The following is a 53,978-nucleotide window of genomic DNA, read 5'->3' on the forward strand; positions in this document are numbered from 1 at the left end:
GGCCACCGGATGCCCCGATGATCTCCGGGGCCGCACTGCGATTGTCGGTCGGCGGCGACGGCCGTTGCTCCTCCCCCAGGCCGGTCCCTCCGGCCACAAGAAGGACGACAGCCGCGGCCGTCCGGCGCGTCAGGAACCGGTGTGGAGCGGGCACACGCCCTGGACCGTCCCGGAAACGCACGAAGTGCCGACACCAGTTGGGGGCGCGCCGGTGCCGGCCTCACCAAGGGCGGACGCGGCCCGTCCGGCACCGAAGGGTGACGCGCCGTCAACCGGAGGGCAGGGGGTCTTGGCCGAGAATGCGGGCGCCGTTGGCGGCGGACATGCGGACCGCGGCGAACCCGGTGTCGATCATCTCCTGCTCGTAGGAGCGCAGCGCGGGGATGAGCGGGCCGCCGCGAGCGAGCACCGGGGCCAGCGCCTGGGTGAGCGCCGCCGCGTCGCGCAGGGCGAGGTTGGCCCCGGCCCCGGCTGCCGGGCTCATGGCGTGGGCGGCGTCCCCGAGCAGCGTGACGCGAGTGGTCTGCCAGGGCGGGATCGGGACGCTGGTGCGCAGCTCCAGCGGGAAGACGTCGTACCACTGGCTGATCATCCGCCGGACGAGGGGATGCCAGCCGTCCGTCAGGTCCATGACGAGGGACCTGAGCTGATCCTGCGTCATCAGGTTCAGGCCGGCGGGGAGGTCTTCGGCGCGGGCGCCGAAGGAGCAGGTGGCGTAGTCACGGGTCGGCGCAACGCCCACCACGCGATGGCCCGGACCGGTGATCGCAGTGAACACGTTGTCCATGCCCTCGGCCAACTCGGCCGGGATCTTGCCGTAGAGCTGGACGAGGCCGGTGCCGACGACGCGGGCATGCGGCAGGTACTGGCCGCGCACGGCGGAGTTGATGCCGTCGGCGCCGACCAGGACGTCGCCTGTGACGGTGGTGCCGTCGTCGAAGCGCGCCGTCACGTGGTCGGCCACGACCTGGAAGCCGGTCAGCCGCGTCCCGTACGTGATCGTCTCCGCCACGTCGGGCAGCAGGGACTCGCGGAGCGTCTGCCTGTCGATCGACAGGTGGCGTCCGCTGTGTCCGAGGACCTCCACCCCTGCGAGCGTGGGATCGAAGCGGACGAAGCGGGGCGAGGGTATGTGGGCGGTGGCAAGGAAGGCCGCTCGCCGTTCCGGGGTCATCACGCTGGTCAGCGCGTCGAGGCCCATGTCGCTGAGGTGCAGGCGGTAGCCCTGGCGGCGGACGTGCGGCGATAGGTCGCGCTCGTGGACGGCCACGTCGATGCCGGCCCTGAGGAGTCCGTTGGCCAGGGCCAGCCCGCCGAGGCCGGCCCCGATGACGATCACCCTCATCGCTGGTCGCCGCCGAAGTCGTCGGCGTGCTCGGCGGCCCACGCCGACAGCGTTGTTGCGGGCGCCCCGGTGATGTCACGCACCGCGGAGGTGACCTCCGGAGGCGGGGCGGCGGCCATCTTGGTGTAGCCGTCGAGCAGCTCGTCGATGAAGCCGTCAGGGAAGCCGGGGTCGGCCAGCAGCCGGGCGCGTTCCTGCTCCGGCGTCAACTCCTGCCAGTGCAGCGGGCGGCCGATGGCTTCGCCGATCAGGCGTACCTGCTCGGCCTGGGTCAACACCTCAGGCCCGGTGAGGGTGTGGCGGCGTCTGTCGTGCCCGGGTTCGGTCAGCGCGTGTACGGCCACCGCCGCGATGTCGTCCTGGTGGATCGGCGTCATCGCCAGCGAGCCGAAGGCCCCGCGGACGCTGTCGCCCGCCCTGATCTGGTCGCTCCACCACAGGGTGTTGGTCATGAAGGTGCTGGGGCTGAGCACCGTCCACTCCATGCCCGACCGCTCGATCAGCTGCTCGACGGTGGCGTGCCAGCGGGCGACCGGGTTGGGCTGCTCCTCGGGGGTGACTCCGGGCAGTGCGCCCCCACCGGTCATGAAGACGACGTGGCGGACACGGCGCTTGAGCGCGTCGACGATGGGGCGGGCGGGTTCGGCCGAGTGGAAGGGCCACATGAGGAAGGCCGCTTCGACGTCGTCCAGGGCGCCGGGCGCGGCCAGATCCGGGGTGATCACGTCGACGCTCCGGGGAAGCTTCGCGGCCGCGGGGTTGCGGCTCGTGGCTCGTACGGCTGCGCCGCTCCAGGCCAGCCGCTCGGCGACCCTTCTGCCGACGTTGCCCGTCGCGCCGAAAACCAGGTAGGTGCTCATGCAGCAAGAATCCGGCTACCTCGGCGATCTACGCACTTCAAATGCCATCTCGCGGCGATAAATAGCATGTAGCGTCGAATTATGGCGATAACTAGCGCATTGGACGCGCTGGACTACGCTCTCGTGCACGCGCTCCAGATCGACGGCCGCGCCTCCTTCCGCACGATCGCCGAGGTGCTCGGCGCCTCCGAGCACACGGTCGCCCGCCGCTACCGGAAGCTGCGCGCGCAGGGCGTCCTGCGCGTGGTCGGCTGGCTCAACGGCCAGCGCTTCGGCCGCACCGCCTGGTCGGTGCGCCTGGTGTGCACGCCGGATGCGGCGGCCCAGGTGGCCGAGGCCCTCGCCCGCCGTGACGACACCGTGTGGGTCCGCCTGCTGTCCGGCGGCACCGAGATCGCCTGCGGCGTCCAGGCAGGCGGCGACCAGGACGGCGACGCCCTGCTGCTGAAGAAGCTGCCGCGTACTCCGCGCATCGTGGCCATGTCCGCGCACGCGACCCTGCACATGTTCGCCGGCTGGCGCAGCCGGGTCGCGGTGCTCACCGACGAGCAGGCCGAGCGGATCCGGCACGTGCAGCAGCACGAGAAAGAGGTCTCGCTGACCGCGCAGGACCACGCCATGCTGCGGGTGCTGGCGAAGGACGGGCGGGCCGGGTACGGCGAGCTGGCCGGGGCCAGCGGATGGTCGCACACCACCGTGCGACGCCGCCTCGACGAACTGCGGGCCGGCGACACGCTCAGGTTCGACGTCGAGATCCCCTCCCAGACCCTGGGCTACCACGCCGAGGCCTGGCTGTGGATGAAGATCGAGCCGTCGGCCCTGGCCTCGGTCGGCGAAGCCATGGCCGCCCATCCCGAGGCCGACGTGGTGGCGGCCACCACCGGCCCCACCAACCTCATGGCCGGCGTGACCTGCCGCGACACCCGCGACCTCTACCGCTACCTCACCGAGCGGGTGGCGCCGCTCCACGGCGTGCGCGAGCTGGAGACCGCGCCCGTGATCCGCACGGTCAAGCGGGTCGGCACCTTCCTGTCCTGAACCCCGTCCCGCGCCTCCCTCCCAGCCTGGCCGCTGTCCGCCTGCAGCGACATCTCAGACGGCGGCTGGTGGGGCCATCCTCACCCGCAGACCCACAACAGGGCGTAGCAGAACGGTGAACCCAGCCGCGTACAGCACCTCCGCCATTGCACGCTCCATGGCCACCGTGGGGCACGTTCGGCCAGAGCCTGTCTCGAAGTGTTGATCAACGGCGTGTCGTAGCCGGACACGCAGAGAGGTCTCCGGTAAGGGTTCAACGACCAAGAAGAACCAATAACCGGAGACCTCGTGGCCACCTTAGCGGTGACACGGCGGTTCGACCTCACCGATGCGCAATGGACGTGGCTGGAACCGCTGCTGCCGGCACCCAAAAGGCCAGGTCGGCCGTCGCGGCGGAGCAAACGGCAGCTGATCGACGGGATCCGCTGGCGGGTACGGGTGGGCGCGCCATGGCGGGACGTGCCGGAGTGTTACGGCTCCTGGCAGGCGGTCTACAGCCTGTTCCGCCGCTGGCAACGCGCCGGCCTGTGGCAGCAGATCCTCACCCGCCTGCAAGCCCTGGCCGACGCCCGAGGCCTGGTCGGCTGGCAGGTCGGGGTGGACTCCACCGTCTGCCGCGCCCACCAGCACGCGGCCGGCGCGTCGAGGCGCGGCCAAGCGCAGGTCGAACCACCCGGCGGAGTACAGGCCGAACCCGCCGATCACGCCCTGGGACGTTCCCGGGGCGGCCTGTCGACCAAACTGCACCTGGCCTGTGAAAAAGGTCAGCGTCTGCTCGCCCTGGTGGTGACAGCCGGGCAGCGCGGCGACGCGCCACAGTTCCCCGCGGTCATGGCCGCTATCAAGGTGCCCCGGATCGGGCGCGGTCGCCCGCGCACCCGGCCCGAGATCGTCCGGGCCGACAAGGCGTATTCCTCCCGCGCGATCCGGCAGCACCCGCGCGCCCGCAAGATCCGGTGCACCATCCCCGAGCCGACCGACCGCGTCGCTGCCCGGCGACGGCGTGGCAGCCGCGGTGGCCGCCCGCCGTCCTTCGACCCAGACGACTACCGCGCCCGCTCAGCCGTCGAGTGCGGCATCAACCGGCTCGAACGCCACCGCGGCATCGCCACCCGGTACGACAAGCTCGCCGTCCGATACGAAGCCACCGTCCACATCGCCGCTATCAACGACTGGCTCACGATCCTTTGAGACAGGCTCTAGGCGGCCGGGTTGGCATACCGGCGCGATCCGGGCACCCACACATCCCCCGCCCGCAGGGCGTCCCGTAGCACCAGCAGCGTGCACAACTCCCAGTAGTGCCGGTAGGCGCTGGCATTGCCGCTCTTTGCCGCGGTATCCAGGTAGCCGCGCCAGCGGGCCGGTACGAGGGTGACCGGCGCGACCGCGGGACTTTGCGGGCGCCCGTGGCGTTCAGCTCCCGCCAGATCTCCACCGCCTTCAGCAGGTCAGCGGCGGCTCCAGCTGCTGGCGCGCTTCTACGACGTGGACGCCGGCGCGGTGCGCGCGGGAGGCGTGGACGTGCGCTCGATCAGCACCGAGGCGTTGACGGCGCGGATCGCCATCGTCTTCCAGGACGTCTATCTCTTCGACGGCACGATCGAGGAGAACGTGCGCCTGGGCCGTCCCGGCGCAAGCCTCCCGGAGGTGCGGGCGGCGCGCTGCTGTCCGGTGGTGAGCGCCAGCGTGTCTCGCTTGATCCAAGAGCCCGGCCGGACGGTGGGAGTCCGGCCGGGCGATGGTCAGGTGGTCACTTGCGTAGGTTGAAGGCTCGGATGGTGGTCTGCTTGAGTGTGTTGCCCGCCTTGTCCCAGGCTTCGACCTTGAGAGTCACCGCGCCCTTGGTGGCACCGAGGGCGGGGTAGCGGGCCGTGGCGGTGTAGGTGCCGTCCTTGTCGCGCTTGACGGGGACGGGGGTGTAGGTGGCGCCGTCGTCGGTGCTGGCCCACAATCTCAGGCCGGCGATGTCCGGCATCTTCGACGGGGACGGTGCGTGGTAGGGGGCGACGGTGAAGGTGTGTGACCGCCCGGCGCGCACGCTGTTGGTGACGTCCAGGGTGTCGCCCAGGTCGTAGCTGACGAACACGACCGGGGCCGGCTTGCAGGGCTTCGCCGTGCCGTACAGCACATCGAGCGAGCAGAAGGAGCCGGGCAGGCGCTGAGCCGTCACCGGGGTGTTGAAGACCCACTCGACGTCGTGCCGGTCGTTCTTGGCGGTCAGGCGGTAGCTGCCGGAGTCCTTCGGCAGGGCGAAGACCGGCAGGATGGTGGAGCCGCTGACCGAGGCGCGCGGGATCTCCTTGCCGTCCCGGTAGAGGCGGACGTCGAAGCCCGGCTTGGACAGGTCGGGCGTCGGCCAGTAGTCGCCGTTGTGCTTCCTGCTGCCGGGCGAGCCGTAGCTGGGCTCGAACTCCGCCCAGAGCTTGTCGCCCTGCACGCACATCAGGCAGCGCAGGTGCGCGCCGAGGTTGGCGCCCGGCTTGGCGAGCTTGTAGACCTTGTCCGAGCCGGTCGCGACGCCTGGTGTGAACGGCGTGGTCATCCACGACTGCCGGACGCGGACCGGTTCGTCGAACACCTCCAGGGCCCACTGCGGGATCCGGGCGTCCGTCGGCCCGCCGCGCTGCTCTTCCATGCCGTGCGACCACAGGAGGCCGGAGTCGAGCGGCCCGACCCAGTCCTGGCGTTCCTGCAGGGTGAGCCGGGGGCCGCCCCACCCGCTGAGCCCGGTCGACAGCGGGATGACATCGTCGGCCTTCTGCGCGTAACGCCAGTCGTTGTAGCGGTTGGGGGCGACGACGTGGGTGTCCAGGTCGATCCTGGCCAGGTCGCGCTCGCGGAAGGTGTAGTGCAGCGAGCGGGACACCCGGCCCTCTTCGTAGGGGGCGAAGGTGTAGCTGTAGGGCGTCTCCTCGGTGCCGGTCACCCGGACGGTGACCTGCCTGCCGCCCGCGAGCCGGTCGCGCAGGCCGAGGGCCTCGCGGGAGGGCAGGGACACCGTCGGGATGCCGATCGGCTTGGCCTGTCCGGTGAACGGGGTCTGCGTGAAGCTCAGCGGGATCGCGCATCCCGTCCCGGGCTTGGGGAAGTGCGCGATGGCGGCAGCGCCGGCGTCGCGGATCGGGCCGATCCGCTCGATCTGGACTCCGCACGCGTCGCCGAACGTGTTCTGCGACATCGGCGCCTCCAGCAGGACGAGCTTGCCGCGCAGGTCGCGGCCGGCGAGCTCCTCGGGCCTGCCCTCCCCGACGTCCACGAGCTCCAGGTCATGGGTGCCGGTGAAGGGCCGGAAGTCGGGGAAGCCGTCGCTCTGCTCGTGCACCCCGAAGGTGTTGTAGCCGTGCAGCGCCGAGGCCGGGCTCAAGGGGAGCCGGTCCCGCCCGCGCACGCTCATGGCGACCTCGGCCTTGCCGAGGGTGAAGCGGGTGTGGAAGCGGAAGGAGCCCTTGGTGACCTTCTCCGTGGGCAGCGCCCACACCCGGGTCCATGAGTCCTTGGGCCACACGAACCCCATGAACGGGGTTCCGCTGACCGTTGTCCGCTGGTAGGCCAGGTAGGGGAAGTTGCTCAACGGCTCGGCCGGCTGCGGGGTGGTGAAGCGGATCTCCGCCAGCTTCCTGGCGTCGAGCGTGATCTCGGTGTCCCCGGTGACGGTGAACTCCGGCACGGACAGCACCGCCAGGTTGCCCCGGTCGTCGTCGCCGACCCACTCGATGAGCTGCGTCACGCTGATGACGCTCTGCGGCACGCGGACGACCGTGGTGCCCTCGGCGATCAGGCCGACCCCGCCGATGAAGCCCTTGCCGCCGGTGATGTCGATGGTGTCCTGGGCCCAGGGGCTGCGCGGCTTGCCGTCGCGGCCCAGGGTGTGGATCGTCAGGGTGGCCTTGGGCACCTCGCGGACGACGCCCACGGCGGTGCGCAACTCGACGCCCTCGGCGGTCGCGGTGACGACGCCGGTGTAGTTGTCCAGGTCGGGCAGGGCCTTGGGATCGATGGTGGCGGCAGTGGCGGCGGTGCCTCCGGCGGGGAGGGTGAGGGTTGCCGCGGCGATGCTCAGCCCGCTCTCCACCGCCCTGCCGTCCGACCTGCGCAGTTCGGCGGTGAGCTTCAGGGTGATCGGCTCGCTGCCGCCGTTGGTGTAGGTCAGCTCCCTGGTGATGGGCTCGGCGCCGCTCTCGACCGCGCCGAAGTCGATCCCTCCGGTGGTGGCGAAGACCCGCTGGGCGTACGCCCTGGCCACGTCGATGCGGCCGGCTCCCTGCTTGTACACGCTGAGCGCGTCGTCCTTCGCGGTCGACATGAGCGCGGCCTTGATCTGCGGGCCCGTCCAGTCCGGGTGCAGCTGCGCCATGATCGCGGCGGCTCCGGCGACGTGCGGGGTGGCCATGGAGGTGCCGTTCGCGGCCGTGTAGTGCTCGTCGATCGGGCTCCCCATGCTGGTGCCGGCGGCGCGCGCCGCGGTGATGGCCACGCCCGGGGCGGCGATGTCCGGCTTGAGGCCGCCGCCGACGCGCGGTCCCTGGCTGGAGAAGGCCGCCCACGCGTCGCTCTTGTCCACGGCGGCCACGGTCAGCGCGGCGTCGGCCGTGCCGGGGGTGGCGACCGTCTCGGCGCCCGCCGCGCCCGTGTTGCCCGCGGCGATCACGAACAGGGCGCCTGAGGACGCGCTGAGCGTGTCGACCGCCTGGCTCATCGGGTCGGTGCCGTCGGTGGCCCCGCCGCCGAGGCTCATGCTGATCACCTTGGCGCCGGAGGCCGCGGCCCACTCCATGCCCTCGATGATCTGGGAGTCGCTGCCTGTCCCCTCATCGGACAGCACCTTGCCGACGATCAGCCGGACGCCGGGCGCGACGCCCTTGTGCTTGCCGCCGTCCGCCGCACCGGAGCCGGCAATGGTGGAGGCGACGTGGGTGCCGTGGCCGTGGCCGTCCCGCACCTGCTGGCCGGGGATGAAGGACTTGCTGTCGGTGATCCGGCCGGCCAGGTCGGGGTGTGCCGCGTCGACGCCGGTGTCGAGGACGGCGACCTTCACACCGGCGCCGTCGTGGCCGCCGGCCCACGCCTGCGGAGCGCCGATCATCGGGACGCTTTCGGCGAGGTCGGCCTTGACCTTGCCGTCCAGCCACACCTTGGCGATGCCGCCGCGCAGAGTGTCCGGCACGTTGGCCAGGCCGACGATCCCGTTGGCGCCCTTGGTGTCCGGTACGGCTCGCACCGCGTTCCAGAACGCGCCCGCCTCGGCCTTGGTGACCTGGATCGCCGAGGCGTTCACGCTTTCCAGCGTGAGCACGGGCTCGCTGGCCGGGATGGCCGCGGCCGCCGAGGCGACGGCCTGGTCGGTGTGCCGTTCTGGGTACTGCACGATGACGGGCAGCTGCTTGGACCTGTCGTCGGCGTAGCCGTTCTCGGCCAGATAGGTGACGTTGAACAGCTCCCGGTCCAGGCGCCCGGAGTTGATGGCGGGCACGGCGTCGCCCGGGGTGACGTACACGCCCTTGGGGGTGGCGAGCGCGGACAGCCGGGCGGTGGTGCCGTCGGGGCGGGCGTGCGCCTCTGGGCGCACGGTGTACTTGCCGCCGCCCGCGTCGCCGAGCCGTACCCGGTCGCCGGTGATCAGGGTGATCGTATGGTCGCCCGGGCCCAGCCCGGTCAGCGCGACCGGGCCGGTGACCTGACCCGGCGTGGGAGCGGGTTCCTCGGCGAGGGCGGGGGTGCCGGGCACCGTGAGGGCGCCGAGCGCCAGAGCCGAGACCACGAGCAGTGCGCTCGTGCGGCGTGGCCTGAGGGAGGGGGGATCATGCGGTGATCTGCGTGGGAACATGCGGAACTGCCCTTTCGGGTGCAGAGGGGGGAAGATCAGACGGGCTCGAACCCTTCGGGGGCGTCGTCAAGGGGTTCGATGACCGGCTTCTCCGGCGGTCCTTCCCGCGCTGGGACGGCGTCGCCCTGTTCGCCGTCGGTGGAGTCGGTTTCGGACATGCCATAAGCCTCGTGCGCACCGCCGGTGAGGACTATGGGTAGGGCACCCCATTCGCGGCTCACGGACGGGGTGGGTCACTACGGGGGTGCTCCAGGCCGAGGTGCGCGCCGAGGGCGGCGCGGGAGCGCAGCCCGAGCTTGCGCAACGCGGCGCCGAGGTGCTTCTCCACCGTCCGGGGGGAGACGAACAGCTGCTGGCCGATCTCCCGGTTGGTCAGGCCCGCGGCGGCCATGTCGGCTATTTCGCGTTCCCGGGGAGACAGGTCCGCACCGTAACCCTGCGGGCCACCGGGAAAGCGGCCCTTGACCGTCACGCCGTGCCTGCGGGCGAGCTGCGCGGCACGGTCGAGATCCCATCGGGCCGACAGGCCCCGGAACGTCGCCATCGCCTCCTGCAGCGGCTCTCCCGCTCCGGCGCACCCGGCGGCGAACAGGCGCCCGGCCGCCAGCTCGCGCGCCTGGGCCGCCTCGTACGGCGCGCCCAACAGGTCGTAACCGGCTGCCGCCGCGCGGAAGTCCGCCGCCGCGGCCTCGTCCCCGGTCGTGAGATGAGCGCGTGCGTGGGCCAGCGCCGGGGCGGCCATCGGCGCGTCGAGGTCGCCGAGCCGTGCCGACAGCCGGGCCACCAGCGCGAGCGCCTCCTCCTGCCGGTCGGCGGCCGCCATCGCCTCGGCGAGCGCGGGCAGCGCGCGAACCGCCAGCGGCCAGAGCCCCTTGATCTCCCACACGGCGACCGCCGCCTCGGTCGCCGCGAGCGCGGCCCCGGCCTCGCCGTTCGCCGTGGACAGCCGCAGGAACCCGGCCACCGACAGCGGAAGCAGCTCATAGGCGCCCATGACCAGGGCGTTGCCGGCGACGTCGGGGAGCTCACGCCGGGCGGTGTCGAGCTCGCCGCGCGCCAGCGCCAGGCAGGCCGCGACGGTCTCGGCGCCGAGACGGTCGAACGGGCGGCCGCCGTACTCCTCGAGCAGGAGCGCGGTCTCCTCCTCCAGGCCGTCCCACCGGCCTTGGCAGCAGGCCAGCAAGAGCGCGACCAGGCGGCAGCGCGCCAGCGGCTCGCGCGAGGACTCCTCGCCGGCCGCCTCCCGCATCGCCGCGGTCAGCAGGGTGGCGGCGACTTCGTAGTTCCCTGCGAGACAGGCGTTCTCCGCGATGGATCGGTAGGCGCCCACCTCCTGCCGGTGCCGTGGCCGGCCGCCGGTCCTGCGGCGCACCTCCCTGGTCAGTTCCAGCCAGCGGGGGTCGCCGTACCCGCCCAGCGAGGTCGCGATCTTGCCGAGGATGAACACCTCCTCGACCGGGTTGCCGATCGCCGGCACCACCGCCAGCGCCCGCTCCAGCCACACGATGTGCTCGGCCAGCGGCACCCGCGCGTCCATCGGCCGGCCGAGCGCCGCCATCACCCATGCCGCGAGCTCGGGCTGGCCCGCGAGGTCGTCGACGGCGGCGGTGAAGGCGCGGCGCTGCGCGCCGGGGTCCTCGCCGAGTCTTTCCTGGAGCAATCCGATGAGAAAGTGCAGCTGGCCGCGTAGCGGGCCCGGTTGCTCCGACTCCAGCGCCTGCGACAGCAGGTCGATGACCTTCGGCGGGCGCAGCACCTGGGCGGCGGCCCATCCCAGCCGTACCGCCAGGCGGCTTCGGCGTTCCGGGGCGAGGGGCGCGTGGCGCAGGACGTCCTCCAGAATGCGGACTGCCTCGGCGTCGTCGCCGAGTTGCGAGGCCTGTTCCGCTGCCTGTTCGGCGGCCTCCACCCAGTCGGCCAGCCGTCCGGCCCGGCGCAGGTGGTGGGCCTCCTGGCCGAGCGGCACCGGATTCAGGGCCCGCACGGCCGCGGCGGCCCGCGCGTGCAGCTCCTGTCGCCGGCCGAGCGGGATCGCCCCGTATACCGCCTGGGCGGTGAGTACGTGCCGGAACGCCACCATTCCGGCCTGCTCGACCAGCAGGCCGGAGACCAGCAGCTCGTCCGCCCCCGCCACGGTGTCGGCCCTGGTCAGCCCGCTTACCGCGGCCAGTTCCTCCAGCCGCACCGGTACATGCAGCACCGCCGCCGCCTCCGCGACGACCCGCGCCACCTCGGGCAGCCGTGCCACCCGTTCACGCACCGAGTCGCGGACGCCCGGCGGCACGTCGAGCTCGGCCACCGCCTTGCGCGCCCACCGCCCGCTGCGCAGCCTGATCAGCGCGCCGCGCGCCCGCAGCAGCGCCATCAACTCCTGGACGGCCAGCGGGAGCCCCGACGAAAGCTCATGCAGATGCGCGCCGAAGTCCGCGGTGACGCCCGCCTCGCCCAGTATCGCCGCGGCCATCGCGCCGGTCTGCGCGGCGTCCAGGGCCTTCAACAGGATGTGATCGTGGAAGACCGGGTCCGCGGGACGCCCGGTCACCTCCCGGACCGAGCCGTCCGCCTCCTCCCCCCGGTAGGCGAGCACGAGCGACATCTCCGGCAGCGGGACCGCCAGCGCGTAGGCGAGGAATTCGATCGTCTGCTCGTCGGCCCAGTGCAGATCCTCCACCACCAGGACGACGGGGCCGAGCGCCCGCAGCACCTCGGCCAGGCCGCGGAACAGCTGGTGACGTTCGGCGGCCCGGTCGTCCAGGGGCTTCAGCGCAGGCGGCAGCACGGATTCCAGTTCGGGCAGCAGAGCGCGCAGCGCGCCCGCGACCGGCGACAGTTCGGCGCGCGCCAGCGCGTCGCCGGTGCCGCGCAGCGCCTCGATCAGGGGGCCCAGAGGGAAAGGTTCCCGGATGCGCCGGGCACCGCCGCGCAGCAGCAGCCTGCCGGCCATCACGGGCAGCGCCGCCAGCTCGGCCAACAGCCTGCTCTTGCCGATACCGGCCTCGCCTTCGAGCACGACCACCGCGGGCGGCCGGCTCACCGCCGCGACCAGGCGGCGAAGCTCCTCCTTGCGTCCGATCAGGATCGGGGAGATCACCCGTCCCGCGGCCGTGTCGCCGTCCGCCATCGAGACCGCCTCCGCTCACCTGGTCCGTGCCTTGCGTGATGAATCACCTCAGTTGCGATCATTCATACAGCAAGCGCCCATGAAGGCTCATGTGCCCCTGGCGAACGTTCCTGGGTCCTGGTTCTCTCCCACCTTGTCCCGCACCTGCGCAGCCGACAGCCGATCGATGTGCAACCGCGGCTTCGCCGGCTCGCCGCGCAGGTGGCCGGTTTCGAGGCCATGCTCCAGATCAAGGGTTGGCAGCCGGGAATGTCGAAGCGATGGTCGCTGACGAGCGCGGGCACGGTGGTCGTCACTTCCAGCACCCGGCGGACCAGAGCTCGCGCCTCGGGCATTTGACGCGGCGGGCGCGAGCCGGCGAGGTGGTGGCGCGCGGGCCAGGTGGCAGGTGAGAGGCATATCCGTTGGATTTTGCGCCATTACACGGAGTGAGTGTTTGAGATCGGCGGTCTTCGTTAGTCGCAGCCGATTCTGGCTTGTCGCCGAGCGGCGCCCGTGCGGGTGAGACGGCAGGCCATACCGGCGATGGCAGCCCAGCGGATGACGGCCTCGGAGATCTTCGGGTCTCGTTCGTAGTCGCGGGCCAGACGGCGACAGGCGGTCAGCCAAACCAGTGTCCTCTCCACCACCCATCGCCGTGCGATGGGTGGTGGAGCCTCGCTGATCAGCGGGCTTGCGGACGATCTCCAACCTTGTACGCAGGGTGTCGCGGACCCAGTCCACCAACCGGCCGGCGAACCCCTGGTCGGCGAAGACGTGCCGGATCGGGGTCGCCAGATACGCCGACAGCAAGGCGGTCTTGGCACCGTCACGATCCTGCCGGCTCGCCGCCATCACCGCGACGGTGACCAGCAGGCCGGTGGTGTCGGTGATGATGAACCGCTTGCGGCCGTTGACCGTCTTGCCGGCGTCATGGCCGCGGCTGTCACGCCCGACGGTGTCGGCGTCCTTGACGCTTCGGGAGTCGATGATGCCGGCGGACGGCTCGTCGTCGCGGCCGTCCTGGCGGCGGGCCTTGATGCGCAGCTCGCGCAGCAGGGCCTCGGTCACGCCGGCCTGCTCCCACTGCTGGAAGTACCGGTACACGGTCTGCCAGGGAGGCAGGTCAGTGGGCAGATACCGCCACGGGCAGGCGGAACGGACCACGTACAGGATGGCATTGACGATCTCCCGGCGCGGGGGCTGCTCCGGGCGGCCGCCGCTGTTGGGCTCGGGAAGCAGAGGCGTGATGAGGTCCCATTGGGCGTCGGTCAGGTCTGAGGGTTGCGCTGCGGGGGCATTCGGCCGCCTTGGCCGCCCACGAGCTGGCCGTCACTGCCACGCCGTGCATAAACGATCTTCTCAAACACGCTCTGAACTGATGCGATGGGGCCGGTTTGGGCGTGGCCCTCTTCCTTTTCTCTCTTCCGGCCTCGGTACTGGTGAGGTCGTCTCCTGCTCAGCCTGTCTCGATGTGAGGCAGGGCGCTGCTGACCGTAGCCGCCTGGCACCGCGGCTCCCGATGGCTCGGAGGACCTGCAACTCTGGCTAACGGAGGACTCGGTAGCGAAGATGAGCCTCACTCGCGAAGGCTGATGTATCGAGGCGCTCAAGCTCGATGTGCCGCCCAAGGCCGGCGAACAGCGAGATGCCGTCGCCGAGCAGGACCGGCGCAACGTCCAGGTGGAGCTCGTCGACGAGACCCAGCCGCAGGCACTGTCGTGCGATGCTTCCTCCGAGCAGGCTGACCCAGCCGTCCCCGGCCGCTTGCGTGGCCAGCCTGACGGCCTCGTTGATGTCGTCGACGACGAAGTTGTACGTGATGCCGTCGCGCTCGATCGGCTCATGGGCGCTGTGGGTCATCAGGTAGACCGGGACCTTCAGCATGCCGCCATACGGGATCTCGCCGTCCTCGATGGTCTGGGTCTTGTTCGCGCCGCCGACCACCGCGCCGATCCGGCTCATCACTGACTCGACGACGGCGTCATCCTCGGGAGCGGAGGGCCGGCCGAACATCCAGTCGACCCCGCCGTCCTCCTTTGCCATGAACCCGTCAAGAGTGATGGTCGCGTGGACGATCACGGTAGCCATGAGCCGCTCCTATCTCCGAGAGGTGAGTCGATCGACTCACCTCTATTAACCTAATCGTGTTCGTAATGGTGAGTCAAGGAACTCGCCTCGATGAGATGCTGAACGGATGACACAGGGACGCTCCTCGTACCACCGTGCGGTGGCCGCGACCAATCGCGAGGCGATCCTCGGCGCCGCCGCGCAGCTCTTCCTGGAGTTCGGGTACGACCGCACGCCCCTGGCACGTGTCGCCGAGCGCGCAGGGGTGTCCAAGGCAACGCTCTTCAAGCAGTTCCCGACCAAGGCCGAGCTCTTCGAGGCAACGGTGCTCGCGGCAGGCGGATCGCCGGCTCCGGAGCCGGTCGAGATCCCAACCGGCGACCTCTACGCGGGCTTGGTGGTCCTAGGTCGCGCGTATGCGGAACTGTTGACTCGTCCTCGCATGGTCGCCCTGATGCGAACCGTGATCGCCGAATCGCACCACTTCCCCGAACTGCGCGAGCGGACCTTCGACTTCGGCACGCTGCCCGTACTGCAGGCGCTGGGGCGCTATCTGCGGGAGGCACACTCCGCGGGAAGCGCCGACATCGATGATCCGGATCTGGCATCCGCACAGTTCCTCGGCATGATCGCGTCCGCGATCTTCTGGCCGCGCCTCACGCACGGTACGTGGTCGATCACCAAGGAAGAGCAGTTGCGAGCGGTCGACGAAGCAGCCCGGACGATCGCCGCGCGCTTCGCAACTCCCTGACGTGATCATCCGCGTTCGGGGCAGTGCCCAACCTCAGGCTGCTGCCGAAGGACCTGGCGTTCGCCGCGGTGGACACGATGGGCGAGCGCGCCAAGAGCACCTTGGCACACAGAAGTAACGATCACGGCCGGGCGGTCAACGCCCTGAACTGCGGAAACGCGCCGGCGGTGTCAACCATGGCGGCCGCCATGGTGCACAGGTCGGCCGCACGCGCCCACTCGCGTGCGGGGGATGTTCGATGCCCGACGGTGAATAGCCAGAACCAAGCCCACCGGTTGGCAAGTCGAGGCGTGGAACAGAGCACGGCGAAGAAGACGAGCGCCCAGGAGGCGGCGATCCACCAGCCGCCGGGAATGTCGAAGGGCCAGTCAGGAAAGACACCGCGCCGGGAGGACTCCACCTGCTCCCGCACCGAGAACGGCGGAACAAGCACGCGGCTCATGTCGGCCATGAGGCGCGCGGTCGTGTACGGCCCTTCGAGGCCGGCCATCCTGCCCTCCACCTGGTGCCGAACCAGCGGGGATTCCGACCACCGCAGGGGATCCTGCAGGTCGCCAGGGAACACTTCGCCCGGGACGGCGCCGACCGCGCCTCCTACAACAAGATCATCGCCGAGCTCGGGATCTCCAAAACGTCGGCCTACCAGTACTTCGACGGCAAGGAAGACCTGTTCGCCGGGGTGATCGAGGATGTGCACGCGCGGATATCCCAGGCGCTCGGGGACTGGCCGGACGCCGGCTCGGCCGAAGAGTTCTGGGAGCAGTTGCAGGCGGCCTCCGGCCGGCTGACCGCGCACGGCCTGGCCCATCCCGATGACCTGGCGCTGCTCGACGCGAGCACGGCCCAGGACCCCGCGCCCTGGCTGGCCCCCGTGCTCGACAACGGGCGAGCCCTCGGCGTGATCAGGTCCGACGTGGATCGCGAGCTCATGCTCGCCGCCACCGCCGCCGTCCTGCGCGCCGCCGACGTCTGGGCTGCCGCAAGGCTACGCCAGGGCTCCGCCGTACCGGATGTGATCTGGAGCCTGGTGCGAGGGATGTGGAGCAAGCCCGATGAGAGCTGAGATCGACTGGACCATCCCCGCCACGCCGCCGGGATGGAGGGGTGCGTTCGAGCGGTTCATGGGGCCGGGCAAGAGCCGGGCGGAGCAGCGGATGGAGATCGCCGGCTCGCTCGCGTGCATGGCGCTGCTCGGCTGGCACCTGCTCCTGGCGCCGATCCAGGGTGGCTGGCCGCAATGGCTCGTCATGCTGGTCATCGGCCTCGATCTCGTGGGCGGCGTGATGACCAACGCGACCAACGCGGCCAAGAGGTGGTACCACCACAAACCCTCGCGCGCGCGGCTCGGGTTCGTCGCCGCACACCTCGTCTACCTGGCGGCCATGGCGTTCGTGGTGCTGGACGCCGCATGGGGGTGGTTTCTGACCAATTCCGCCCTTCTGCTGGCGGGCGCTCTGCTCATCGAGATGGTCCGACTGGAGGCCAAGCGGCCCGCTGCCATGGCCGCCTATATGGCCGCGGTGCTGGTCAACCTGACGGCCCTGCCGGTTCCGGAGACCCTGGACTGGTTCACCGTCTTCTTCTTCCTCAAGCTCCTGGTGTGCTATCTGGTGCCGGAGGCGCCCATGCGATCCGCGCCGGTCACTGCATCGGGATCACCCGCAGCGCCTCCTCCTTGAGCTCGCCCGGCGTCTTCATGTCATGCGGCGGAGCCAAGTTGTATTCGATGGCGAGCTGAACCGTCTGCGCCATCCGCTCCCCGGCTTCCCCGGCCAGCAACGTCAACGCCATGTCGATCCCCGACGACACCCCTGCCGCGGTGACGATCTTTCCATCGAAGACGACCCGCTCCTCGACTGCCGTGCTGCCGAGCCCTCCAGGTGCCGCACCCGCCCCCAGTGCGAGGTGGCCCGCTTGCCGGCCAACACCCCGGCCGCAGCCGGCGAGCACACCCAGAGCGGGTATCTCGTCCCACCGTCTGACGCATCGACCCTTCACTTCTACGGGCAGAGAAGTGGCCGATGCGATTCTCAGCCAACGCCTGCGGTTTCGCGGTCAGGGAAGTGAGGCGGGCAGCGCGAAGGGTGGGAAGTGGTCGGGACCGAGGAACGAGACGATCTCGCAGATGCGCGGGCCGCGGAGCGCGAACACGGTGATCGACCAGGCGGTGTGCGGCCCGGCGACGTCGCCGCCGAGGTAGAAGGCCACGGCGGGCTGGGCGTTGGCGCTGGTTGGAAGGGTGCGCCAGCTTGGACAGCTGGTGATGGGGACTTGCAGGGCGAAGTCGGTGACGGCCGCCAACCCCTTGTACCAGTGCGCCAGAGGCGGCATGGACCAGGTGACGTCCTCGGTCAGCAGGGGCACCAGGGCGTCGATGTCGCCGCGTTCCAACGCCGTCGCGAACGCCGCCACGAGTTTGTGCACCTTGGCGTCGCCGATCTTCCGCAGCGCCTGCTGCTGGCTCATCGAGGGGGTCTTCTCGGCAATGAGCCTGCGGGCCCTCGCCAGGGCGGAGTTCACGGACGTGGTCGAGGTGCCTATCATGGTGGCGATCTCGGCGGCGGAGAACCCGAGAACGTCGAACAGCAGCAGCGCGGCCCGCTGGTTGCCCGACAGGTGCTGCAGGGCAGCGACGAAAGCGAGTTCGACGGACTCGCGCCGCTCGTAACGCGCTTCGGGGGCGGCGCGGCCGTCGGCGAGGCCCTGATCGGGGTAGGGCGCCAACCAGGCGACGTCGGTCAAGGGGGCAGCGTCCAGCACGGCCCGGTCGCTGGATGAGCCAAGGTCGGCGGGCAGCGCCCGCTTGGCGCGGGAGGCGACCAGGTCCAGGCAGGTGCGGGTGGCCACGGTGTAGAGCCACGAGCGCAACGAGCCGCGGCCCTCGAACCGCGCGAGCCCTCGCCAGGCGCGCAGCAGGGCTTCCTGCAGGGCGTCGTCGGCGTCGTGAGTCGAGCCCAGCATGCGATAGCAATGGGCATGCAATTCCTGGTACAGCGGCCCGACCAGGCGCGCGAAGGCGGCATCGTCCCCCGTACGAGCTCGGGCCAGGTCAGCCTCCTGACCGCTTCGCACCGGATCCGCCGGGAGCCCGAAAGATATTTCCCCCATGAGCGACGATTGTGCCCTACAGCGGCAGTCCTACCAGGTGACGGGCCACACCGGCCCGGCCCCGCCAGAGAGGACTGCCATGACGTCGACCGGATCTCGCCCCGCAGCCGAATGGTTCGACATCTCCACACTCGATGCTCGGCAAGCGCGAGGCTTCCATCAGAAAATGTTCGGCTGGGAGGTGAACGCCATCGACGAGACCTACGCACTCATCGGCGACGACGGCGGCCGTCCTGCGGGAGGGATCGGCCAGGCCGGTCCGAACAGCCCGTATACGGGGATCGTGGTCTACTTCCCGGTTGACGACGTCGAGGCCGCGCTCGCTCGTGCGCAACGGCTGGGCGGCAGCCGGGTCCTGGAGCCGACTCAGACGCCCCTGGGGCGCATCGCGGTATTCGCCGACCTCGACGGCAATCGCGTCGGTCTGGTGAGCCGCTGACCATGATCGAGTTCACACCCGAACCCATCGACAAGGTCCACCTCTGGTCGCTGGTCCACGCCGAACGGGCGGCCCTGGCGGCCGACCTCGCGGATCTGACCGATGAGCGATGGGCCACGCCGTCCCTGTGCGCCGGGCTGACGGTCCGCGAGGTGCTGGCGCACATGACCTCTGGGGCGAGCCTCACGCCGGTACGGTGGCTGACCGGCGTCATCCGCTGCCGATTCGACTTCGATCAACAGGTGGCCATACGGCTGGCCGAACAACTGGGCGCGACCCCGGCCGAGACGCTTGCCAGGTTCCGCCGCATCATCACCAGCACGACCAAGCCCCCCTTGCCGGTCATGGCGATGCTGGGCGAGACGATCGTGCACGGAGAGGACATCCGGCGACCTTTGGGCATCCGACGCGACTATCCGATCGACCTGCTCACGCGGATAGCCCACTACTACCGGCGCACGGACATGGTGGTCCTGGCCAAGGGCCGGATCCGCGGCCTGCGTCTCGTCGCGAACGACGGCCCCTTCGAGACCGGTTCCGGCGCTCTCGTGGCCGGCCCGACAGTGGCGCTGACGATGGCGATGACCGGACGCGCCGGCTACTGGAACGAGCTCGAAGGCGACGGTGTTGCGGTGCTCCGCGCCCGCGGTACGGTCACGTGATCCCCACCTCAGGCCCTCACCGCTCGGGCTCTGAGCAGTTGGGTTGCATGTCTGCCTGTACTTGCCTGTGTGCCTTTGCCTGTACGCCGACAGCAAGCGGCGGTCATCTGTCTCGACAAGGAAGCCGTGCAGGCGAGCGTGGTCGCGCCCAGCGGCTCACTGTCGGACCAGGAGGCCCCCAGGGGTTCGGGCGCCTCCCAGGCCGTCAGCTGCCGCTCAGGGGCGGATTCCTGCTGCGCGAACTGGTTGATCAGGTCGGCGAGGGCTTGCCGGTCCTGCTCGGACGGGTCCTGTAGGAGGATGGCCACCGGCTCGATCACCCTGCATCGTGGCCGCGGGCGTAATGGCGTCGTCGTCGCTGAGGTCCAGCCTGATGACGAAGGTGGTGGCGCGGTGCATGTCCTTGGCCGATGTCATCGCCGCTCGCGCGGCCGACATGGCATCGCGGAAGCTGAACTCGTCGCCGTGACCGGAGTGCATGTAGCGGGTGCTCCAGACCTGGCGCCGGGCGGGGTCGGCGACGGCGTGTACCGCGCACCAGACCGATGCCGAGTAGCGCCGCCAACCAGCAGCACCCAGGGAAGCGCTCAGGCGGTACGGAGTGCCCAGCATGGGACGGGTTGTGCGGTGTCGCCGGTGGCCGGGGCCGCGTGCAAGAGGCTGATCGCCATACCTGCACCTTCCACGCACCTTGAGGACAATTGATCACCTGTGACGGTGAATCGCCTCCCCCACGCGAGCCAGTGACGGCTTCGACACATACCCGGATGGACGGGGTCAGGCGACGGATTGCGCCACCAGAGCCATGGCCTGCCGCATGGCGTTCCGCACCTCGCCGGGTCCGTCGCCGCGCTGCAGCGCGGTCACTGCGGATGCGCTGACCGCGCCCACCATTGCGCCGACCAAGGCGGAGGCGGTGATCGTGTCGAGTCTGCCGGGGAATGCCCGCTGCAGAGCCTGGGCCAGTTCGGCCTGCGCCGTGAGGTATCGCTGAAGCAGCCGGGCCTGTAGCGCCGGCACCGAGGCCGCCAGCCGTGCCCGCAGTGCCGCGAGCCCGCTGGGGAGGTCGCTGTCCCAGGTATCGGCGATCATCTGGTCCATCGCCCGCACCAGCACCTCAGGCAGCCCTTCCCCGGCGCGGCGCTCGGCGATCGCCTGCAGCGCCAGATCGACGCGCACGTCGGCATTGGCCAGAAGCACATCCTCCTTGGTCTGGAAGTGGAGGAAGAAGGTGCGGGGGGACACCTCCGCGGCGTCGGCGATCTCGGCCACCGTCACCTGGTCGTAGCCCTTGTCCTCGAACAGGCGCACCGCCGCCTCGATCAGTGCCTGCCGGGTGCGCTGCTTCTTGCGCTCTCGCAGTCCGTGCTTCTCCACCACGCAGGGCAGTCTATGACATCTCCTGAATTAATGCATACTGTGAATTAGTACATAGACTGCAGTCAGTGAAGGGAGATCGTTCATGGGAAGTCTGGACGGACGCGTCGTCCTCATCACCGGAGCGGGGCGCGGCATCGGGCGGGAAGAGGCGCTGTTCTTCGCCGCCGAAGGCGCGAAGGTCGTGGTCAACGACCCCGGCGTCGCCATAGACGGCACGGGCGGCGACGCCGGCGTAGCCGCGAAGGTCGTCGCGGAGATCATCGCGCACGGCGGACAGGCCGTGGGCAACACCGACAGCGTCACCGACTGGGACGGCGCCCGCCACATGGTGGAGACGGCTCTGGAGTCCTTCGGCGACCTGCACGTCGTGGTCAACAACGCGACCATCGAACGGAACATGGGCCTGACCGACCTGTCGGAGGAGGACTTCGACGACGTCGCGGCCGTCAAGCTGAAGGGCACCTTCGCGGTGACGCACTGGGCGGCCCGCCACTGGCGCGACCGGTATCAGGCAGGGGTCCACGCCGACCGCGCCGTGGTCAACACCTCCTCCGGCTCCGGGCTGCTCAACCCCCTGCCCGCGCAGGCCTCTTATGCGGCAGGCAACGCCGGGGTCGCGGCGCTGACCACCGTGGCGGCCCTCGAACTCGGCCGGTACGGCGTGCGGGTCAACTGCATCTCGCCCTCGATGGCCCGGACCCGCCTCACTCTCGCCGTTCCCGGCATGAGCGAGGAACCGCCGGTGGGCCGGTTCGACCCACTGCACCCGGCCGCCTGCGCACCTGTCGCCGCCTACCTGGCCGGCGCGGCCTGCCCGCTCACCGGCCAGCTGCTGTCGGTACGGGGCGGAACGGTCACGGTCAATCATGGCTGGTCCCTCGGCGCCCACATCCACAAAGACGGGCTGTGGAGCGTGGCGGAACTGGCCGAGAAGGTGAAGGAACTGCCGATGGACGACCCGTTCGACAAGCTCGCCCAGGCCCTGACCGGCGCACTCGGCACCATCGGACGCGATCAACTCCAGGAGATGATCAACGCCCTGCTTGACCAGGGGGTCCACTCCGACGCGGCCTCCGCATGACGCGATGAACCACGTCCCGGACCGCGTGCTCAGTCACGCGGTCCGGGGATGGACGGGGGTCTGTTTCATGGGTGACCGCCTCTGAGATGCGTCCGTTCTCTGCGATCTCGCAATCCAGGCACGCCCCCTCGTACCAGGCGCTCGAGGAACTGGGCCGCGTCATCAGGACGATCTTCATCTGCGAGTACGCAGTGAGCAACCGGCGGGGCGTGGCTGTTCGCGCGCCCGCGCCAGGCGAGGGCCTGCACAGCACCCTGGGGACACCTCGGCCAGGTCCGGCTCTGCGGCCGCCGGTTCCTCCGGCTTCCCCACCGTGGCGCAGCAGACCGAGTGGGTCTGCTTGGTCACGGTGTCGGCGTCGCCGTGGGCGGAACGTCAGGTCGGCGAACGGAGTCGGGGCCGATCATCCTGGGTCGGCCGCTGCAAGCGACCCCCTTCGGCGGGCCGGTGAAGCCATGGCCTAGCGTGATCGCCGCGAAGGCGGCTGCTCGGTATTTGTGCTGGTTGGCGTGGGCGCAGAAGGGCCGGGTCGCCTTGGGCGCGACGCTGGGCACCCTGTGGACGGTGGGCCTGACGCTGCCGCCGTACCTGCTGTCCAGGGCGATCGACGACGACCTGGCGACCGGCTGGGTCCTGACGCTGCTCGGCGCCGGCCTCGTCAACGCCTGGCTGGCGATGATGCGGCAGCGTACGATGACCAAGATCCGGATGGACGCCAACTTCCGCACGATCGGCCACCCTTCACCTCCCCCATCCCCTTCCACGCGGGCCGAGGCGTGCAGCCGCTGGCGGGCGAAGCGCTCGGCCAGCAGCGGCAGGACGTTCGCCACCGCCGCCTTGGTGGCGAACTGGTCGTAGCTGGTGTGCAGGAACCGCTCGATGTCCGGTACGGCGGCCAACGATGGTGGCGGTGCGGCGGCCTGGGACTATTGACGCCTGGCGGACGTCCGCGCTCCCGCCTCCTCGGCGGCGCGGTCGGCGCTCCAGACCATCGTCCGTTGGTGGACCCGCCGGCCGTCGTGGCGGAGGCCGGGCACCAGTGACGCCGGGCCGTGCTCGGCGAACCCCATGCGCTCGAAGAACCGCACCGCCCGGGTGTTCTCGACCAGGGTCTGCAGGTGGCAGCCGGGGGATCCGGCCTTCCTGAGCCGGTCGAGCCATCGGGTCATCAGCCCGTCGGCGGCGCCGGTCCCTCGCGCCTCGGGCGCCACGTTGATGTGCAGGTGCGCGGGCCACCTGGCGTCGGTGAGCTCGCCGGCGCCGGGCTGCCTGCGGATCGCGGCCCACGCCAGATCGGCCAGGCTGCGCGCGAAGAAGGCCGCGGGCCTGGGCCGGAAGACCAGCCGGTAGGTCCGCATCGCCTGCTCCATGCGCTCGCCCTCGCCGGGGAACCGCGCACTGTCGAGGCATCCCGTCAGGTAGCCCACCAGGGCGCCCCCGGCGACGGCGACGAAGAGCGAGTCCGGCTCCAGCTCCATGTAGGGGTCCAGGTAGACGGCCGCCTCCGAGTCCGTGTGCCCCCACAGAGCTGCCGTGGGAGCGCCCTCGCCCACGCGCTCGAACAGCTCGCGCAGCTCGGCGCGGTCGCTCGGTGCGAAGGTACGGATCTCCATGACGCCTCCCTCATGGTGTACGGTCTACTCTGTACGTCATACACGATTATCAGGCTATATGACGTACACAGATTCCGGCCGCGCGAGAGGATGTTCGATGGCAGAGCTGCCACCCGTCGTGGCGCGGATGTGGGGCCGCGAACCCATCACGCGCAGAGGCCCGAGGCCGCGCCTGGACCTGGCCACGATCACGACCGCCGCCATCGAGATCGCCGACGCCGAGGGGCTGGCCGCCGTCTCCATGAGCAACGTCGCCGCCCAGGTGGGCCTCGCTCCGATGGCGCTCTACCGCTACGTCGGCAACAAAGACGAACTGCTGACCGTCATGGCCGACAGCGCCGTGCCCGCACCGCCCGAACGCGGGAACCTGGCCTGGCGCGACTACCTCGCCACCTGGACCCGGCTCACCCGCGACCTCCTGCTGTCCCGGCCCTGGCTGCTGGATCTGCGCCAGAGCACCCCGCCCATGGGCCCGCGGCGGCTGCTCTGGCTCGACCGGGCCCTGGACGCGCTGTCCGACACCGGGCTGGACGACGGCCAGAAGTTCAACGCCGCCACGGTGCTGAGCGGCTACGCCCTCACCGTGGCCACACTCACGCACTCGCTCGGCGCCGGCGGCAAGGCCCCCGCGGCCAGGGCCGAGGGAGCCGCCGAGTACGGCGAGGTGCTCACCGAGGTCCTGGACCCCGCGACGTACCCGGCACTGTCGGCCATGATGCGCTCCGGCCTGCTCAGGGACTCCACCGGCTGGACGGAGGACGCCGACTTCCGGTTCGGCCTCGACCTCCTGCTGGACGGCATAGAGGCACTGATCGCCCGCCCAGCCCGGTAGCCGGCCCCGGTGCGGGATCACGCCCGTACACGGTGGAGCACGGCACGCCGAACAGGTCGTCGATCTGCTGCTCCGTCTTGACCCGGGCGTCCTACAGCTCCTGAGCTAGTGCAGCCTGCTCCGCAGACAACCGCGGTCGGCGGCCGCCGACTGTACGGAGAATCAGAAAAGATCCGAAGTCTCTGCCACACGACCCCATAACCCCAGGGTCGGCAAGCACACGAACAACATCTTCGCCAAGCTCGGCCTGCCTCCCTCCGACGACCACAACCGGCGCGTCATGGCGGTGCTGACCTACCTGCAGGCCGTGCCCGCCCCGCCGAGATCAACGGGCCGGCCGCCCGTGAGAGGATTCCCCCGCAAGACGGGTGAATCCTGGACGGAAAGGCAGCAATGTTCGCGATCTCCCTGGGCGACGACGGCGCGGAGCTGCGTCCGCTGGAGCCCTGGCGGGCCGAGGAGTTCCTGCGCCACATGGACCGCGGACGCGAGTTCATCGGACGGTTCATCTCCCTGCCCGACCTCGTCACCGACCTGGAGTCCGCCAGGTCGGTGCTGCAGGCGTACGCGGACAAGGCCGCGGCCGACACCGGGCGCATCTACGGCATCTGGACCGGCGGCAGGCTGGTCGGCGGCGTGCTGTTCCGGACGATGGACGTCCGGCTCGGCACCGCCGAGGCGGGCTGCTGGCTGGAGCCGTCGGCGGCGGGCAAGGGGCTGGTGACCAGGGCCGTCCGCGTGATCATCGACTGGGCCGTCGAGGAACGCGGCATCCATCGCGTGGAGTGGCAGGCCGCGGCCGGCAACACCGCCAGCATCGCCGTGGCCCGGCGGCTCGGGATGAGCAAGGACGGCGTCCTGCGCGAGAGCTACCCCCACCGGGGCGTCCGGCACGACGTCGAGGTCTGGTCCGTGCTGGCCCCGGAGTGGCGGGCCAGCCGCCGGACGGGCTGAACCGCTCGCGCGGCTACCCGGCTTCGTCCAGTCGCCTGGTGGTCTGGTCGATGCGGCGGATGCGGCCGTCCGGGGCCAGGCGGCCGAACATGAAGACCTCCGCCGTGAAGGTCGTGCCCTTGCGCAGCCTCGTGCGCAGGGTCCACCGGGCGGCGATCCGGTCGCCGGAGACCAGCGTCTCGTGGATCTCGACCCCGGCCCCGTCGCCGGTCGCCATCGCCTCCTGGTCGACCTGCCGCCGGACGGGGCGGACGTGGTCGATCATGCGCTGCCGGTCGATCACGAGCCCGTCGTTGCAGTACTCGAAGTCCGGGACGAAGTAGCGGTCGATGATCGTGGCGGGCTCCTCGGGGGAGACGGCCATGTCCCGGGTGTAGGCGGTCAGGAAGTCGGCGAGGTCGCGCTCGCAGGTGATGCCCATTCGGCGTCCTTGAGGGAGTGAGGGTGGCTGCCGTCCCGATCCTCGCCGCCCGCGCCCGCCGCCGTCGTCGTACGGCCGGAGACGGTCGGCGCTACTCCCGCCGTCGTACGCTCCCCCGCGGCTACGGCGCCGGGACCACCCGACCGCCCGTCAGGGCCGGGCCGTCACGTCGTTCACGGGGCTGCGCGGCGCCTGCCCGGTCAGGACCCGGACGGCCTCCTCGGCGGCGAACCGCCGCACCGTCTCCACCGCCTGCTCGGAGTAGTAGGCGGCGTGCGGGGTGACGATCACGCCGGGCAGCGTGAACAGCGGGTTGTCCGGACGCCAGTCGCGCTGCTTGGCCGGCTCCTCCTCCAGGTCGTCCATGGCCGCGCCGGCGATCCACCCCTCGGTGAGCGCCTGGTACAGCGCCTCGTCCTGCACGATCGGGCCGCGCGCGGTGTTGACGAGGATCGCGTCCGGCTTCATCCTGCGCAGCGTCGCGCGGTCGAAGGCGTGGTGCGTCCCCGGGGTGAGCGGGGCCTGGATCACCAGGTAGTCGGCGCCCGCCACGAGCTCGTCGAACGACACCGGCCGCACGTGGTGCGCGAGGATCTGGGAGTCGTCCATGAAGGGGTCGTGCGCCCAGACCTCGACGCCGAAGGGCCGCGCGCGGGCGGCGATGAGCTGGGCGATGGCGCCGAAGGACAGCAATCCGAACACCCGCCCGCGCAGCCGCAGGATCGGCTCGCCGCTCTGCCAGCGCCACACGCCGCGCCGGGTGGCGCGGTCGTACTGGCAGATCTTGCGGGCGGCGGCCAGCCAGAGCGCGACGGCGTGGTCGGCGACCTCCTCGGCGCACCACTCGTTCGGCGCGTTGGTGACCTGGATGCCGTGCCTGGTCGCGGCGTCGACGTCGACGATGTCCACGCCCGTGCCGTAGCGGGCGATCACCCGGCAGCGGGTGAACGCCTCGACGGCGCGGGAGCCGATCTGCGCGTACTGGGTCAGGACGCCGTCGGCGTCCCGGCCCTTCTCGATCACCTCGTCCTCGCTCTTGCACTGCTCGGCGCGGAGCTCGAACCCGGCGGCCTCGACGATCGCGCGTTCGATGTCCACGTCGCCGAAGTCGGAGTCGGCGATCATGATGGTGCCTCTGGCGTCAGTGCGAGTCACGGGGAAGCCCCTTGGTGTGTACGAGGTCCTGGTACGACAGGGCCAGCTCCAGGCATCCCCCGCCGTCGAGCTGCCCGACCGTGGCGCGGTAGATCTCCTGCCACGGCGTCTGGTTCTCCAGCGCCGGCGGCGTGTGACGGGCCCACCGTGCGGCGATCTCCTCCTCGGTCAGCAGCACGTCGACGCGCGCGTTGTCCACGTCGACGCGGACGAGGTCGCCGGTGCGCAGGATGGCGAGGTTGCCCCCGGCGGCGGCCTCGGGGCTGGCGTTGAGGATGGACGGCGCGTCGGAGGTGCCGCTCTGGCGGCCGTCGCCGAGTGTGGGCAGCGTGGTGACGCCCAGCCGCAGCAGCGCGGACGGCGCCTCCATGTTGACCACCTCGGCCGACCCGGGATAGCCGATCGGCCCGGTGTAGCGGATGACGAGGATGCAGCCCTCGTCCACGCCGAGCTCCGGATCCTGGATGCGGGCGTGGTAGTCCTCGGGCCCCTCGAAGACGATCGCGCGGTAGTCGCGGACCGCGCGGAACTCGTCGCTGAGGACGGAGGTCTTCATGACGGCCGAGTCGAACAGGTTGCCCGTCATGATGAGCAGCCCGCCGCGCGCGGCGACCGGGTCGTCGTAGGGGCGGATGACCTCCGGGGCGCCGGGCGGGGCGTCGGCCAGGTTCTCGGCCACGGTACGGCCGGAGACGGTCATGGCCTCGCCGTGCAGCCGCCCGGCCGCCAGCAGCGTCCGCATGACGGCGGGCACGCCGCCCGCCCGGTAGAAGTCCTCGCCCAGGAACTCGCCGGCGGGGGCGACGTCGGCCAGCACCGGGACGTCGGCTCCGACGCGCTGCCAGTCGTGGATCGTCAGCGGCACCCCGGCGTGCCGGGCGATGGCGTTGACGTGGATGGGCACGTTGGTGGAGGCGCCGATGGCCGAGGCGACGACGATCGCGTTCTCGAAGGCCCGCATGGTCATGATCTTGCGCGGGGTGAGGTCCTCGCGTACCAGCTGCACCGCCCGCAGGCCCGTGTCGTAGGCCATCTGCGCCCGGCGGCGGTAGGGCGCGGGGATCACCGCGCAGCACGGCAGCGACATGCCGAGCGCCTCGGCCAGGCTGTTCATCGACAGGGCGGTGCCCATGGTGTTGCAGTGGCCGATGCTGGGCGCGGAGGCGGCCACGCGCGCCATGAACTCGTCGTAGTCGATCTCGCCGGTGGCCAGCAGCCGCTTCGACTGCCAGATCACCAGCCCCGACCCCGACGCGGCCATGCGCCTGCCCTGGTGGTAGCCGTTGAGCATCGGCCCGCCGGACAGGACGATCGCCGGGATGTTGACCGTCGCCGCCGCGGCCAGGCACGCGGGCGTGGTCTTGTCGCAGCCCGTCGTCAGGACGACGCCGTCGAGCGGATATCCGTAGAGCACCTCGACCAGCCCGAGGTAGGCGAGGTTGCGGTCGAGGGCGGCGGTCGGGCGTTTGCCGGTCTCCTGCAGCGGATGGACGGGGAACTCCAGCGGGATGCCGCCGCCGTCGCGGATGCCGTCCCTGACCCGGTCGGCCAGGGCGAGGTGGTGGCGGTTGCAGGGCACCAGATCGCTGCCCGTCTGGGCGATGCCGATGATCGGCCGGCCGGACTGGAGCTCCTTCGGGGTCAGCCCGAAGTTGAGGAACCGTTCGAGGTAGAGAGCGGTCATCTCCGGATTTCCGGCGTTGTCCCACCATGCCTGGCTGCGCAGGCCGCCGCTCTCGGGATGCCCGGTCGGGCGCATCAGCTCGCTCCTCACTCGCGCGGGACCGCCGGTCGGGTGGTGTCATGGCGCACCCCGGACGGGCGATGACTGGCCTACCCCGCCGCCGTCACCGCGCAAACGCCTCAGATCATCGCCGCCATCACCTGCTCGACGCTGCTGACCTCGGGAAACTCGATGAGGCACCACGTCGCGCCCGCGTCCTCGTACGGGCCGGGATGCACCCCCGGCCGGACGCCGACCGCGACCTCGAAGCCTTCGAGCCCGCCCCGGTGCTCGGCGACGACGGCCAGCATCTCCCGCAGCCCGACCGGGGTGGTCTCGGGACAGAGACCGTCGAAGCGGGCGGCGCGGCGGAGCGGCGCCTGCCGGACCGACTGGGCGGCGACCCAGATCGGGATCCGCGGCCGCTGCACGGGCTGCGGCTGGAACGCCAGGTCGTCGACGCGGTAGTGGCGGCCCCGGTGGCGGACGGGCAGGCCGGTCCAGAGCCGGCAGATGACGTCGAGGCCCTCGTCGAGCATCTCCGCCCGGACGCGCGGGTCGCCGGTCTCGCCGAGCCTGCTCAGCTCCCCGCCGTCGTCCGCGCCGAGCCCGACGCCGAGCACCATCCGCCCGCCGCTGAGCTGGTCGAGGGCGGCGGCCTGCCTGGCCACCTCGTACGGCCTGCGCCGCGACAGCGGCGTGACCCTGGTGCCGATGCGGACGCGCTCGGTGGCGGCGGCGATCGCGGCCAGGGCGATCCAGGCGTCGCAGACGGCCAGCCCCGGGCTCAGCGGGCGCACGACGTGGTCCCACAGGAAGACGCCGTCGAACCCGGCGTCCTCGGCGCGGGCGGCCAGGTCGGCGAGCACCCGCGGGTCGGCCAGTTCCCCGAACGGCGGCAGGTACAGCGCGCGGCGCATCACAGCAGGCCCTTCAGATGCGGCGCGGTACGGCTGCGCGGGCTGGCGGCCACCTGCGCCGGCGTGCCCGCGGCCACCACCGTGCCCCCGGCCGAGCCGCCTCCCGGCCCGAGGTCGATGACGTGGTCGGCGGTCGCCACCACCCGCATGTCGTGCTCGGCGACCACGACCGTGCCGCCGCCGCCGACCAGGTCGTGCAGCCGGTCCATGAGCACGTCGGTGTCGTGCGGGTGCAGGCCGGTGGACGGCTCGTCGAGCAGGTAGATCGTGGACTCGGCGCGGCGGCCCTGCAGCTCGGCGGCGAGCTTGATGCGCTGGGCCTCGCCGCCCGACAGCTCGGTGGCGGGCTGCCCGAGCCGCAGGTACCCGAGCCCGACCTCGTGCAGCGTCTCCAGCGGGCGGCGTACCGCGGGGACGTCGCCGAAGAAGCCGGTGGCCTCGTCGACCGTCATCTCCAGGATCTGGGCGATCGTGCGGTCGCGGTAGGTCACCCGCAGCGTGTCGGGGTTGTAGCGGGCGCCGCCGCAGTCGGGGCAGGGCGCGTACGTCGTGGGCAGGAACAGCAGCTCGACCGCGACGTAGCCCTCGCCCTGGCAGGTCTCGCAGCGTCCGCCGGGCACGTTGAAGGAGAACCGGGCCGGGCCGTAGCCGTGGGCACGCGCGCCGTCGGTGGCGGCGAACAGCTTGCGCACCGTGTCGAACAGGCCGGTGTAGGTGGCCAGGTTGGAGCGCGGGGTGCGGCCGATGGGCTGCTGGTTCACCCAGACCACCCGCCGCTCCCCGGCGGCGGCCTCGGCGACGGCCGCCAGCAGGCTGCTCTTGCCCGCCCCCGACACGCCGGTGACGGCGGTGAACACGCCCAGCGGCACGTCGACGTCCACGCCTTGAAGGTTGTTGCGGGTGAGCCCGCGCAGCTCCAGCCGGCCCGCTTGCCGGTGCGCCGGCCGTTCCGGCACGACGGTGTGGAACAGGTAGCGGCGGGTCACCGACCCGGCGACCTCGCGCAGCCCGGCGACCGGCCCGCTGTACAGGACGCGCCCGCCGTCGCCGCCCGCGCCGGGGCCGACGTCCACCACCCAGTCGGCCTGGCGCACGACGTCCATGTCGTGCTCGACCAGGCAGACGGTGTTGCCGGTGTCGCGCAGGCGGCGCAGCAGGTCCGACAGCGCGGCGGAGTCGGCGGGGTGCAGGCCGGCCGAGGGCTCGTCCAGCACGTACACGACGCCGAACAGCCCGGCGCGCAGCTGGGTGGCCAGCCGGATCCGCTGCAGCTCGCCGCTGGACAGGGTCGGCGCGGGCCGGGCCACGCTCAGGTAGCCCAGGCCCAGCTCGTCCAGCACCTCGATGCGGTCGAGGATGTCGCGGGTGAGCGCCCCCGCCGGTCCTGGTTCGTCCCGGTGCGGGCGGAGCACGCCGGCCAGTTCGCCCATCGGCATCGCGGCCAGCTCGACGACGGTGCGGCCCGCGTACGTGACCGCCAGCGCCTCGGGACGCAGCCGCCGCCCGCCGCAGAGCGGGCAGGTGCGGGCGGTCATGAACCGTTCGGCGCGCAGGCGGCTCTTCTCGCTGGCCGAGGACGCGTACGCCTTGAGCACCAGCCGCCGGGCGCTGGCGTACTTGCCCTGGTAGGGGCGGTGGATCCGGCCCGCCTCGCGTACGGGATGGACGGTGACCACCGGCTCCTCGTCGGTGAACAGGATCCAGTCCCGCTGCTCCCGCGGCAGGCTGCGCCAGGGCGCGTGGATGTCGTAGCCGAGCGTCGCCAGGATGTCGCGCTGGTTCTTGCCCTGCCAGGCGCCCGGCCACGACGCGATCGCGCCCTCCGCGATGCTCAGCGACGGGTCGGGCACCAGCGACTCCTCGGTGACCTCGTGCAACACCCCCTGCCCCTGGCACTGCGGGCACGCCCCGGCGACGGTGTTGGGCGAGAACGCGTCCGAGTCCAGGCGCGGCGCGCCCGCCGGGTAGGCGCCGGCGCGGGACATCAGCATGCGCAGCGAGTTGGAGACCCGGCTCAGCGTGCCGACCGTGGACCGCGCGGACGGCGTGGACCGCCGCTGGCCGAGCGCGACCGCGGGCGGCAGGCCGGTGATGTCGTCGACGTCGGGCATCGGCAGCTGCTGCAGCAGCCGCCGCGCGTAGGGCGCGACCGACTCCAGGTAGCGGTGCTGCGACTCGGCGAAGATCGTGCCGAACGCCAGCGACGACTTGCCCGACCCGGAGACCCCCGTGAACGCCACCAGCGCGTCGCGCGGGATCGCCACGTCGACGTCCCGCAGGTTGTGCACCCGCGCGCCGCGCACCCGGATGCCGCTGACCACCTCGTCTTCCACTCTGCGCAATCTACCCATCGCCCGCCGGGCGACCGCCGGGCGGGCGGTCACTGCGGGGGGATCAGGCCGCCCGCAGCGGGCGCAGCGCCGAGCCCCAGGCGAGGACCTGGTCGAGGACGGCGTTCAGCCGGTCCTCGTGGGCGGCGGCGGGCCGGAAGCCGTCGGCGAAGTCGGTGTGGATCGACAGCCCGACCTGGTTGGACACGGTGGCCACGCTGAGCAGGCCCAGCACGTGCCGCAGGTGGGCGATGGCCCGGGGCGCGCCGTCCACGCCGTAGCCGACGAAGCCGGCCGCCTTGTTGGTCCACTCCGCGTACAGGAAGTCGAGGGCGTTCTTGAGCGCGCCCGGGTAGGAGTTGTTGTACTCCGGGGTCACGATCACGAACGCGTCCAGCTCCGAGACCGTGGCCGACCAGCGCCTGGTGTGCTCGTGCCGGTAGTTGCCCATGGCGGGGTGCTCGGGTTCGTCCAGGTTGCCCAGGTCGTAGTCCTTCAGGTCGATGAGCCGGTAGTCGGCGTCGCCCCGCTTGGCCGCCAGATCGCGGACCCAGTGGGCCACCGCCTCGCCGTTGCGGCCAGGACGGGTGCTGCCGAGGATGATGCCTACCTTGAGCATGTCGTTCTCCCTCAGTTCGGTTACGGAAACCAACCGTAGGGAGAGCGGCTGAGATACTGAATGCGCTGCAATCCACCATTTATACGCGAGCGTCTCAGCCCTTAGACTCAGCTCCATGGACGTGCTGAGCGACGTGATGGCCTTCATGCGGTGCGGGCGCCCGACCTCCTCCCGCATCTCCTGGCGGGCGCCGTGGGGGGTGGCGTTCCGCTCGGTGCCGGGGTCGGCGGGGTTCCACGTGGTGCTGCGCGGGTCGTGCTGGCTGATCCCGCCGGACGGCGAGCCCGTCCCGCTCAGCGTGGGCGACGTGGTGTTCCTGCCGCACGGCGGCGACTTCGGGCTGGCCGACGATCCCGCCCGCCCGCTGGCCGAGTCCGAATGCGAGCCGCACTCGGAGTTGTTCGCGTCGGCCGGGTTCGGCGGCACGGGGGCCGAGACGGTGGTCCTGTCCTGCGGCTACCGGCTCGACCTCGACCGGCCCCACCCCATCCTGGGCTCGCTGCCCGGCGTGATCCACCTGCCCGCGACGCTCGGCAGCCGTCCGGAGCTGCGGGCCGCCGTCGAGCTGCTGGCCGCCGAGATCGACGGCCCGCGGCCCGGCACGGACACCGTCGTGTCGTCCCTGCTCGACATGTTGCAGCTGTACGTCCTGCGCGCCTACTTCGAGACCCAGGACGAGCCCTGTACGGTCTCCGGCTGGGCCGCCGCGCTGGCCGACCCCGTCGTCGGCCGGGCGCTCGACGCCATCCACCGCGACCCGGCCCGGCGCTGGACCGTCGAGTCGCTCGGCGCGCACGCGGGCATGTCCAGGGCCGGCTTCGCCCGCCGCTTCACCGGGCTGGTGGGGCAGCCGCCGCTGGCGTACCTGACGTGGTGGCGGCTGATGAGCGCGGCCCGCCTGCTGCGCGAGTCCGACGCGCCGGTGGCGCGGGTGGCCGAGCAGGTGGGGTACGGGTCGGAGTTCGCCTTCGGCAACGCCTTCAAGCGCGAGTTCGGCGTCGCCCCCGGCCGCTACCGCCGCTCGGCGGCCTGATCCCCGCGGTCGCCATCGCCGGTCGGCGGCCCGGTCCCCCGGCCCCGCGAGCCGGGCGGGTCAAGGGCCCCAGCGTTCCTGGGCGTACTGGCGGCGGACGCCGGCGGACTCGCCGATCCGGGTCCAGGAACGGCCGTCCTTGCGGGCCGCGCGCACGGCGGCGTCCAGGTGGCCCTGGGCCCGGCGCACGGCCTCGGCGGCCTGGCGGACGGCGACCAGGCTCGGCGGGTCGAGGTGGGTCTCCCACTCCGCGCGGATCGCGACGGCCACGTCGTCGGGGGCGGCGCCGGACAGCAGGCATTCGCTCAGCGCGTAGATGCGCCGGGCCGCGAAGTCGTGGCGCGTCTGGGCCACGCGTTCCCACAGCGGCCCCTGCCATCCGCAGGCGCAGTGGCCGCGCCAGCCGATCGCGGTGCGGCCGTCCACGACGTCGCCGCGGCCGTAGCCGATGCGGCCGTCGGAGCCGATCGGGTGCACCCTCGCCCCGCCGTCGGCCGGGCCGGTGGAGACCCGCCCGTCCGGGAAGACGGCGGCATCCCAGCCTTCGTGGCGTCCGTCGTCGCCCTCCCACCACCTCATGACACGCCCCCTCCAGAGATCGTCCGGATCAGCTGGCGCCTCCATGGTGGCAGGCGGCACCCGCCCTTGCGAGGGCCCGCGGATTACGGTGTCACGCTGGGGGGATATCGGCCCGGCGGCGGGGCGCCGACTGGATCGGTCCACACGCTGACCAGGTCGTGCCTTCCGCCGGGGCGCCTCGTCCGGCCAGCCTGGGTGGCATGATCAGCGCCCTCGTCGTCATCGACGTCCAGAACTCCTTCCTGCAGCTGCCCGACTGGCGGCACACGTCCAGGCCCGACATCGTCCCGCAGGTCAACCGCCTGGCCGCGGCCGCCAGGCAGGCCGGGGACGCGGTCGTGTGGGTGCTCGGGTCGCGGCCCGGCTCGGGCACGGTCTTCGATCCGGCCCGCGGGTTCGTCCAGCTGATGGACGGCCTGGAGCCCCTTCCGGACGAGCCCGTCCTCACCAAGTCGGCGCACAACGCCTTCACCACCACCAACCTCCACCAGTTCCTCACCCGGCGCGGCGTCAGGCGGCTGACCGTCTGCGGCATCCGGACCGAGCAGTGCTGCGAGACCACCGCGCGCCTCGCCTCCGACCTGGGCTTCGAGGTCGACTTCGCCATCGACGCCACCGCCACCACGCCGCTCCCCCACCGCGACGCGCCCGGCGACGCCCCCTTCGACGAGCTCGTGCACGACCCGCGCACGCTCGGCGTGGACGAGATCCTCGCCCGTACCGAATACGCTCTGTCGGGTCGTTTCGCCACGATCAGGACCGTGGACGAGCTCACCGGGAACTGAGGAGGCGCCGGTCATGTCCCGAGTCGTCTTCCTGCTCATCCCGCGGGTGCACCTGCTCGACGTGGCCGGGCCCGCCCAGGTGTTCTCCACCGCCGCCGACCTCGGCCGGCCGTACACCATCGGCTACGTCGCTGAGGAGCGCGAGGTGGCCAGCGTGCAGGGGCTGACGCTGCACGCGCGGACCTCGTGGCCGTCACTGACGCCCGACGACCTGATCGTCGTGCCGGGCTGGCGGGGGCCGGCCCGGCCGGCGAGCGGCGAGACGTTGCGCCGGCTGCGCGAACACCACGCGTCTGGCGGCACCGTGGCCAGCGTGTGCGCGGGGGCCGACGCGCTGGGCCGGGCCGGGCTGCTCGACGGCCGCCGGTGCACGACCCACCACACCGTCCAGGACGAGCTGGCCCGCCTCTATCCGCGGGCGCGCGTCGCCAGGGACGCGCTGTACGTCGAGGACGACCGGATCGTCACCTCGGCGGGCGTGGCCAGCGGGATCGACGTGGCGCTGCACCTGGTGACCACCCGGCACGGGCCGTACGCGTCGGGGCAGGTGGCCCGCGCGATGCTCGTGCACGCCCACCGCGACGGCACGGCGGAGCAGGTCAGCCCGCTGCTGCGACGGCGTTCGCACGTGGACGAGACGGTCCACCGCATCCAGGACCTGATCGAGACCCGGTTCACCGAGCGGCTGCCGCTGAGCCTGCTGGCCGGGGCCGCGGGATGCAGCGAGCGCACGGTGACCCGGCTGTTCCGGCGGGCGACCGGGCTCACCCCGCTGGCCTACCAGACCGCGCTGCGGCTGGAGCGGGCCGAACACCTGCTCGGCCGCGGCGCGACCGCCGAGGTCGCCGCGCGCGAGGTGGGCTTCGCCGACGCCCGGATGCTCCGCCGGCTGCGCACCCGCGCGACGGCCTCCTGACCGCCGGCGCGGAGGCCCGGGGGCCGGTGCGGCGGCCTCCTGACCGTCGCCGCGGCAGGCCGGGCGGCAGGTCAGAGCGAGGTGGTGCGGTAGCGGGAGCGGAACTCCGCGAGCAGCTCGTCGGTGATCTGCGCGCCCGCGGCGACGGCCGCGTGCACCTCGCGGAAGTATCCCTCGTAACCCGAGGGCGTGTAGAGGCACAGCGCGCGCACGGTGCCGTCGCCGGCGTTCCGGAAGCCGTGCGGGGTGCCGCGCGTCGCCGCCAGCAGGTGGCCGGGGCCGACCGTCACCTCGCCGGCGCCGTCGTGCAGGGTCAGCTCGCCGTCCAGGACGTAGAAGTACTCGTCGTGGCCGTGGTGGACGTGCGGGCGCGCCCCGACGACGCCCGGGTCCAGCGTGAACTCCTCGAACGCGAACCGGTCCCCGGTGTGCTCCCCGGTCAGCCGGAAGAAGTGCCGGACCCCGGCGACGTCGATGAGCTCGCCCTCGGCGGGACGCCGGAGCAGGGGACGCGGTTCCGGGCCCTCGTTCGCGATCATGCCGGGCATTCTGCCACCCGCGGGACCGACGCCCTCACCTCCCACACGAAACCGCGAAAGAGGATAATCCGGATCATGGGAAAGACCTACGACCGGATCGACGGCCGGTTGCGCACGTTCATCGAGTCCCAGCCCGTCTTCTTCACGGCGACCGCTCCCCTGGCCGGCGACGGCACGGTCAATCTCTCGCCCAAGGGTCTGAAGGGCTCGTTCGCCGTCCTGGACGACCACACCGTGGCCTACCTCGACTTCGCCGGCAGCAACGCCGAGACCATCGCCCACCTGCGCGAGAACGGCCGCGTCACGCTGATGTGGTGCGCCTTCGACGGCCCGCCGAACATCGTGCGCGTGCACGGCCACGGCGAGCCGGTCTTCCGCGACGACCCCCGCTGGGCCGGGCTGCTGCGGCATTTCCCGGACATCGACCCGGTCCCGCACGGCCTGCGCGCGATCATCCTCGTGACCGCCCGGCTGATCCGCGACACCTGCGGGTACGCCGTCCCGTTCATGACCTACGACGCCGACCGCCCGCTGCACGGCTCCCGCTTCGCCCGCGAGGACGACGAGTCGCTCGACGCGTACTTCCACAAGAAGGAGCACGTGGCGACCAGCATCGACGGCCTTCCTGGGCTGCCGCTCCCGCTGCCCCCGCTCCCCCGCGAAACCTGACCGGACGGGCCGGCGTCACAGGACGGCGAGGGCCTTGGCGATGTTCCATTCGGCCAGGTCCAGCATCCAGCGCCGGTCGGGGAAGTCGGTGTCGGCGATGCGCAGCGGGCCCTCGATCAGCGAGAGCACCTGCGCGTACCGGTAGAGCTCCAGCCGGTCGGGGTCGAGGGCGGGCGGGCGCAGCGCCGGGTAGGCGTCCTCGAAGCGCATGCGCAGCCAGGCGTGCTCCCACTCGGCGTCGAAGTAGGTCAGGCCCTCGAAGTCGATCATGACGGGTTCGCCCGCGGGCGTGACGAGCACGTGGTCCGGCCCGAGTTCGCCGTGCACGAGCCCGTACCGTTCGCGGGGGGCGACCGCGTCGCGCAGGCGGCGCACGTGGGCGGCGATCCGCTCGTGCGCCCGGCCCATCCGGGCGTCGCGGTCGGCGACGGCGGCGAGGTGGGCGAGCGCGCGGTCCAGGACGACGTCCTCGGCGGGCCGGGACGGCCGAGCCCGGCCGTCGGCCAGGTGGGCGAGCTTGCCGTAGGACGGGCCGAGGGTGGTGTGCATGCGGCGCAGGGCGGCGCCGAGGTGGCGGCCGCCGGGGTCGAGCGCCAGCAGCCGGGGCACCCGCACGTCCGCCGCGGTCAGGGCCGCGTGGCCGGCGGCGAACAGGTCCGCTCCCGACGCGTCGGTGAAGGGGTCGTCCTCGACCGCCGGGGACGGCGGCCAGTAGTTCTCGCCCTCCGCCCAGACGTAGAGGATCACGCTGGTCGCGTCGTCCAGCCGGAGCCGGTAGACGCCCTTCTTGCTGCCGCCGGTCAGCCGGTCGAGCGCGGCCGGCCGCCGGTCGGCGCCGAACTGCTCGGCGACCAGGTCGCGCACGTCGTCGGGCCGCAGGAAGGTTCGGGTCATGATCGTTTTCTATCATCCCGAGCCCGGCGCACCGCCAGATGATCCGCCGGCTGCTCGCCATGGCCGCCGTCGGCCTGGGCATCATGGCGTACGGGCTCGTCCGCGTCGAGCCGTGGCCGTCCCTGTTCGGCCTGACGCCCATCATCGTCTCCCAGCTGTGGCAGATCGACCGTTTCGTGGCCGTCTACGAGGAGGGCCTGCGCCGCGCCGCCGCCGCGGGTTCGTGACAACATCTGATCGGCATGACTGGTCGTGCAGGAAGGTTGTCCCCGATGCCGCCCGCGTTCACCGCAGAGGAGAAGGCCCGCATCACCGCCCTGTTGCTGGCGAACGGCGAGAAGCTGTTCACCGGCCAGGGGCTGCGCAAGACCTCCCTGGAGGAGCTGATGGCCCCCACGGGGGTGGCCAAGAGCAGCTTCTACGTCTTCTTCGACTCCAAGGAGGCGCTGTACCTGGAGCTGATGCTGCGCCAGACCGGCGAGGTGCGGCGCCGGGTCATCGACGGCGCGCTGATGAGCGCCGACGACCCGCGCGAGGCGCTGCGCCGGTTCCTGCACGCCACCGTCGAGGAGTTGTCGGTCAATCCCCTGTGGCGCCGGCTGATGACCCATCCGGAGGAGATGCAGGCGGTGGCCCGCAAGCTCGACCCCGAACGGGTCGCCGCGATGTCCGGCAGCCCGGCCGCCGCCCTCACCGAGTACGTCACCGCCCGCCGGGCCGCGGGCGAGCTGGTCGACGCCGAGCCCGCGGTCATCATCGGCGTGCTGCAGTGCGTGCTGCTGGTGCCGATGTTCGCCGAGCGGCTCGGCGATCCGGACCTGCACCCCAGGATCATCGACCTGCTCATCGACATCGTCGCCTCGGGGCTGGCCCGTCCCGGCGGCTGACCTCCCCGCAGATGGCCCCCCGCAGATGGCCTCCCGGGGGTGGAGATAACTACAGGGGGAGTCGAGAGTCAGCCGCAATGGCGGCCGCCGCGCGATCGGCGAGGCTCCTGTCCATGGCAAACACCGCAACCACGACAATCCCCCACTTGGCCGGCGGCCGGCGAAAATACGCCTGGCTGGCGGCGGGGATCGTGCTCGGGCTGTTCGGCACGAACAGCGAATGGTCGGTCCCGCTGGCCGGATGGCTGTTCTCCATCGGCCTCATGCGCTTCACCCGCAGCTCGGGCGGGCCGGCCGGGCTCGCGGCCGTCGGCCTGTCGGCCGCCGCGACGACGGTGGTCTTCGTCGCGGCGGCGGGCGGGCTCACCGTCCCGCCGATCCTGCTCGGCTGCCTGCTGCTCAGCCTGGTCCTGAGCCTGCCGCTGCTGGCCGACCGGCTGCTCGTCCGGCGGCTCGCCCCGATCGCCGGCACGCTGGTCTTCCCGGCCGCCCGGGTGACGGCCGAGTTCCTGATCGCCACGGTCAGCCCGCTGGGTACGATCTTCGGGCCGCTGGCCGCGACGCAGTCGGCGAACCTGCCGTTGCTCCAGACGGCGTCCGTCACCGGCGTCTACGGGATCAGCTTCCTGATGGCGTGGGCCGCGCCGGTCGTCAACCTCTTGCTGGAACGCCGGGGGGCCTGGCCGTCGGTCCGGGGCGTCACGCTGACGTACGTCTCGGTGCTCGTCTCGGTGCTGCTCGGCGGCGGCCTGCGGCTGGCGGCCGCGCCGGCCGCGCCGGAGCTGGTGCGCGTCGCCGGGATCAGCGCCTCGCCGGCCGCCGAGAAACGCATGCGGGAGATCGACAACTTCCACACCCCGCAGGTCCTGCCCGAGCAGAAGCCGACGCTGCGCAAGGCGTTCGCGGTGATCGACGACGACCTGTTCGCCCGCACCCGGACCGAGGCCGACGGCGGCGCCCGGATCGTGGCCTGGGCCGAGACCGCCGCGGTCGTGCTCGGCGAGGACTACCCCGGCTTCCTGCGCAAGGCCCAGGACCTGGCCAGGGAGAAGGGCGTCTATCTCGACATGGGGGTGGCCGTCGTCCTCGACGGGGAGCCGCGCTCCCGCGACCTGGCCGTGCTGGTGACCCCCGAGGGGCGGGTGGCGTCGGTCTTCGACAAGGCGCATCCGGTGCCCGGCATGGAGAGCCTGCGGCCGGGCGACGGGGTCGTGCCGGTGACCGGCACGCCCTACGGGAGGCTGGCCCACGTCATCTGCTTCGACGCCGACTTCCCCGCCACGCTGCGCACCCGCGCCGACGTCATGTTCGTGCCGGCCAACGACTGGAAGGGCATCGAGCGCATGCACGCGGCGAACGCGGTGTTCCGGGCCGTGGAGAACGGCTACAGCCTCGTCCGGACGGCCAGCAACGGCCTGGCGATCACCGTCGACGCCTACGGCACCCCGCTGGCCAGGGCGAACTACTTCGGCACGGTGCGGCAGAGCATGGTCGTCTCCGTCCCGGCCCGCGGCGCCTGGACGCTGTACGGCCTGGTCGGCGACCTGTTCGCCGGGCTGTGCGCGGCCGCCCTGGCCGGGCTGACCGGGCTCGCCGTGCTCCGGCGGGCCGCGTACCGGGGCTGACCATGGGATTTCCGGAGGAAGGTGCGATGATGCCACGGGCGCGGAACGCGAGGACGCGGACGACGGGGAGACGAGGGGTGAAGGCGAGACTCACGACGCCGGTGCGGGCGCTGGCCATGATCGGGCTGTCGGTGGCCGGCGTGCTCGCGGCCGTCCTGGTCGTGCTCAGCGCGGTGCCGGCGGTGGCCGGCGTGGGCCGGGGGGCGTTCCGGCAGGCGGTGTCGCTGCAGCGCGCGGTCGCGGACGCGGCCCGGCGGCTGGCGGGCCGGCTCGGCGTGCGCGTCGAGCGTCCCTACGGTCCGGGGACGGACGCGTCCGCGCTGCTGAAGGACCCGGCGACCTGGCGGGACGTGCTCTGGGGCGTCCTCGACCCGCTCATGGGCACGTGGGCGTCCGCGCTGGCGCTGGGCATGCCGCTGTACGGCCTGTACGGCGTGGCGGTGCAGCCGTTCGTGTGGCGGGCCAACCTGCGGGCCGGCGGCGCGAACGCCTACGGCGTCATCCACGTCACCTCGACGGGCGCCGCGCTGGCGGCGATCCCGGTCGGGCTGGCGCTGATCGCGCTCGGCCTCTACATCGGCCCCCCGTTGCTGCGCCTGCGCGCCCGCTGGGCCGGCGCGCTGCTCGGGCCGTCGCGCAGGGCCGCGCTGGAGCAGCGGGTCGAGACGCTGGTGGAGACGCGCGCCGACAGCGTCGACGCCCAGGCCGCCGAGCTGCGCAGGATCGAGCGCGACCTGCACGACGGCGCGCAGGCCCGGCTGGTCGCCCTGGGCATGGGGCTGGGCCACGCCGAGCGGCTGTTCGACGAGGACCCTGAGGCGGCCCGCGCCCTGCTGGCCACGGCCCGCGAGTCCTCCTCCAAGGCCCTGGACGAGCTGCGCGACCTGGTACGCGGCGTGCATCCGCCGGTCCTGGCCGACCGCGGCCTCGCCGACGCGATCCGGGCTCTGGCCCTGGACTGCCTGCTCGACGTCGAGGTCACCACCGACCTGGCCGGACGGCCCGCGCCGCCGGTGGAGTCGGCCGTCTACTTCGCGGTCAACGAGCTGCTCGCCAACACCAGCAAGCACGCCGGGGCGGCGACGGTCCAGATCACGCTCGCCTACCGGCACGGGGTGCTGAGCTGCGACGTCGTGGACGACGGCGGCGGCGGCGTCGATCCGGCCGACGGCACCGGGCTGCGCGGCATCCAGAGCCGGCTGGCCGTCTTCGACGGGACGATCGCCGTGGACAGCCCGCCCGGCGGGCCCACCCGGGTGCATCTGGAGGTGCCGTGCGCGATCAGGTCCGAGTAGTCGTCGCCGAGGACCTGTTCCTCATCCGGGACGCGCTGGTCCGCATGCTGACCGAGCACGGCTTCACGGTCGTGGCCGCCGTCGACAACGGGCCGTCGCTGCGCAAGGCGCTGGCCGAGGAGCGGCCGGACGTGGCGGTCGTCGACGTGCGGCTGCCGCCGTCGTTCACCGACGAGGGGCTGCAGGCCGCGATCCAGGCGCGCCGCGACCGGCCCGGCTTCCCGGTGCTGGTGCTGTCGCAGTACGTGGAGCAGCTCTACGCCCGCGAGCTGCTGGCCGACGGCGCGGGGGCGGTCGGGTACCTGCTGAAGGACCGGGTGGCCAACACCGGGCAGTTCATCGACGCGGTCACCTCGGTGAGCCGGGGCGGCACGGCGATGGACGCGCAGGTCATCGCCAAGTTGCTGACCCGCGGCGACGCGCGTGGCCGCACCGGCGAGCTGAGTCCGCGCGAGCGGGAGGTGCTGAGCCTGATCGCCGCCGGGCGGTCCAACACGGCGATCGCGCACCAGCTCGTGATCTCCGCCAGCGCGGTCAACAAGCACATCTCCAGCATCTTCGGCAAGCTCCAGCTGCCCGAGTCCGAGGACGACAACCGCCGGGTCCTGGCCGTCCTGGCCTATCTCAACCGCTGACCGGGGCGCGGCGGGCGTAGTCGCCGATGGCGGGCCGCAGCAGGTCGTAGGCCTGCCGCGCGGTGCGGGCGAGGGCCGCGAAGATCTCCTCGGACTCCTCCCCCGCCAGGACCCGGCGCTGGGCCTCGTCGAACAGCAGCCGCTCCACCCCGGCGAGCGCGGCGGCCACCAGGCGGGGCGTGACGCCGCCGTCGCCGGTCTCCTCGGCCAGGACGGCGGCGAGCCTGGCCTCGGCCTGGTCGTGCAGCTGGCGCAGGCGGGCCCGCAGCACCGGCGTGTCGCGTACCATCCGCTGCCAGTCGGCGCCGGCGTCGGGGATCGCGCCGTCGCGGCGGCGCAGCCGTTCGTCGTAGTCGCGGTGCGCGGCCTCCAGGGCCGACTCGCCGGGCTCGCGCCGCGACACGGCCCTGGCCAGGCCGTCGACCACCTCCTCGTGCCGGTCGAGGATGAGGTCCTCCTTCAGCGGGAAGTGGTTGGTGACGGTCATCTTGGCCACGCCGGCGGCGGCCGCGACGTCGGCGATGGTGACGTCGTCGTAGCCGCGCTCCAGGAACAGGCCGGTCGCGACATCGGAGATGAGCTGCCGGGTCTGGTGTTTCTGGCGCTCCCGCAAACCCTTGGATCGTTCGGTCACGAGCTGTGCCCTTCCGCGCGTTCATTAGGTTTGACCTAACGATTAGGTCGGACCTAGTGTTTGGAGTCGTCCCAGTCAATCGATCCTAAGGGTGTTCGATGACCGCCACCTCCGCCGCCGGGGCCGCGCGCGACCGGCTCGACCCGCACCTGCTGCGCATGGGGATCGTCCTGATCGCGGCCCCCATCCTGGCCACGATCGACGCCACCGCCGTGGGCATCGCGGCCGACGCGATGGCGGCGCACTTCCGCACGTCGCTGACCGACGTGCAGTGGGTGGCGGCCGGCTACCTGCTCGCGATCGCGGTGGTCATGCCCCTGTCGGGCTGGCTGAGCCGGCGGTTCGGGGCCAAGCGCACGTGGATGGCCGCCGTGGCGGTCTTCACCGCCGGCTCGGCCCTGTGCGGCCTGGCCTGGTCCCTGCCGGCCCTCATCGCGTTCCGGCTCGTGCAGGCGGTCGGCGGCGGGCTGATGAACCCCGTGGGCCAGGCGATCCTGGCCCAGGCGGCCGGGCCGTCCAGGATCGGCCGGGCCATGAGCGTGCTGACGATCCCCGTCATGTTCGCCCCGGTGCTCGGGCCGATCGTGGGCGGCCTGGTCGTCCAGCAGCTCGACTGGCGCTGGATCTTCTACCTCAACCTGCCCGTCTGCCTGCTCGTCCTGCCGGTGGCCGCCCGCGTCCTGGCCCGGGACGAGGACGAGAACGAGGACGGGGACGGCGGCGCGCCCAGGCTCGACCTCCTCGGCCTGGCGCTGCTCTCCCCCGGCCTGGCGGCGGTGGTCTACGGGCTGACGACGGCGGGCGGGCGCGAGGGGGCGTGGACGCCCGCCGCGCTGGTCGGCGCGGGGCTGGCGCTGGTCGGGGGCTACGTCGTGCACGCGCTGCGCACCCGCCGTCAGCCGCTGATCGACGTACGCCTGTTCGCCAAGGGCGGGTTCACCGCGGCCTGCGTGGCGCTGTTCCTGCTCGGGGCCTCGCTCTACAGCTCCATGATCCTGCTGCCGCTGTTCTTCCAGCACGACCGGCACGCCGACACGCTCTCGACGGGCCTCCTGCTCACCCCGCAGGCGCTCGGGGCCGCCGTCGGCTCGTTCGCCGCCGGGCGGCTGGCCGACCGCCACGGCCCGCGCGCCGTCGTGACCGGCGGGCTCGTGCTCTCACTGGCCGGGCTGCTCGCCTTCACCCAGGCTCCCGCCCGTCCGGACACCTGGCTGCTGACCCTCTGCCTGGTCCTGTACGGCCTGGGCATCGGCGGCGTCTCCGCGCCCACCATGGCCGCGGCGTACGCCTCGGTCGACCGGCAGCAGACGCCGGGCGCCGCCGGCGCGCTGAACGTCGTCAACCGGCTCGGCGGCTCGCTGGGCACCGCCATCCTCACCACCGTCCTGGACAGCGGGCTGCGCCGGGGCGACGGCCCGGCGCACGCCTACGGCACCGCCTTCTGGTGGGCCTTCGGACTGTGCCTGGTCACCCTGGTTCCGGTGGCCTTCTTCCGCTCGGCGCGGCGTGATGGTCGGCCAGGCGGGTGAGCAGGTCGACCAGGCGCTCGCGCACCCGCGCAGCGCGCTGCTGCGCGAGGAGGCGGACCACCGGCGGCTGTCCGCGCTCAAGGCCCGGTACGACCCGGACCGCCTGTTCCGCGTCAACCACAACATCGCCCCGGCCGCGCCGTGAGGCGGCGCCGGCCCGGAGGGAGCCGGGCCGGCGCCGTCCGGCCGGGTCACACCGGCCGGAAGTACCACAACTGCTGACCCGCGTACTCGTCGCAGGTCCACTGCTGGATGTTGGCGCCGTTGTGCGTCCAGCCGTGGTCGACGTCGAGGCACTTGCCGCTCTTCTGGTTCTCCAGGAAGTAGAAGGTGTTCCACCACGCGTCGGTGTAGGCGTACTTCCAGCGCCACATCTGCTGCGGGACGTTCACGCACTGCCACTGCTTCACGTTCGCGCCGTCGAAGGTGTAGCCGTTGTCGACGTCCAGGCACTTGCCGCTGTGCTGGGCGCGCAGGAAGAACCACTCGCTCCCGGGGGCCACCCGCTGGGACTGCCAGTGCTGCTGCGGGACGTTGACGCACTCCCACTGCTTCACGTTGGCGCCGTCGAAGGTGTAGCCGTTGTCGACGTCCACGCATTTCTCCGGCGCGGGGAAGCGCCGGCGGATCTCGAACAGGTTGGACCAGGGCTCGGCGAGCGTGCGCCCGCGGGCCGCCACGGCCCCGGAGGCCGGGGCCGCCGCCGACCACAGGGGCACGGCGACCGACACGACCATGATCACGGCCAGCAGCCCCCGGCGGCCGATCCGTCGAAGATGTACGCCCTTGCGCACCGCATGCTCCTTTCCGGTGTTCCGTCCTTTGCAGGGTGCGCCGGCGGCGGCGGGAGGGCATGAGTACCGCCCTACTCAGGTGGGCGGGCTGGCCATCGAGGGGTGGGAGCGTCCATGATCGGCTCATGCTCAGCACCAGTGAGGGCGCGCCGACGAGCGCCTACGTGACCCGCCGGCCGCTGCTCGCCGGCGCCAACCCGTACGTCACCCTCTACGACGGCGACGTCCCCACCGGGTACGCCTCCCTGTGGCAGGTCGACTGGTCCACGCACGGCGCCGGCGCGGTGATGGTGGTGTGGACGCCCGCCGGGCTGCGCGTCGTCAGCGACGACCCGGAGCTCGGGACATGGATCGAGGAGCACTTCGTCCGGCACTTCGACGAGGCCGCCGCGCTGCCGTCCTGGCCGGCCGCGCGGGTGCAGCGGGCCGCCGTGGACCTGCGCGTGGACCCCGCCACGGGCACGCACGCGACGGCGGCCGGCCTGGCGGTCAGCATCACCGGGCCGCTGGACGCCAGGCCGTTCTCGATGGCCGACTTCCCGCTGCTGGGCGTCAGCCACGGGCTGTCGATGCAGATCATCCCGTGCGAGCACGCCTCGATCACCGTGGACGGCGTCCCCGTGCCGGGCCGGCCGGCCGTCACGTGGCCCGGCGGCCGGCCCGTCTCCTCGGCCATCACCACCGTCCACGAGGCGTGGAGCAGGTGAGACCGGACGCCCGCCGCGCCCCGGCTCCGGGTGAGCGGCGGGCCAGCAGGGCGAAGCGGTGGGCGTGGGCGGTCAGCGGCCGGCCGCCCGCCATCCGGTCGTGCAGGGCGCGCAGGCGGGGGCCGTACCGGACGGCGTCGAAATCGGGGACCTGCCACGGCACCATCCGCAGGAACAGCACGAGCGCCCCGACGTCGTGGAACGTCGTCCGCACCCGTGCCCGCGCGCTCCACGTCACGGTGAGCCCGGCCTCGGCCAGCCCGGCGGCGGCACGGGCGAGGTCCCAGCCGCGGTACGCGAGCGGCGGCGCGCCCAGGGCCCTGTTGACCTCTTCGAGGTCGCGGCCGCCCACCTGCTGGGTGACGAAGACCCCGTCGCCGGCCAGCACGCGGCGGACCTCGCGCGGGTCGTAGGACTCGTGCCGGTTCGCCACCACGGCGAACGCGTCGGCGGGGAACGGCAGCACGTCGTCCTCCCGGATCGCGGCCACCTCGACCCCGAGCGGCTCCAGGCGGCGGCGGGCGATCGGCAGGTTGGGCGGGTGGCCCTCCGTGGCGGCGGTGCGCGGCGGCAGCGGCGTCAGCCCGGCCAGGAACTCGCCGCCGCCGGTTCCCATGTCCAGCAGCGAGGCCGCGCCGTTCAGCCGGTCACGCAGGAGGCGCTCGTAGCTCCAGGGCAGCGGCTCCTCCACGACCCGGCCGCGCAGGGCGGTGAAGTCCCAGCCCTCGATCGCCGCCGCCGACGCCCGCGCGACCAGTTCGCCGTACTCCATGGCCGTGATCGTCCCCGACGCCGCGGGCGCCCGTCACGTGGTTTTCCGACGGAGGTCGGGGGCGATCCGGGACTTTCGGCCCTGACCGGCGCGTCGTCCCGCCGGGAAGGGTGGAGGCAAGGGGCGGCCCGAGGAGCGGTACGCGCATGCGCGCGCCCCGGCTGCCGCCGTCGAGAAGCGACCCTCCTGTAAGGACGTGACCATGTGCAATTACTGCGGCTGCCGGGAGTTCCCACTGATCGGCCGCCTGTCCCAGGAGCATTGGGACATCCAGGAGTGCGCGGGGGCGCTGCGCCGCGCGATCGGGGAGCTGCGCCACGGTGACGCCGTGGCGCTGCTGGCGGACCTGATGGCCCGGCTCGTCCCGCACACCGACACCGAGGAGCGCGGGCTGTTCGCCGAGCTGCGCGCCGAGGGGTCGCTGGCCGAGGAGGTGGAGCGGCTGTGCGCCGAGCACGCCGACATCCACGGCATCCTCGGCGCGATCGACCCGGCCGCGCCCGACTGGCCCGCCGTGCTGGACGCCCTCGACCGCCTCCACTGGCACATCGACCACGAGGAGCACGGCCTGTTCCCGGCGGCCGTCATCATGCTGCCTCTGGCCGCCTGGGACCGCATCACGCCCGACCAGTCCCCGGCGACGACCAGCTGACCGGCTCACCGGCTGACCGGCTGACCGGCTGACCGGCTCACCGGCTCACCGGCTCACCGGCTCACCGGCTCACCGGCTCACCGGCTCACCGGCTCACCGGCTCACCGGCTCACCGGCCGAAGCGTACGCGTCCTCGCGGCGGCGGGTCGGTCCTCCGGCGGGTCAGTGCTGCGGTGGGGCGCCGACCTTGAACAGGCCGTGCGCGCCCGCCTCCGCCTGCCGCATCGTGTGGTCCACGATCGGGTACGTGCCCGCCGCCGGGAAGACCAGTTCGGCGAAGCCGCCCTGCGCCGGGGCCAGGTCGAGGGCCTGCGCGCCGCCCGCGTCCCCGGTGCGCAGCCGGTAGGCGCCCTCCTTATGGACCGTGTCGCGTCGATCGGCCTGCCGCTCTCTATCCGGATGTCGACCGGCAGTCCGGGCACCTTCCTGTCTGCGGCCGCCGAGGGCCGGTGGATCGGGGGCGGCGCCGCTCAGGCACGCCGGGCCCCCGTCCGGTCGAGGACCTCGTACACCGGGCGCCGGGGGACGCGCGGGACCGGCGGCCCGTACCCGAGCCTGATCAGCATCTGCACGTGCCCGAACGGGCCGGGACGGTCGCCGCGGTGCTGCGGCGGGCGCAGGTCGAGCGGCTGGCTGAACATCGAGGCCGCCACGCCGTGCGCGGTGGCGGTGAGCAGGACGCGTTGCAGGGCCTGCCCGGCGCGCAGCCAGTCGTGCGGGCCGTCCCCCTGGGTGAACAGGGCGACGAGCTGCGGCTCGGCCTCGAAGTCGGCGACCTCGCCGCCGCCGAAGCCGCGCATGGGCAGTTCGCCGGAGCGGGGGCGCGGGCCGAAGGCGTGGGCGGGGACGCCGTCGGGGCCGCCTGCCGGCCGGGTCCAGCGGGCCAGCTCGGCCCGGTAGGCGGCGTCGGCCGTCAGCGTGTCGTCGGCCAGGGCGACCATGTCCAGGACCCGCCTGGCCGTCCCGCCCTTGACGAGGAGGAGCGTGGCGTCCTCGTCGTGGGCGGCGTTGACCAGGTCGAGCAGGACGTCCCTGGGCAGCGGGCGGCGCTCGAAGGGGAAGCGGTTGGTGCGCCGGTGCGGGATCATGTCGTGCAGCAGCCGCTCGTCGGGGGTGGGCGGCCCGCCGGGCGTGGCCCGCACGGTCGCCAGCAGCTCGGGCCGGCCGCCCGGGTCGGGCAGCGGCAGGACGCCGGGGTCGTGCCCGGTCATCCGGACCGCCAGCCGCAGGTTGAACAGCGCGGCCCCGCAGCTGATGCCGAGCCCGCGTCCCAGGGGGTCGGTGACGGCGAGCAGCCGGTCGAGGTCGGCGTACAGCTCCATGGTGGCGTCGTCGAGGCGGCGGAAGCGCCAGGGCTGGGTGTTGTGCACCGAGGGCGCCGCGACGGCGGCGGCGACGATCCGGCGCACGCCGGCATGTGAGGCGAAGGGTCCGTCCCAGGGGCGGGCGAGGCCGGCGCCGGTCATCGCGGGGCTCCCGGCACGTCGGTTGCTGCGGGCATGTCTCCACGATGGCGCGGCCGGCGGTGCCGCCGTCAGGGACCAAAGTCCCTTTCCGCGCCTCCGATCGGCCATGATCAGGTGGCGGGCAGCGCGGCGGCCAGCAGCACGACGCCGATCGACCCCACCAGGGCGCTGACGGCCATCGTCCGGGCCAGCCGGGGTCGGGCGCGGGCGGCGGCCCAGCCGTGCAGGGCGGCGGCGGCCATGACGGCGCAGAACAGCAGGAGCTTGGCGGCCAGGACGCGGCCGTAGCCGGGTTCGGCGAGCGAGGCCCAGGTGACGCCCTTGTGCCAGGCGATGGCCACGCCAGTGGCGAGCTGGAGGGGCAGGAACAGGGCGGCGGTGAGCAGCCCGAACCGGCGGCCGACGGCGCCGAGCACCAGGGCGCGGCGCTCGTCGTCCAGCAGGCGCCGGGCCAGGGGCAGCAGGACGAGGGAGACGGCGAGCTGGCCGCCGACCCACAGCGCGGCCCCCAGCACGTGCAGGAAGCGCACCACCGCCCACCAGGTCATCGCGCGCCCGCCCGGTCGCCGGGCGCCGGCCGGCGCGGGATGCCGGTCGCGCCGAGGTGGAGCCGGGCGTAGAAGTCCTCCAGCGCGGCCAGGGTGCTGTTGATCGTGCTGGGGGCGTAGCGGCCGCGCAGCTCGCCGTGGTAGGCGTGGGCGGTGCGGACGGCCACGGTCGTGTCGGCCAGCGGCTCGCCCGCCAGCAGGCCGCGGTCGGAGGCGGCGGCGACCCAGGTCAGGTAGCGGCCGACGCGGCGCAGGTAGCTGGCCTTGCTGGAGGCGGCCAGCGGCGAGCCGGCCAGCGCGGCGGCGTAGGCGGCCAGCATCGTGTCGTAGGGCGCGGCCAGCGCGCCGGCCCTTCTCCTGTCATGCACGGGCGGCTCATACATGGGCGGCCAGTTCCTTCTGGTAGGGGAAGCTGCCGGGCTCGTAGGCGCACCACGGCTCCTCGCCGAGGACGTCCCCCGAGCAAGCGTAGGCGCGGGAGCGGGAGCCGCCGCAGATCGTGCGGAACTCGCACGCGCCGCAGCGGCCGGTGAGCCGGTCGGGGTCGCGCAGCGCGGTGAACAGCGGCGAGGAACGGTAGATCCCGGTCAGGGGCCGGTCGCGCACGTTCCCGGCGTCCAGCGGGAGGAAGCCCGAGGGGTGCACGGTCCCGGTGTGGGAGACGAAGACGAACCCGCGTCCGGCGTTGACGTCGACGGGCGGGCGGCGGGTGCGCCGCTCCTCGATCAGCCCGGCCTGTTCGGCGCGTCGCCGCAGGGTGCGGTAGAGCGGGCCGAGCCGGAGCGCCTCGGCGTGGTCCACGCCCTGTCCGGCCAGGATGAGCCGTTGCACGGCGACCCGCCGGAAGTGGTGCGCCTCGGTGGTCTTGACCGGGATCGCGGTGCCGACGTCGTGCACGAAGTGCAGCACGTCCTCGGTCTCCTGCGGGGTCAGGGCCGACAGGTCGCGGCCCCGGCCGGTGGGCACGAGGAAGAACACGCTCCACAGCAGCGCGCCCTCCCGGCGTACCAGGGCGGCGATGTCCGGCAGGCTCGTCAGGTTGTGGCGGGTCACGGTGGTGTTGATCTGCACCTTGAGCCCGGCTTCGCGGGCCGCCCGCCAGGCGCGCAGGGTGCGGGTGAACACGCCGTCGTAGCCGCGGAAGGCGTCGTGGACGGGCGCGGTCGCGCCGTCGAGGCTGAGCGAGACGGCGGCGGCCCCGGCCTCGCGCAGCCGGGCGAGGTTGGCCGGGTCGAGGGCGGGGGTGGCCGACGGGGACACGGCCGGGGCCAGGCCGCGGGCGCGGGCGTGGCGGACCAGGTCGAGCAGGTCGGGCCGCTCGAACGGGTCGCCGCCGGTGATCACGAACAGCGGCGGGGGCGTGCCGAAGTCCGCCACCTGGCCGATGAGCCGGAACGCCTCCTCGGTGGTCAGCTCCGCCGGATGCCGGTCGGGCACGGCTTCGGCGCGGCAGTGCAGGCAGGCCAGCGGGCAGGCGCGGGTGGCCTCCCAGATCACGATGAACGGGCCGGCGGCGACGTCGCGCCGGACGCGGCGCAGCGGCCGCCCGCCGGGTGGTGCGGTCATGCGGGTGCTCCTCGCAGGAGGTGGTCCACGACGTCGGCGGCCGAGTGGTCGTCGGGCAGGCCGTCCAGGAAGCCGAGGTCCTGGCCCAGGGTGAGCAGGGCGGGCTCGTGGTAGCCGTCGGCGCGGTGCTGGCCCAGGCCGATGGCGGCGGTCAGCCCGTTGCACAGGCACTGGCGGCCCTCGGCCTCCTCGGCGGGCCGGCCCTTGCGGACGTAGGCGTCCACGGGTTCGGCGGGGCAGCGGTAGCCGATCGCGCCGCCGGGCCTGAGGTACGGGGTGCGCAGGTAGCCCAGGTCGCACAGCCTGGGACGCCGGTCGAACACCTCGGGCTCCGACAGGGTGCCGGGCAGGCCCGCGACCTTGAACGGGAAGCCGGTGGGCGAGGCGCGCGGGTCGTTGCGCACCTCCAGCGCGCCCCGGCGGGCCCGGCTCAGCATGCGCCGCCGCAGGCCGTCGTCGAGGCCCGACTCCCGGCACAGCGCGAACGCCGTCCCGACCTGGATGCCGGCGGCGCCGGTGGCCCGCGCGCCGGCCGCGCCGCCGGGGGTGGCGTAGCCGCCGGCCAGCCAGAACGGCAGCCCGATCGCGGCGACCTTGGCGGTGTCGGCCTCGTCGCGCGGCCCGTAGACGGGTTCGCCACGCTCGTCGAGCACCAGCCGGCCGCGCGGCGGCGCGCTGTGCCCGCCGGCCACCGGCGTCTCCAGGACGAACCCGTCGGGCCTGGTCACCGGCGAGCGGGCCAGGTAGGCGGCCAGCACGTGCGAGGAGACGATCGCCAGCAACTTGGGACGCCGCAGCGGCCCGGCCGGGGCGGTCCCGGGCCACAGCGCGGCCGGGTCGAGGCCGGCCGTGTGGCGGGCGTCGCCGGCCTCGGCCACCGCGACGGCGAGCTCGGCCGGGCGGTGGGCGGCGAAGGCGTCGAGCAGCGCCGGGATCTCCGCCGGGATGCCGGCGCCCATCAGCACGTAGTCGACGCCGGCCAGCATCGCGCCGTAGGCGGCGGCGGGCGTGGCGAGCTGGATCTTCTCCAGGTAGTTGACGCCGACCGGCCCGTCGTGGCCCTGCTTGGCCAGGAAGACCTCGGCGAAGTTGGCGACCACGGCCAGCTCGTCGCGGGCCCGGCTGGGCCGCAGCCCGAGCCGGGGCACCGGCCGGTACGGCGTGCCGGGCGCGATCCCGCCGGGCACGAACCAGCGTCCGAGCACCCGTTCGGCGATCTCGGGGATGGGGAAGCCGGCCAGTGCCCGGCGCAGGTCGCCGCCGGGGTCGCCGCGCTGGAGGCGGCGGGCCAGGGTGACGTCCAGGGCGGTGCCCGACACCACGCCGAGCTGCCCGGTGCGGGCGACCGCGCGCGCCAGCCGCCACCCGGACACCGCGACGCCCATGCCGCCCTGGATCAGGACGGGGAGCCCGGCCTCAGACACGCCGCGCCCGCAGCGTGCCGGCCCAGGTGAGCACGTCGGCGTTGATCTCCCTGGCCACCTCGCGGGTGGCCAGGATGTGCACGACGTCGTCCTCGGGCAGCGTCTCGACCATGAGCGACAGGCCGTCGCAGTCGCTGACGTGCGGCAGGATCTCCCGTGCCAGGGCGACGCCCCAGGCGGCCTGGTTCTCGTCGATCTCGCCCAGGCCGTCGACCGCGGCCAGGTCGGCCAGCTCGGCCAGCTCGCGGATGTTGCGGATCGTGTCGTCGTGGTCGCTGAGCAGCTTGTCCACGTAGTGCGCGCCGAGGACGGACGTCAGGCCGGGGTACATGGCCTCCTCCTCGTAGCGGAAGTGCGGCCCGACGGCCGCCGACAGCGCCGCCACCAGTTTCCCGGCCCGCGCCGCGTCGCCGGCGCCGAAGGCGTCGATCAGCGCGAGCAGCAGGTCCCTGACCTCGCGGTGCTCGGCGTGGAAGGTCTCGGTGAAGTGATGGCCGATGGACAGCACACAGTCCTCCGGCTGGAGGGTTCCGGACGTCGCCGGTCGCATGGTTCCCGTCCCCTGTCACTCGTCGGCGGCGAGGGTGGCGCCGCAGGTCAGCAGGGCGGCGCCGGTGAGCGTCAGCAGCCCGCCGAGGCCGATGGCCAGGTTGCCGAGCTGCCAGGCCTGGTAGGCGTTGAGCAGGGAGGCGCGCAGCATCTGGCCGGTGAAGGCGGTCTGCCGCAGGCTCTCCAGCTCGGCGTCCGCGCCGCCCGCCGCGAACAGCTCGGCGCTGACCTGCGCGTACGTCCGGCCGCCGGTGGCGGTCAGCACGTTGCGGCCGATCACCTGGGCGTAGGCCCTGGCCTGCGGGCCGGTCAGGACGGCGCGGCCCTCGTGGGCGGCGAGCTCGGCGGGCAGCCCCTTGCCGGGGAAACTGATGGCCTGCCGGCGCAGCTCGTCGCGGATCTCGCCGCGCGCCTGGACGCCTCGGGCGGCCATGACGGGGCCGGCGGCCGCCATCGCGGCGCCGGCGGCGCCCAGCAGCGCCCTCGCCGCGCCTCGGACAACGCTCATCTCATCCTCCTGGTCACGTGGATCGCCGGTGGACCGGCGGGTGGGCCGGCGGGCGGGCCGCCTGGGCGGGCGGTCAGCCGGCGGCGAGCCACAGGTCGGGCCCGAAGACCTCGTAGTGCACGTCGCGGGCCGCCACGCCGGCCTTCAGCAGCGCGGCGCGCGCCTCGCGCATGAAGGGCAGCGGCCCGCACAGGTAGGCGACCGCGCCCTGCGGGATCGGCACGCCGCCGAGGTCCATCAGGCCGTCGCGGTCGGGGGCCTGGGCGCCGTGCTCGTACCAGAAGACGTGCTCGGGGGCCAGGCGGGTCATGTCCTCGCGCAGCGCGTGCCGGTCGGGCGAGCGGTCGGCGTGCAGGGCCAGGACGCGGCGGCGGGAGCCGGTGGCGGCGAGGTGGTCGAGCATGGCGACCATGGGGGTGCCGCCGATGCCGGCGCTCACCAGCACCAGCGGCGCCTCGGAGTCGTCCAGGGTGACGTCGCCGAAGGGCGCCGACAGGGTGAGCTCGTCGCCCTGGCGCACGGTGGTGTGCAGCAGGGTGGACACCTCGCCGGCGGGGTCGCCGTCCACGCGCTTGACGGTGATGCGGCGCAGGCCGTCGCCGGCGTTGGACAGCGTGTACTGGCGCAGCTGGCGCACGCCGTCGGGCATCTCGACCTGGACGCTGACGTACTGGCCGGGTCGGGCGGGCGGCGGGGGCTCCTCGCCGAGCGGGGTGAGCAGGAAAGAGGCGACGTCTGGCGTCTCCT

Annotated in this window: 58 protein-coding genes (1 of these 58 running past the window's edge); 25 read left to right on the plus strand and 33 right to left on the minus strand. The window is 72.6% G+C overall.

Going from position 1 to position 53,978, the window contains the following annotated elements:
• Positions 1-268: 268 nt before the first annotated feature.
• Positions 269-1,345 carry an FAD-dependent oxidoreductase gene (locus ACIBQ6_RS36800; protein WP_397217682.1) on the minus strand — a complete coding sequence of 359 codons (1,077 nt, stop codon included), beginning with the start codon at positions 1,343-1,345 and terminating at the stop codon, positions 269-271.
• Positions 1,342-2,205 (minus strand): NAD(P)H-binding protein, encoded by an 864-nt coding sequence (locus tag ACIBQ6_RS36805; RefSeq protein ID WP_397217684.1) that lies wholly within the window; start codon positions 2,203-2,205, stop codon positions 1,342-1,344. The genes ACIBQ6_RS36800 and ACIBQ6_RS36805 overlap by 4 nt, the downstream gene beginning before the upstream one ends.
• Positions 2,206-2,286: 81 nt before the next feature.
• Here ACIBQ6_RS36805 and ACIBQ6_RS36810 point away from each other — a divergent pair, with 81 nt between their 5' ends.
• From ACIBQ6_RS36810 to ACIBQ6_RS36820, 3 genes are all read left to right on the plus strand, one after another.
• Positions 2,287-3,243, plus strand: coding sequence for an Lrp/AsnC family transcriptional regulator (locus ACIBQ6_RS36810; RefSeq protein ID WP_397217686.1), 957 nt, complete (start codon positions 2,287-2,289; stop codon positions 3,241-3,243).
• Between the two features lie 288 nt (positions 3,244-3,531).
• The gene (locus ACIBQ6_RS36815; protein ID WP_397217688.1) at positions 3,532-4,434 is read left to right on the plus strand and encodes an IS5 family transposase; all 903 of its coding nucleotides are present in this window, start codon (positions 3,532-3,534) and stop codon (positions 4,432-4,434) included.
• Between the two features lie 294 nt (positions 4,435-4,728).
• The gene (locus tag ACIBQ6_RS36820; RefSeq protein ID WP_397217690.1) at positions 4,729-5,010 is read left to right on the plus strand and encodes a hypothetical protein; all 282 of its coding nucleotides are present in this window, start codon (positions 4,729-4,731) and stop codon (positions 5,008-5,010) included.
• Here the strand turns inward: ACIBQ6_RS36820 and ACIBQ6_RS36825 are convergent.
• The 5 genes from ACIBQ6_RS36825 to ACIBQ6_RS36845 all read right to left on the minus strand — a co-directional run bounded on the left by ACIBQ6_RS36825 (position 4,994) and on the right by ACIBQ6_RS36845 (position 14,258).
• On the minus strand, positions 4,994-9,001 hold the full coding sequence (locus ACIBQ6_RS36825; protein WP_397217692.1) for a S8 family serine peptidase: 4,008 nt from the start codon (positions 8,999-9,001) through the stop codon (positions 4,994-4,996). The two genes, ACIBQ6_RS36820 and ACIBQ6_RS36825, sit on opposite strands and share 17 nt — an antisense overlap.
• 101 nt (positions 9,002-9,102) lie before the next feature.
• Positions 9,103-9,225 carry a hypothetical protein gene (locus ACIBQ6_RS36830; RefSeq protein WP_364337215.1) on the minus strand — a complete coding sequence of 41 codons (123 nt, stop codon included), beginning with the start codon at positions 9,223-9,225 and terminating at the stop codon, positions 9,103-9,105.
• A 59-nt stretch (positions 9,226-9,284) separates the two neighbouring features.
• A complete protein-coding gene (locus tag ACIBQ6_RS36835) occupies positions 9,285-12,188 on the minus strand; it encodes an AAA family ATPase (RefSeq protein WP_397217694.1) in 2,904 nt (967 codons plus the stop codon).
• An 87-nt stretch (positions 12,189-12,275) separates the two neighbouring features.
• Entirely contained in the window at positions 12,276-13,442 is a 1,167-nt protein-coding gene (locus tag ACIBQ6_RS36840) for an IS5 family transposase (RefSeq protein ID WP_397217884.1), read from the minus strand.
• Positions 13,443-13,715: 273 nt separating this feature from the next.
• Positions 13,716-14,258, minus strand: a complete 543-nt coding sequence (locus ACIBQ6_RS36845) for a dihydrofolate reductase family protein (RefSeq protein WP_397217696.1) — start codon at positions 14,256-14,258, stop codon at positions 13,716-13,718.
• Positions 14,259-14,397: 139 nt separating this feature from the next.
• Here ACIBQ6_RS36845 and ACIBQ6_RS36850 point away from each other — a divergent pair, with 139 nt between their 5' ends.
• Positions 14,398-14,988, plus strand: coding sequence for a TetR/AcrR family transcriptional regulator (locus tag ACIBQ6_RS36850; RefSeq protein WP_397178434.1), 591 nt, complete (start codon positions 14,398-14,400; stop codon positions 14,986-14,988).
• Between the two features lie 121 nt (positions 14,989-15,109).
• Here ACIBQ6_RS36850 and ACIBQ6_RS36855 read toward each other — a convergent pair whose 3' ends face one another.
• Complete coding sequence (locus ACIBQ6_RS36855; RefSeq protein ID WP_397217698.1) at positions 15,110-15,478, minus strand: hypothetical protein; 369 nt, start codon at positions 15,476-15,478, stop codon at positions 15,110-15,112.
• A 15-nt stretch (positions 15,479-15,493) separates the two neighbouring features.
• Here ACIBQ6_RS36855 and ACIBQ6_RS36860 point away from each other — a divergent pair, with 15 nt between their 5' ends.
• Together ACIBQ6_RS36860 and ACIBQ6_RS36865 are read left to right on the plus strand one after the other, a co-directional pair.
• Positions 15,494-16,051 carry a TetR/AcrR family transcriptional regulator gene (locus ACIBQ6_RS36860; protein ID WP_397217700.1) on the plus strand — a complete coding sequence of 186 codons (558 nt, stop codon included), beginning with the start codon at positions 15,494-15,496 and terminating at the stop codon, positions 16,049-16,051.
• Positions 16,041-16,667, plus strand: a complete 627-nt coding sequence (locus ACIBQ6_RS36865; protein ID WP_397217702.1) for a hypothetical protein — start codon at positions 16,041-16,043, stop codon at positions 16,665-16,667. The genes ACIBQ6_RS36860 and ACIBQ6_RS36865 overlap by 11 nt, the downstream gene beginning before the upstream one ends.
• Here the strand turns inward: ACIBQ6_RS36865 and ACIBQ6_RS36870 are convergent.
• A complete protein-coding gene (locus tag ACIBQ6_RS36870) occupies positions 16,630-16,938 on the minus strand; it encodes a hypothetical protein (RefSeq protein WP_397217704.1) in 309 nt (102 codons plus the stop codon). The two genes, ACIBQ6_RS36865 and ACIBQ6_RS36870, sit on opposite strands and share 38 nt — an antisense overlap.
• A gap of 105 nt (positions 16,939-17,043) precedes the next feature.
• Complete coding sequence (locus tag ACIBQ6_RS36875) at positions 17,044-18,096, minus strand: sigma-70 family RNA polymerase sigma factor (protein WP_397217706.1); 1,053 nt, start codon at positions 18,094-18,096, stop codon at positions 17,044-17,046.
• 79 nt (positions 18,097-18,175) lie between these two features.
• Between ACIBQ6_RS36875 and ACIBQ6_RS36880 the strand changes: the two genes are divergently transcribed.
• Together ACIBQ6_RS36880 and ACIBQ6_RS36885 are read left to right on the plus strand one after the other, a co-directional pair.
• Positions 18,176-18,535 (plus strand): VOC family protein, encoded by a 360-nt coding sequence (locus ACIBQ6_RS36880; protein WP_397217708.1) that lies wholly within the window; start codon positions 18,176-18,178, stop codon positions 18,533-18,535.
• A 2-nt stretch (positions 18,536-18,537) separates the two neighbouring features.
• A complete protein-coding gene (locus tag ACIBQ6_RS36885) occupies positions 18,538-19,197 on the plus strand; it encodes a maleylpyruvate isomerase family mycothiol-dependent enzyme (protein WP_358302579.1) in 660 nt (219 codons plus the stop codon).
• A 777-nt stretch (positions 19,198-19,974) separates the two neighbouring features.
• On the opposite strand, the gene ACIBQ6_RS36890 is transcribed toward ACIBQ6_RS36885, so the two are convergent.
• Complete coding sequence (locus ACIBQ6_RS36890) at positions 19,975-20,577, minus strand: TetR/AcrR family transcriptional regulator (RefSeq protein WP_397217711.1); 603 nt, start codon at positions 20,575-20,577, stop codon at positions 19,975-19,977.
• Positions 20,578-20,659: 82 nt separating this feature from the next.
• On the opposite strand from ACIBQ6_RS36890, the gene ACIBQ6_RS36895 reads away from it, so the two are divergent.
• Together ACIBQ6_RS36895 and ACIBQ6_RS36900 are read left to right on the plus strand one after the other, a co-directional pair.
• Positions 20,660-21,658 carry an SDR family NAD(P)-dependent oxidoreductase gene (locus ACIBQ6_RS36895; RefSeq protein ID WP_397217713.1) on the plus strand — a complete coding sequence of 333 codons (999 nt, stop codon included), beginning with the start codon at positions 20,660-20,662 and terminating at the stop codon, positions 21,656-21,658.
• Between the two features lie 86 nt (positions 21,659-21,744).
• A complete protein-coding gene (locus ACIBQ6_RS36900; RefSeq protein ID WP_397217886.1) occupies positions 21,745-22,122 on the plus strand; it encodes a Tn3 family transposase in 378 nt (125 codons plus the stop codon).
• Here ACIBQ6_RS36900 and ACIBQ6_RS36905 read toward each other — a convergent pair.
• Positions 22,003-22,557 carry a three-helix bundle dimerization domain-containing protein gene (locus ACIBQ6_RS36905; RefSeq protein WP_397217715.1) on the minus strand — a complete coding sequence of 185 codons (555 nt, stop codon included), beginning with the start codon at positions 22,555-22,557 and terminating at the stop codon, positions 22,003-22,005. The two genes, ACIBQ6_RS36900 and ACIBQ6_RS36905, sit on opposite strands and share 120 nt — an antisense overlap.
• A 27-nt stretch (positions 22,558-22,584) precedes the next feature.
• Positions 22,585-23,271: a GNAT family N-acetyltransferase gene (locus tag ACIBQ6_RS36910; protein ID WP_397217718.1), complete on the minus strand. Its 687-nt coding sequence runs from the start codon at positions 23,269-23,271 to the stop codon at positions 22,585-22,587.
• Between the two features lie 97 nt (positions 23,272-23,368).
• On the opposite strand from ACIBQ6_RS36910, the gene ACIBQ6_RS36915 reads away from it, so the two are divergent.
• Together ACIBQ6_RS36915 and ACIBQ6_RS36920 are read left to right on the plus strand one after the other, a co-directional pair.
• Positions 23,369-24,103: a TetR/AcrR family transcriptional regulator gene (locus ACIBQ6_RS36915; protein WP_397217720.1), complete on the plus strand. Its 735-nt coding sequence runs from the start codon at positions 23,369-23,371 to the stop codon at positions 24,101-24,103.
• 393 nt (positions 24,104-24,496) lie between these two features.
• On the plus strand, positions 24,497-25,057 hold the full coding sequence (locus tag ACIBQ6_RS36920; protein WP_397217722.1) for a GNAT family N-acetyltransferase: 561 nt from the start codon (positions 24,497-24,499) through the stop codon (positions 25,055-25,057).
• Between the two features lie 13 nt (positions 25,058-25,070).
• Here the strand turns inward: ACIBQ6_RS36920 and ACIBQ6_RS36925 are convergent, their stop codons facing one another.
• The 6 genes from ACIBQ6_RS36925 to ACIBQ6_RS36950 form a co-directional block, all read right to left on the minus strand.
• On the minus strand, positions 25,071-25,478 hold the full coding sequence (locus tag ACIBQ6_RS36925; RefSeq protein ID WP_397217724.1) for a nuclear transport factor 2 family protein: 408 nt from the start codon (positions 25,476-25,478) through the stop codon (positions 25,071-25,073).
• 150 nt (positions 25,479-25,628) lie between these two features.
• Entirely contained in the window at positions 25,629-26,633 is a 1,005-nt protein-coding gene (locus tag ACIBQ6_RS36930) for a C-terminal binding protein (protein ID WP_397217726.1), read from the minus strand.
• Positions 26,620-28,392 (minus strand): IlvD/Edd family dehydratase, encoded by a 1,773-nt coding sequence (locus ACIBQ6_RS36935; RefSeq protein ID WP_397217728.1) that lies wholly within the window; start codon positions 28,390-28,392, stop codon positions 26,620-26,622. Before ACIBQ6_RS36935 ends, ACIBQ6_RS36930 begins: the two co-directional genes overlap by 14 nt.
• A gap of 104 nt (positions 28,393-28,496) precedes the next feature.
• The gene (locus ACIBQ6_RS36940) at positions 28,497-29,276 is read right to left on the minus strand and encodes an LLM class flavin-dependent oxidoreductase (RefSeq protein ID WP_397217730.1); all 780 of its coding nucleotides are present in this window, start codon (positions 29,274-29,276) and stop codon (positions 28,497-28,499) included.
• Entirely contained in the window at positions 29,276-31,609 is a 2,334-nt protein-coding gene (locus ACIBQ6_RS36945) for an ATP-binding cassette domain-containing protein (RefSeq protein ID WP_397217731.1), read from the minus strand. Before ACIBQ6_RS36945 ends, ACIBQ6_RS36940 begins: the two co-directional genes overlap by 1 nt.
• 61 nt (positions 31,610-31,670) lie before the next feature.
• Complete coding sequence (locus tag ACIBQ6_RS36950; protein ID WP_397217732.1) at positions 31,671-32,225, minus strand: NADPH-dependent FMN reductase; 555 nt, start codon at positions 32,223-32,225, stop codon at positions 31,671-31,673.
• A gap of 115 nt (positions 32,226-32,340) precedes the next feature.
• Between ACIBQ6_RS36950 and ACIBQ6_RS36955 the strand changes: the two genes are divergently transcribed.
• Complete coding sequence (locus ACIBQ6_RS36955) at positions 32,341-33,258, plus strand: AraC family transcriptional regulator (RefSeq protein WP_397217733.1); 918 nt, start codon at positions 32,341-32,343, stop codon at positions 33,256-33,258.
• A 60-nt stretch (positions 33,259-33,318) separates the two neighbouring features.
• On the opposite strand, the gene ACIBQ6_RS36960 is transcribed toward ACIBQ6_RS36955, so the two are convergent.
• Positions 33,319-33,837 (minus strand): hypothetical protein, encoded by a 519-nt coding sequence (locus ACIBQ6_RS36960; RefSeq protein WP_358300557.1) that lies wholly within the window; start codon positions 33,835-33,837, stop codon positions 33,319-33,321.
• 200 nt (positions 33,838-34,037) lie between these two features.
• On the opposite strand from ACIBQ6_RS36960, the gene ACIBQ6_RS36965 reads away from it, so the two are divergent.
• Both ACIBQ6_RS36965 and ACIBQ6_RS36970 read left to right on the plus strand, forming a co-directional pair.
• On the plus strand, positions 34,038-34,622 hold the full coding sequence (locus tag ACIBQ6_RS36965; protein ID WP_397217734.1) for a cysteine hydrolase family protein: 585 nt from the start codon (positions 34,038-34,040) through the stop codon (positions 34,620-34,622).
• A gap of 13 nt (positions 34,623-34,635) precedes the next feature.
• A complete protein-coding gene (locus ACIBQ6_RS36970; RefSeq protein WP_397217735.1) occupies positions 34,636-35,538 on the plus strand; it encodes a GlxA family transcriptional regulator in 903 nt (300 codons plus the stop codon).
• Between the two features lie 71 nt (positions 35,539-35,609).
• On the opposite strand, the gene ACIBQ6_RS36975 is transcribed toward ACIBQ6_RS36970, so the two are convergent.
• Entirely contained in the window at positions 35,610-36,077 is a 468-nt protein-coding gene (locus tag ACIBQ6_RS36975) for a cupin domain-containing protein (protein WP_397217736.1), read from the minus strand.
• A 75-nt stretch (positions 36,078-36,152) separates the two neighbouring features.
• Here ACIBQ6_RS36975 and ACIBQ6_RS36980 point away from each other — a divergent pair, with 75 nt between their 5' ends.
• Positions 36,153-36,746, plus strand: coding sequence for a pyridoxamine 5'-phosphate oxidase family protein (locus ACIBQ6_RS36980; protein WP_397217737.1), 594 nt, complete (start codon positions 36,153-36,155; stop codon positions 36,744-36,746).
• A 15-nt stretch (positions 36,747-36,761) separates the two neighbouring features.
• Here ACIBQ6_RS36980 and ACIBQ6_RS36985 read toward each other — a convergent pair whose 3' ends face one another.
• Positions 36,762-37,640 (minus strand): phosphotransferase family protein, encoded by an 879-nt coding sequence (locus tag ACIBQ6_RS36985; RefSeq protein WP_397217738.1) that lies wholly within the window; start codon positions 37,638-37,640, stop codon positions 36,762-36,764.
• A gap of 14 nt (positions 37,641-37,654) precedes the next feature.
• Between ACIBQ6_RS36985 and ACIBQ6_RS36990 the strand changes: the two genes are divergently transcribed.
• From ACIBQ6_RS36990 to ACIBQ6_RS37010, 5 genes are all read left to right on the plus strand, one after another.
• Positions 37,655-37,867: a DUF6653 family protein gene (locus ACIBQ6_RS36990; protein WP_397217888.1), complete on the plus strand. Its 213-nt coding sequence runs from the start codon at positions 37,655-37,657 to the stop codon at positions 37,865-37,867.
• 45 nt (positions 37,868-37,912) lie between these two features.
• Entirely contained in the window at positions 37,913-38,527 is a 615-nt protein-coding gene (locus ACIBQ6_RS36995) for a TetR/AcrR family transcriptional regulator (protein WP_397217739.1), read from the plus strand.
• Positions 38,528-38,640: 113 nt separating this feature from the next.
• Positions 38,641-40,152, plus strand: coding sequence for a nitrilase-related carbon-nitrogen hydrolase (locus ACIBQ6_RS37000; protein WP_397217740.1), 1,512 nt, complete (start codon positions 38,641-38,643; stop codon positions 40,150-40,152).
• Between the two features lie 77 nt (positions 40,153-40,229).
• Positions 40,230-41,447: a sensor histidine kinase gene (locus ACIBQ6_RS37005; RefSeq protein WP_397217741.1), complete on the plus strand. Its 1,218-nt coding sequence runs from the start codon at positions 40,230-40,232 to the stop codon at positions 41,445-41,447.
• Positions 41,448-41,491: 44 nt separating this feature from the next.
• Positions 41,492-42,082: a response regulator transcription factor gene (locus tag ACIBQ6_RS37010; RefSeq protein ID WP_357978136.1), complete on the plus strand. Its 591-nt coding sequence runs from the start codon at positions 41,492-41,494 to the stop codon at positions 42,080-42,082.
• Here ACIBQ6_RS37010 and ACIBQ6_RS37015 read toward each other — a convergent pair.
• Complete coding sequence (locus tag ACIBQ6_RS37015; protein WP_358300527.1) at positions 42,072-42,716, minus strand: TetR/AcrR family transcriptional regulator; 645 nt, start codon at positions 42,714-42,716, stop codon at positions 42,072-42,074. The genes ACIBQ6_RS37010 and ACIBQ6_RS37015 overlap by 11 nt on opposite strands.
• A 98-nt stretch (positions 42,717-42,814) precedes the next feature.
• Between ACIBQ6_RS37015 and ACIBQ6_RS37020 the strand changes: the two genes are divergently transcribed.
• Entirely contained in the window at positions 42,815-44,245 is a 1,431-nt protein-coding gene (locus ACIBQ6_RS37020) for an MDR family MFS transporter (protein WP_397217743.1), read from the plus strand.
• The gene (locus ACIBQ6_RS37025; RefSeq protein ID WP_397217890.1) at positions 44,226-44,390 is read left to right on the plus strand and encodes a BBE domain-containing protein; all 165 of its coding nucleotides are present in this window, start codon (positions 44,226-44,228) and stop codon (positions 44,388-44,390) included. Before ACIBQ6_RS37020 ends, ACIBQ6_RS37025 begins: the two co-directional genes overlap by 20 nt.
• A gap of 46 nt (positions 44,391-44,436) precedes the next feature.
• Here ACIBQ6_RS37025 and ACIBQ6_RS37030 read toward each other — a convergent pair whose 3' ends face one another.
• Complete coding sequence (locus ACIBQ6_RS37030) at positions 44,437-45,039, minus strand: RICIN domain-containing protein (RefSeq protein WP_358300516.1); 603 nt, start codon at positions 45,037-45,039, stop codon at positions 44,437-44,439.
• 125 nt (positions 45,040-45,164) lie between these two features.
• Here ACIBQ6_RS37030 and ACIBQ6_RS37035 point away from each other — a divergent pair, with 125 nt between their 5' ends.
• Positions 45,165-45,746, plus strand: coding sequence for a hypothetical protein (locus tag ACIBQ6_RS37035; RefSeq protein WP_397162972.1), 582 nt, complete (start codon positions 45,165-45,167; stop codon positions 45,744-45,746).
• Here the strand turns inward: ACIBQ6_RS37035 and ACIBQ6_RS37040 are convergent.
• Positions 45,715-46,518: a class I SAM-dependent methyltransferase gene (locus ACIBQ6_RS37040; protein WP_397217744.1), complete on the minus strand. Its 804-nt coding sequence runs from the start codon at positions 46,516-46,518 to the stop codon at positions 45,715-45,717. The two genes, ACIBQ6_RS37035 and ACIBQ6_RS37040, sit on opposite strands and share 32 nt — an antisense overlap.
• 202 nt (positions 46,519-46,720) lie before the next feature.
• Between ACIBQ6_RS37040 and ACIBQ6_RS37045 the strand changes: the two genes are divergently transcribed.
• Positions 46,721-47,170 (plus strand): hemerythrin domain-containing protein, encoded by a 450-nt coding sequence (locus tag ACIBQ6_RS37045; protein WP_397217745.1) that lies wholly within the window; start codon positions 46,721-46,723, stop codon positions 47,168-47,170.
• 470 nt (positions 47,171-47,640) lie between these two features.
• On the opposite strand, the gene ACIBQ6_RS37050 is transcribed toward ACIBQ6_RS37045, so the two are convergent.
• The 8 genes from ACIBQ6_RS37050 to ACIBQ6_RS37085 form a co-directional block, all read right to left on the minus strand.
• On the minus strand, positions 47,641-48,636 hold the full coding sequence (locus ACIBQ6_RS37050) for an Acg family FMN-binding oxidoreductase (RefSeq protein WP_397217748.1): 996 nt from the start codon (positions 48,634-48,636) through the stop codon (positions 47,641-47,643).
• A gap of 110 nt (positions 48,637-48,746) precedes the next feature.
• Positions 48,747-49,184 (minus strand): hypothetical protein, encoded by a 438-nt coding sequence (locus ACIBQ6_RS37055; RefSeq protein ID WP_358300499.1) that lies wholly within the window; start codon positions 49,182-49,184, stop codon positions 48,747-48,749.
• Complete coding sequence (locus ACIBQ6_RS37060; protein ID WP_397217750.1) at positions 49,181-49,552, minus strand: hypothetical protein; 372 nt, start codon at positions 49,550-49,552, stop codon at positions 49,181-49,183. The genes ACIBQ6_RS37055 and ACIBQ6_RS37060 overlap by 4 nt, the downstream gene beginning before the upstream one ends.
• A 7-nt stretch (positions 49,553-49,559) precedes the next feature.
• Entirely contained in the window at positions 49,560-50,750 is a 1,191-nt protein-coding gene (locus tag ACIBQ6_RS37065; RefSeq protein ID WP_397217753.1) for a TIGR04053 family radical SAM/SPASM domain-containing protein, read from the minus strand.
• A complete protein-coding gene (locus tag ACIBQ6_RS37070; protein ID WP_397217755.1) occupies positions 50,747-52,174 on the minus strand; it encodes a nitronate monooxygenase in 1,428 nt (475 codons plus the stop codon). Before ACIBQ6_RS37070 ends, ACIBQ6_RS37065 begins: the two co-directional genes overlap by 4 nt.
• A complete protein-coding gene (locus ACIBQ6_RS37075) occupies positions 52,167-52,724 on the minus strand; it encodes a hemerythrin domain-containing protein (protein WP_397217758.1) in 558 nt (185 codons plus the stop codon). The genes ACIBQ6_RS37070 and ACIBQ6_RS37075 overlap by 8 nt, the downstream gene beginning before the upstream one ends.
• A gap of 15 nt (positions 52,725-52,739) precedes the next feature.
• Positions 52,740-53,231, minus strand: a complete 492-nt coding sequence (locus tag ACIBQ6_RS37080) for a hypothetical protein (protein WP_358300485.1) — start codon at positions 53,229-53,231, stop codon at positions 52,740-52,742.
• Between the two features lie 73 nt (positions 53,232-53,304).
• Positions 53,305-53,978: the 3' portion of a globin domain-containing protein gene (locus ACIBQ6_RS37085; protein WP_397217760.1), read on the minus strand. It continues 493 nt past the right edge of the window; the window shows 674 of its 1,167 coding nt (coding positions 494-1,167); the start codon falls outside the window, past its right edge; the stop codon is at positions 53,305-53,307.

It is taken from the genome of Nonomuraea sp. NPDC049655 (assembly GCF_044465465.1).
GTDB lineage: Bacteria > Actinomycetota > Actinomycetes > Streptosporangiales > Streptosporangiaceae > Nonomuraea.

Excerpts from the sequence above, each read along its gene's own strand:
- ACIBQ6_RS36915 (WP_397217720.1), top strand. The coding sequence starts at position 23,369 with ATGGCAGAGCTGCCACCCGTCGTGGCGCGGATGTGGGGCCGCGAACCC.
- ACIBQ6_RS36920 (WP_397217722.1), top strand. The coding sequence starts at position 24,497 with ATGTTCGCGATCTCCCTGGGCGACGACGGCGCGGAGCTGCGTCCGCTG.
- ACIBQ6_RS37050 (WP_397217748.1), bottom strand. The coding sequence starts at position 48,636 with ATGACCGGCGCCGGCCTCGCCCGCCCCTGGGACGGACCCTTCGCCTCA.
- ACIBQ6_RS36960 (WP_358300557.1), bottom strand. The coding sequence starts at position 33,837 with ATGAGGTGGTGGGAGGGCGACGACGGACGCCACGAAGGCTGGGATGCC.
- ACIBQ6_RS36830 (WP_364337215.1), bottom strand. The coding sequence starts at position 9,225 with ATGTCCGAAACCGACTCCACCGACGGCGAACAGGGCGACGCCGTCCCA.
- ACIBQ6_RS36925 (WP_397217724.1), bottom strand. The coding sequence starts at position 25,478 with ATGGGCATCACCTGCGAGCGCGACCTCGCCGACTTCCTGACCGCCTAC.
- ACIBQ6_RS36855 (WP_397217698.1), bottom strand. The coding sequence starts at position 15,478 with ATGGCCGGCCTCGAAGGGCCGTACACGACCGCGCGCCTCATGGCCGAC.
- ACIBQ6_RS36900 (WP_397217886.1), top strand. The coding sequence starts at position 21,745 with ATGCGTCCGTTCTCTGCGATCTCGCAATCCAGGCACGCCCCCTCGTAC.
- ACIBQ6_RS36995 (WP_397217739.1), top strand. The coding sequence starts at position 37,913 with ATGCCGCCCGCGTTCACCGCAGAGGAGAAGGCCCGCATCACCGCCCTG.
- ACIBQ6_RS36965 (WP_397217734.1), top strand. The coding sequence starts at position 34,038 with ATGATCAGCGCCCTCGTCGTCATCGACGTCCAGAACTCCTTCCTGCAG.
- ACIBQ6_RS37080 (WP_358300485.1), bottom strand. The coding sequence starts at position 53,231 with ATGAGCGTTGTCCGAGGCGCGGCGAGGGCGCTGCTGGGCGCCGCCGGC.
- ACIBQ6_RS36885 (WP_358302579.1), top strand. The coding sequence starts at position 18,538 with ATGATCGAGTTCACACCCGAACCCATCGACAAGGTCCACCTCTGGTCG.
- ACIBQ6_RS36970 (WP_397217735.1), top strand. The coding sequence starts at position 34,636 with ATGTCCCGAGTCGTCTTCCTGCTCATCCCGCGGGTGCACCTGCTCGAC.
- ACIBQ6_RS37035 (WP_397162972.1), top strand. The coding sequence starts at position 45,165 with ATGCTCAGCACCAGTGAGGGCGCGCCGACGAGCGCCTACGTGACCCGC.
- ACIBQ6_RS36845 (WP_397217696.1), bottom strand. The coding sequence starts at position 14,258 with ATGGCTACCGTGATCGTCCACGCGACCATCACTCTTGACGGGTTCATG.
- ACIBQ6_RS36975 (WP_397217736.1), bottom strand. The coding sequence starts at position 36,077 with ATGATCGCGAACGAGGGCCCGGAACCGCGTCCCCTGCTCCGGCGTCCC.
- ACIBQ6_RS36805 (WP_397217684.1), bottom strand. The coding sequence starts at position 2,205 with ATGAGCACCTACCTGGTTTTCGGCGCGACGGGCAACGTCGGCAGAAGG.
- ACIBQ6_RS37065 (WP_397217753.1), bottom strand. The coding sequence starts at position 50,750 with ATGACCGCACCACCCGGCGGGCGGCCGCTGCGCCGCGTCCGGCGCGAC.
- ACIBQ6_RS36940 (WP_397217730.1), bottom strand. The coding sequence starts at position 29,276 with ATGCGCCGCGCGCTGTACCTGCCGCCGTTCGGGGAACTGGCCGACCCG.
- ACIBQ6_RS36865 (WP_397217702.1), top strand. The coding sequence starts at position 16,041 with ATGAGAGCTGAGATCGACTGGACCATCCCCGCCACGCCGCCGGGATGG.
- ACIBQ6_RS36950 (WP_397217732.1), bottom strand. The coding sequence starts at position 32,225 with ATGCTCAAGGTAGGCATCATCCTCGGCAGCACCCGTCCTGGCCGCAAC.
- ACIBQ6_RS36895 (WP_397217713.1), top strand. The coding sequence starts at position 20,660 with ATGGGAAGTCTGGACGGACGCGTCGTCCTCATCACCGGAGCGGGGCGC.
- ACIBQ6_RS37055 (WP_358300499.1), bottom strand. The coding sequence starts at position 49,184 with ATGACCTGGTGGGCGGTGGTGCGCTTCCTGCACGTGCTGGGGGCCGCG.
- ACIBQ6_RS36810 (WP_397217686.1), top strand. The coding sequence starts at position 2,287 with ATGGCGATAACTAGCGCATTGGACGCGCTGGACTACGCTCTCGTGCAC.
- ACIBQ6_RS37020 (WP_397217743.1), top strand. The coding sequence starts at position 42,815 with ATGACCGCCACCTCCGCCGCCGGGGCCGCGCGCGACCGGCTCGACCCG.
- ACIBQ6_RS37045 (WP_397217745.1), top strand. The coding sequence starts at position 46,721 with ATGTGCAATTACTGCGGCTGCCGGGAGTTCCCACTGATCGGCCGCCTG.
- ACIBQ6_RS36985 (WP_397217738.1), bottom strand. The coding sequence starts at position 37,640 with ATGACCCGAACCTTCCTGCGGCCCGACGACGTGCGCGACCTGGTCGCC.
- ACIBQ6_RS36935 (WP_397217728.1), bottom strand. The coding sequence starts at position 28,392 with ATGCGCCCGACCGGGCATCCCGAGAGCGGCGGCCTGCGCAGCCAGGCA.
- ACIBQ6_RS37040 (WP_397217744.1), bottom strand. The coding sequence starts at position 46,518 with ATGGAGTACGGCGAACTGGTCGCGCGGGCGTCGGCGGCGGCGATCGAG.
- ACIBQ6_RS36955 (WP_397217733.1), top strand. The coding sequence starts at position 32,341 with ATGGACGTGCTGAGCGACGTGATGGCCTTCATGCGGTGCGGGCGCCCG.
- ACIBQ6_RS37000 (WP_397217740.1), top strand. The coding sequence starts at position 38,641 with ATGGCAAACACCGCAACCACGACAATCCCCCACTTGGCCGGCGGCCGG.
- ACIBQ6_RS37075 (WP_397217758.1), bottom strand. The coding sequence starts at position 52,724 with ATGCGACCGGCGACGTCCGGAACCCTCCAGCCGGAGGACTGTGTGCTG.
- ACIBQ6_RS36875 (WP_397217706.1), bottom strand. The coding sequence starts at position 18,096 with ATGGGGGAAATATCTTTCGGGCTCCCGGCGGATCCGGTGCGAAGCGGT.
- ACIBQ6_RS37025 (WP_397217890.1), top strand. The coding sequence starts at position 44,226 with ATGGTCGGCCAGGCGGGTGAGCAGGTCGACCAGGCGCTCGCGCACCCG.
- ACIBQ6_RS36800 (WP_397217682.1), bottom strand. The coding sequence starts at position 1,345 with ATGAGGGTGATCGTCATCGGGGCCGGCCTCGGCGGGCTGGCCCTGGCC.
- ACIBQ6_RS36880 (WP_397217708.1), top strand. The coding sequence starts at position 18,176 with ATGACGTCGACCGGATCTCGCCCCGCAGCCGAATGGTTCGACATCTCC.
- ACIBQ6_RS36835 (WP_397217694.1), bottom strand. The coding sequence starts at position 12,188 with ATGGCGGACGGCGACACGGCCGCGGGACGGGTGATCTCCCCGATCCTG.
- ACIBQ6_RS36910 (WP_397217718.1), bottom strand. The coding sequence starts at position 23,271 with ATGGAGATCCGTACCTTCGCACCGAGCGACCGCGCCGAGCTGCGCGAG.
- ACIBQ6_RS36980 (WP_397217737.1), top strand. The coding sequence starts at position 36,153 with ATGGGAAAGACCTACGACCGGATCGACGGCCGGTTGCGCACGTTCATC.
- ACIBQ6_RS37010 (WP_357978136.1), top strand. The coding sequence starts at position 41,492 with ATGCTGACCGAGCACGGCTTCACGGTCGTGGCCGCCGTCGACAACGGG.